We start from the raw sequence: 57,671 nt of genomic DNA, 5'->3' as shown, positions 1-57,671 counted from the left end.
TCAAAAACTGATTGATCTGAAAATTGACCACGATTATATCGAGCGCCCGGGTGTGCACGACAATACGTATTGGTCAAAAGCCTCTACCTTTCAGCTCCTTTTTATTCATAATTATTTCAGTCAATCATGAAACAACTCAAATCCGCACTAATTATCACCTTAAGCATTATGGCAATTCAAGTTAAATCACAGGAAATCAGCAACCCGAAAGGACTTTACGACCCTCGCCCGCATGGGTACTCACATGTAGCCACTGTTCCGGGCAACAGCACACTGGTCTTTGTTGCCGGACAAGCAGGAACAGATGAAGAAGGAAATCTTTCTTCAGATTTCAGGACTCAGGTTAAGTACACCCTCAAAAACATCGAAATCGCACTTAAAAGTAAGGGATTAACACCTAAACATATTGTCAAGCTAACTACGCTTGTCGTAAATTACGATTCAGAAAAGCACAAAGTGCTCATTGAAGAATGTAAAAAAGCGTGGCCTGACGGGAAATATCCTGTAAACACACTCATTCCTGTATCCAGACTCGCATTGGATAGAATGCAGATTGAGATTGACGCAACTGCTGTCCTGATCAACGATTAACAATTCCTTGTTCCGGTTTGTTCCGGAAGCATTTATGTCCTGAAATGTATCTCATCGTGATTATTTCAGGACATATTGAGATTATTACAGGTTTTATTCCCCTAAATCGAGTAAATTTATTCCAGGTTAAACAAAATGGAATGAAGCTCAAATTACTACCTCTGGTTTTACTATTATTTATCCTCAGTGTCTGTCGTACTGCCTCTGCACAAAATAAGATTGTCGTCTTTCAATCTGATTTTGGATTAAAGGACGGTGCGGTTTCTGCAATGAAGGGCGTGGCAATGGGCGTTTCTACAGATTTAAAATTATACGACCTCAGTCATGAGATCCCTGCATACAATATATGGGAGGCGAGTTACCGTTTATTACAAACCGTCACTTATTACCCGAAAGGTACGGTTTTCGTTTCTGTGGTTGATCCCGGGGTTGGAACAGAACGAAAATCTGTCGTCCTGAAAACAAAAAGCGGACATTATATTGTCAGCCCTGATAACGGAACACTTACGCTGGTCGCCGAATCTTTGGGAATTGAAGCAGTCAGAGAGATTGATGAGGCGGTGAACAGGCGTAAAGATTCCGGAAAATCCTATACCTTTCATGGAAGAGATGTGTATGCTTTTACCGCAGCACGACTGGCAGCCGGAGTAATCAGTTTTGAACAGGTCGGAAAGCAATTGCCAAATCAGGTGGTTCTTATTTCTTATCAAAAAGCCTTGTTGGAAAGCGGTAAAATCAAAGGAAATATTCCGGTTTTAGATGTTCAGTATGGAAACATCTGGACAAATATCGGAGCCGAACTACTCGGACAACTAGGCATCAAATACGGAGATTTGATTCATATTGCTGTTTATCACCTGGATAAAAAAGTTTATGAAGGAACGATGCCTTATAGTGCTACATTTGGTGCAGTAGATCAGGGAAAGCCTTTAGCTTATCTGAACAGCTTGTTAGAATTGTCGTTTGCGATCAATCGCGGCAATTTTGCTGCTGAGCATCGGATAGAAAGTGGCAATGAATGGACAGTAGAAGTAAAACTGATCGAAAAAAGATAAAGCAGCTGATATGAAATGGATACTTGTCTTTGAAATTGTTTATGTACTTTTCATTATCGCCGTTTGTCTGCGCATCATCTACGATACCCGATCTGTGAGCAAGACCCTGGCCTATCTGATGCTGGCTGTATTCCTGCCAGTGGTGGGTGTGATCATTTATTTTTCTTTTGGCATCAATTACCGGGTAAGAAAGATTTACAACAAGAAGATTATTTCCGATGACATCATTTCTCAAAGGATCAATGCCAGGATTATCTTGAACTCAGAGAAGACGATTGACCAGATGAACCCGGAGCTTAAAAAATTTAAAAAGCTAGCTCAGCTGCTATTGAATAGCAATATGAGCGGGCTATCCGGAAGGAATGAAGTTAAGCTGTTGTTAAATGGTGAGCAAAAATTCCCCGAGGTACTGCAGGCATTAAGAGAGGCCAGGCACCACATCCATATGGAGTATTACATTTTCGAAGATGAAAAGATCGGAAATGAGATCAAAGATATTCTCATTGAGAAAGCCAAACAGGGGGTTCAAGTGCGTTTTATTTATGATGATTTTGGTAGTCGCTCTATCAGGAAAAAGTTGGTTCCGGAGCTCAAAGCAGCCGGAGTACAGGCCTTTCCTTTTTATCAGATCATTTTTATTGCCCTGGCTAACCGCCTCAACTACCGAAACCACAGGAAGATCATCATTGTGGATGGGAACATTGGATTTACGGGCGGCATCAATATCAGCGACCGCTATATCAACGATGCAAATGACACTAAATCCTTGTTTTGGAGAGACACCCATGTAAAAATCATGGGCCCTGGGGTACATTACCTGCAACATTTGTTTATTTCCGACTGGAATTTTTGTTCAGAAGAGTCTTTGGAGATTCAGGAAGCATTCTTTAATACACATGAAAAGCTCAAGGGAGATGTAGAAGTACAAATTGCAGCGAGTGGGCCAGATTCCGACCATCCGACCATTCTGCTCAACCTCATCCAGGCTATAGGGATGGCAGATCAGGAAATTCTGATTACCAGCCCATATTTCATTCCGGGAATCAGTCTGCTGGATGCGCTCTTTGTAGCGGCTTTAAGCGGGATAAAAGTAAAGCTTCTCGTTCCTTTTGAATCGGATTCCATCTGGGTAGCGGCTGCCGCCCGCTCTTATTACCAGGAATTGCTGGATGTTGGTGTTGAGATTTTCCAATACCAGAAAGGTTTTATTCATGCCAAAACAATGGTCATTGACGAACAGCTGTCCTTTATAGGAACCGCAAATATGGACGAACGCAGTTTTGAGCTTAATTTTGAAGTAAATACCGTCATTTATGATAGCGGGATTGCCAAACAGTTGAAAAATGCTTTTGAGGAAGATCTCACTTTTTCGGTTCCAATTGATGCAGAAAGCTGGGCGGCAAGGTCAGCAAGAGTGCAGTTCCCTGAAAAAATTGCACGTTTGCTTTCTCCGTTATTGTAATTTAGCTTACATAAAGCAATCGATGTAATCCAGAATCATGTGGATTACCAGCCCTATTCCAACAATTCTTGTCTTTGGAAAGAAAAGTAAAATCACATACACTGCTATTGCATAATAAGAATGCAGAGGATGGAAGCCAATGCTACATCGGTTAGGATCATAGATAGGTACCGCCAGTAAATGATCCAGGTCTACCGCCATGGTAGCCATCATAATCAACCATGCTTTCAGCAGGATTTTTCTATAAAAAACAACAGCAACAATCGCGGGTACCAGAAAATGTAAGAAGATATGAAACATGGCTTCAAAGATACTGCTATGTGCGGATCAAATAAAACACAAAAAAACTACTTATTTTTAATGTAATGTTGTTAAAGTAAAATTAATTACGAATATTAGACATGAAAAAGATTTTATAATGTCGAATTCCCCGGTTCAAGCCTGTCAGTATGATAAGATTATCAAAGAGAATATGAATGGAGCAATGCCGGATATACTCAGTGGTGTTCTTGGTATTCAGGCTGCAAAAGCGGAGGATCTTGCAGAACGCATACAACATACGAAGGAAAGAATTCCTGATCAGCTGAAAAAGATCACGGATGATTCAGGAGAAACCTTTGTATTGCATATAGAATGGCAATTGAAGAATGATGCAGAAATGATAGACCGGATGTTGGAATACCGGGCGATGTTGAGAAGGAAATATAGGATCAACATTCGTCAGTATGTATTTTTTATGGGGCAAATGGCATCAACAATGGTGGATAGCATTGAGGAAAGAGATCTGAAGTTCAGTTACCGCCTGATTGTTTTATATAAAATAGATTACAAGTTGTTTTTGGCTTCAGAAAAACCGGAACAGAAAATACTGGCTGTACTTGGAAATTTCAATTTTGAAGCTCCGGAGGTCGTTTTAAGGAAAATAATTGAAGGAATAAAAGCAAAGGCAGAGGGAGGCCTGGCTGAACAGAGGTATCTGAATCAGTTGAGGGTATTGGTACAGTTAAGGAATTTAGAAACACAATTTAATCATGTTATGGAACCAGCAAGCACAGTTTTTAAAGAAGAAAGAGATCCTTATTATATCAAAGGATTTAAAAAAGGGGCAGAAAAGGAAAGAATCAAAGCCTCGTCTGAATTTACAGAAAGGCTAATTCTGGGTACGGGCTATACCAATGAGGTCATCGCGGTATTGGCGGGGGTAACGATTGCTTTTGTTAAAGCAAAGCGCCAGGCTGTGGTCAAAAAAAACCGCATGAAGAAATGAATAAAGATTACCTGACTCTGCGCAACGAAATAGTTTTTCATGATGCAGAATCAGGTATTTTGGAAAGTCAACCTTACCTTTTCCCAGAAAGTGTGTAGCCAAGAGTAACTGAAAAGCCCCGGTTATAAACCTTCCATTGGCCCTCATTTCTCTCTGTATGTTCTATTAACGGTGCAAGACCATGTGCATATTTAGCCTGCATGTTAAAGCCATTTTTAAACCCGTAACCTAGCCCGGTTAGCCATCCGGCATCCAGTTTCTGTGTGTAATTGCCAGTCTGTTTTGCGTCACCAAAAATGCTTTTATCGGTAAAAACCTCCCCTGATTCATTTTTCCGCTGAATGGAGGACGACAATAGTACTCCGGCATAGGGGCCAAAAAAAAGCTGCAATCCTTCCAGCTGAAAAGTCAGGCTGAAAGGGGCAATATCCAGGTAGGCATTTTTATATTTGCTATTGAAAGCTGGATCAGCTTCTTCCTCCATCTTTAATACTGCTCCTTTTTGCAGGATAGAAAGCTCATGTTTAAAGCCCCAATGCTGACTTATTTTGGTGTTCAGTTCCAGGCCCAGGTAAAGCCCGCCTAAAAAAACCGGTCTCCCTCCTGTTGAAAACTCCTTTACTCCTGCGCCGGCAATCGTAAAGTGGGAATAACCTGCTTTCAGACCAAAACTTAGTTTTCCCGGCTCCATTGATTCTTTATTTTCTTTCCCGACCTCTGCCGTGGTCTGTACTGGTCTAACCGCTATCTGAGCCAGCCCTGCATTGGCGAGGAGCAGTCCCAACAGCACCATACTTATCTTTTTCATCTCTTATTTTTTATCGTTAATCCTATTAAAACTCGATATCCCATATCCCTGCGGCTCTTTCCAGTTCCAGCAAAGTATTTCCACAGCCATTCCATGTTTCCACATAACTTTGCTGCACCACATTAAATGTTCGCTGGGCATTGAGCACTTCCAGAAGAGATGTCTCTCCCCGTTTATAGCTGTACACTTTGCCATCCAGTACTTTCTGCGCATCCGACAGCATCCCTCCCGAAAACTGTGCGACCTGCTTTCGGCTTGCCAGGTAATTGTAATAAGCCTGTGTCACCTCTGTTTGAATCTGGAGTTCCGTTTGCCGGTATAAGACTTCGCTCTGCAGAACCCCATACCTGGCAGCTCTTAATGCTCCTGGATTTTGGTTGGAAAACTTCAAAGGAATGCTGAGCCCTATCGTGACATTCGTTGAGGAAGGTGTTGGTGCCACGGCATTCGCTACCACTGAATTTGAAGTGACACCAAGAGATAAGCCCAAATCAAGCGTTCTGCTGGCTTTAGCCAATTTAAGCACCCAAGTAGACACCTCATTGCTTTTTAATGCAGCCAACAGGTCCGTACGGCGATTCTGAGCATTCAGGATCAGCTCTTGCAGGTTGAAAATTCTATCTAGCTTTTTCATATCAACTTCAGGCTCGTAAAAGGTATCCTGTTGTTTTGATCCACTCCACATGTTCAGGTTCGCCAAAGCGGCTTTCCATTCCGCCTCCTGTTGAAATACTTCGTTCAGCTGTGATCCGGCCTCCAGTCTGGACTGTCTGGCGTCAACTCCTGGTATGGCACCCAGCTTTAAGCGAACGCTATCCGAGTTGCTGAGCTTTTTCATCATGTCATAAGAATTCATTTTTAACCGCAACAATGCCTTTTCCTTTACCGCATTCAGATAAGCCACGGTCGCATCCGCCCTCAGGTTTCTGAAATAGTCGTCGAGTAAAAGCTGAGCCAACTCTGCTTCCTTGTTGGCAAGGTTAATTCTGGCCCTTCGTTTACCTCCCATTTCCAGCGTATAGCTCAGCCCAGAGCTGATTTCATATCCCATTTTCATACGGCGTTGTCCATGATCTCCAGCACCAAAGCTCAATTCAGGATCAGGAAAAACCTTTGCACTCAGCGCATCCGCCTCAGCAATGCTCACTTTAAACTTCTCGGCTGCATAACCCAGGTTATTTTGCCCTACCATTTTCAAATAAGCCGGAAAAGAGAGTTTCAACTGATAAAAACTGGTATCGACCTGAGCATGAACACTCCTGCCGAGAACCATCAGCAGCAGCATTAGAAAACCATTTTTATATTCATTAATTAAGTTCATCGGTGTTAGAATTAGTGGTTAATAATCGGATTTTACCAGCTGAAGAATCCGCTTCAGCCTTACGCTCCAACAGGTAATAAAGTGCTGGAAGGGCATACAAAGTGATGGCTGTAGAGAAAAGTAAACCGTAAACGATGACGGTAGCCAGAGGCCGTTGCACATCTGAACCGATCCCCGTAGCCAATGAGGCAGGCAACAAGCCAAGAACCGCTACTGTGGCCGTCATCAATACTGGTCGGAAACGGTGTTTTGCACCTTCAACTACCGCGGTCTTTAACGCCATCCCCTGCTTTCGCAGGCTATTGATATGCGAAATCATGATGACTCCGTTTTGTATGGCCACGCCAAAAAGTGCAATAAAGCCAACAGCAGAAGAAACATTGAGCGTCATTCCTCTCAGGTTTAAAGCCAGCATTCCGCCAAACAAAGCAAGGGGAACAATGGTCAGTATCAGTCCCGCCTGACTAAACTTTCCGAAGGCGACATACAGCAATAAAAACATGATCGCCAAGGCCAGGGGAACGATAACCAGCAACCTGGAATAGGCACGATTCTGGTTTTCAAACTGCCCACCCCACTCGATGCTGTATTTCTGATGATCATACGTAATATCCTTTTCAATTTTTGTTTTAGCTTCTTTAAGTAAGGAAGATAGATCCGCACCTCTCATGTTAAGCTTTACCGTAAGATGCCTCCGGTTCGTCTCCCTGGTAATGGTACTTTCTCCCGTACTCAGCCTGATGTCTGCGACCTGAGACAAAGGAATTTTAGCACCTTCATTGTTCGTCAGCATCAGGTTTCCGATTTTTTCAGGGCTATCCCGGCTGCTTTCTTTATAGCGGCAGGTCAGCTCATAAACCTTATTGCCCATGAATACCTGCGAAATTGCTTTTCCACCTATTGCCACCTCGATCAGGTTTCCGACATCAGCTACATTTAATCCATACTGAGCGATCTTCTCCCTATCTGCCAGAATTTGCAATTGCGGCAATGGCGGTTCCTGATCGATCGCGATGTCTACCGCTCCTTTGACGGTTTTCAGCGTTCGCCTGATGTCCTCTGCGATTCTCCTGCTTTCCTTAAAATCATCGCCGTAAACCTTTACGACCAGCTCACTATGTGCCCCTGAAATCTTATCCATCACTCCATCAATCATCGGTTGCGCAAACCCCACAGTATAGCCAGGCATGCTTTCGTATTCTTTCGACAATTCCCCGATCAGGTCTGCTTTGGTTTTTCCCCGGGGCCATTCGCTATAAGGCAAAATCCCGATGGAACATTCAAAGTGAGCAGCGGTAAATGGGTCAGTTCCGTCGTCGTTTCTTCCGGCCTGAATCATCATATAAGTCACCTCTTTATGCTTCATCGTCCGATGACGAAGCGTATCACTCATCTCTCTGGATTTCTCCACCGTGATCCCCGGAGGAAGTTGAACCTGCAGCCATATAGAACCCTCATCAAGAGGAGGTAAGAAATCCTTTCCTACAGTAATACTCAAAACAAGACCCGATACCAGCACCAATGCTAAAGGGAGAAAAATCTTGCCCGGCCGCGCCATGATTTTGCTGGTTCTGCTGTGATAAGCAAGGCTTAATTTCTCCAGCCATTTGTTATGATATAGCTTTTTAGGCTTGCGGTAAGTCAGGTAAGCAAGTCCGGGAATCAACAACAAGGCAACAGCTAATGCACCAAATAAAGCATAGCCTACAGTAAATGCCATCGGTGTAAACAGCTTCTTTTCTACCCGCTCAAAAGCAAATAAAGGCAGGTATGCAGTGATGATAATCAGGGTGGCAAAGAGGATCGGTTTTGCCACACTAAAAGCACGATCAGCAATAGATTGCTCTTCCAGAAACTCCTCCGGATGGTCTTCCCTTTTTTTGAGAATCGTTTCCATCATCACAATGGCCCCGTCCACAATGATCCCAAAGTCTATCGCCCCCAGAGAAAGCAGATTGGCTGGAATATTCGTCAGTTTCATCAGGATAAAAGCAATGAGCAAGGAGATGGGAATGGTAATCGCCACCAGCAATGCACCTCTCCAGCTGCCCAGAAAAACGATCAGGACAATGATGACCAGTGCCATTCCTTCGATCAAAGTATGCGACACCGTCTTTAGCGTGGTATCGACCAGATCCGTACGGTCCAGAAAAGTATGGATCTTTACCCCTTCAGGAAGCAGGCCATTGTTGAGCTCATCTACGGATTTATTGATTCCTGCAAGGACATCCGAAGGATTTTCTCCTTTCAAAAGCAATACGATCCCCTGGATACTTTCGCTATAATCACGACTGCAATCCGTATAACCCAGGACACCTTTACGCTCCAGTTTTCCATACTTTAATGCTCCGAGATCGCTCAGCAGAATGGATACTCCCTTTTCCGACCTGACTACGATGCGGCCAATGTCTTCCAGGTTTCTCAGCAGGCCGATTCCACGAACCACATAGCCCTGTTCTCCCCTGTTCAGGATGCTTCCCCCAACATTTGAATTATTTTTAGCAATCGTTTCTTCGACATCATCAATATTCAGCTGATACTGTTCCAGCTTTGCAGGATCGAGTTCGATCTGATACTGGGTGGTAATGCCCCCAAAATTGGTCACATCGGCCACGCCCGAAATCTGCTTGATCTTTGGGATGATCAGCCAGTTTTGAAGATCAGTCAGCTCCCGGAGGTCATGTCTCTTACTTTCAATGATATACCGGTAGATTTCGCCTGTTGGCGAAGTCAGCGGGTCAAGGCCAGGCGCGGCACCGTAGGGAAGCTGCACTTCAGTGAGCCGCTCCTGAATGCGTGTACGTGCAAAATAATCGTCTGTGCCGTCGTTAAACACAATGGTGATGATAGACAGTCCAAAAGTGCTTTTGCTTCGCATGACGTGCATCCCAGGCATTCCATTTAAGGCTCTTTCCACAGGGATGGTGATTTGTTGTTCTACTTCTTCCGCGGCCAAGCCAGGAACCTGTGTAACGACCTGGGAAGTCACATCGGCAATATCAGGATAGGCTTCCACTGCAAGCTTTGTCCAGGAATAATACCCAAATACTCCCAGGAGGAGGAATAGGGCCAGCATCAGCCAGCGTTTTTGTATGGCGGTAAGTACAATATTTTTCATTGTAATATTTGTCGCTTAATGGTTATGACTTGTATTAATTCAGCTTTTATTTTGCTTCCAGCAGGTAAAAACCACCTTCAGTGACAATCGTTTCCCCTTGTTTAAGCCCAGATGTAATCATCATTTCTCCCTGATCAACCGCCGCTGTTTCGACTTTCCGGCGTACAAATTTCCCCGGGGCAGTCTGCAGGAACACGAAACTGTTGTCGTTCATCTGGAAAACAGACTTAACAGGCACCCCAGCTGTATTTTGGGGGCTATCCTTGAAACTAACCATCACGTACATCCCGGGTTTGAGGGCATAATCCTTATTTTCACATTCGATCAGGACCTTGACGCTTCTGGTCTCTTCGTCGATCAGATCTTCGACGCGATAGACCTTTCCCTTTATTTTCCGTCCCGGATAGGCCGCTACTGCAATCGTCGTTTCGTCGCCCTGATGTATAAACCGGATGTCCTTTTCCTTCACCTGTCCGGCGATCCAGACTTTGTTCAGTTCTGCGATTTTTGCATGAGGGGGTTCGTCGCTTTTCAGGTAATGGCCGGTCACCAGGTCGTTTTGAATGACCTCCCCTTTGATGGGAGAGCGGATGATCAACGGTTGTCCCAGAACCAGTTTATCCGGGTCAGTCTGGTAGATCCTGAGGGCAGCCCTCACATTTTCATACTCTTTTAAAATCAGCTCATAAGAGGTCTCCGCCTCTTCCAGGTCTTTAACTGAACCCACCTCATTTTTTTTGAGGTCCCGCTGACGTTTTAAATTCAACAACGCCCTCTTTAATTCGGACTTTGCGGCGAAATAGTTCTTCTGGGTTTCTATAAATTCGGCGGATACCATTTCGAAAAGCGGAGTTCCGGGTTCGACCTTCATTCCCAGCTTCAGAAACACTTTGACCACCCTTCCGGAGAATGGTGCTGCGATGTCTGCGAAGAAGTTTGGAATTGCCTTTACCGTTCCGGCACTACTGAGTGTCATGCGGTAGGCAGTTTCTGCAACCGTATCCAGTTTTAGTTTATGCTGCAGGTTTGAGTTGACTGAGATGATCACGGTATCACCAGCGAGCTGATAATTTGCAGCTTGTTCCTTCTCTTTTTTTTTGGCACAGGAAGCCATCAGCAGTACGAAACTGCCGGTCAGTAAAATCTGTTTCATTCGTGTTGTTTTTTGGAGGTTTGAAAGAGAGAATTTCCAGCGCAAAATCTCACAATCCGATGTTTACAAGGACTAAACTCTCTATTTTTACAATTTTTAACTATTTTTTATTCAAATACTTACAACCATTGACTAAACTTTTTAATGAACAATGATTTCACATATTGAGTCAGTAAACAATAGCCAGTCAGGATGCCAATGAGCCATGGAAAATAGGCAGCCGGCAAGGCTTGCAGCTTCAATATTCCGGCAAAAGGACTAAAAGGAATTGCGATTCCAACCAGCATAATCAAGGTCGTTAATGCGACTACCGGAGTCGTTGCCCAGCTTTGAATAAAAGGAATTTTCCGGGTCCGGATCATGTGTACAATCAGCGTTTGCGACAACAGTCCTTCTACAAACCAGCCGGTCTGGAACAGCGTCTGGTGTTCCGGGGCATTGGCTTTAAAAACAAAGAACAACACTGCAAATGTGGCATAATCGAAGATGGAGCTGATCGGCCCTATGTACATCATAAACCGGCTGATCCCGGCTGCATCCCACTTTTGAGGTTTTTCCAGGAAGTCCTCATCCATTCTGTCCCAGGGAATAGAAATCTGTGAGATGTCGTACAAGAGGTTCTGAATCAACAGGTGGATGGGCAACATGGGCAAAAAGGGAAGAAATGCACTGGCCCCCAGCATGCTGAACATGTTTCCAAAATTACTGCTGGCAGTCATTTTGATATATTTGATGATGTTTCCAAAAGTCCTGCGTCCATAGACCACTCCTTTCCGGAGTACCATCAGGTCCTTTTCCAGCAAAATGATATCGGCACTTTCCTTGGCTATATCTACAGCCGTATCTACTGAAATACCCACATCTGCATCTCTTAGCGCCGCCGCATCATTGATGCCATCGCCCATAAAACCAACGGTATGACCTTTCGCCTGCAGCAATTTTACAATTCTTGATTTTTGAATCGGACTGAGCTTGGCAAAAATACTGGTCTCCGCAAGCTGAGCAGAAAGCTCCTCATCACTTAGTTGCTCGATTTCATTGCCCAATAAGACCTGCTGAAAAGGAATTCCGACATCCCTGCAGATTTTCCTCGTCACGATATCATTGTCGCCGGTCAGGACTTTTACACTGACGCCCAGTTTCTGCAATCCTTCAATTGCAGGTTTAGCAGAGGGCTTTGCCGGGTCAAGGAAGCCGATAAACCCCGTTAGGATCATCTTCTGCTCATCCCCTACCGTGTAGTTCGCCGGGCGTTCTTCATGTTCCTTTATGGCTACCAACAGCACCCTCAGTCCATCTGCATTGAGTTTACGGGAAATGCGGAGCACCGTATTCCTCATCGTTTCATCCATCGGTACAATGCCATCTTTTTCGATGTGAAGCCGGCGGTCTTCTCCCGGATCGAAAGCATGTGAACAGAGGTCCAGCATTTCTTCTACTGCTCCTTTGCAGATCAACAGCTGTTTCCCGTTTTTCTGTTCCAGGATCACGCTCATGCGTCTCCGCTGAAAGTCAAACGGAATCTCATCTACCTTCACGTAATCTTCTTCCACCTTCAGGTAGTCATGCAGCTCTACATGCTCCAGAACCGCCAGATCAAGCAGATTTTTCAATCCGGTCTGATGGAAACTATTGAAATAGGCCCATTTCAGCACTTCATCATCTTCTTCACCAAACACATTCAAATGCCTTTCCAGAATGATCCTATCCATCGTCAGCGTTCCTGTTTTATCCGTACAGAGCACATCCATAGCGCCAATATTCTGAATGGCATTCAACCGTTTCACAATCACTTTACGTTTGCTCATGTTCTTTGCCCCTTTGGCCAGATTTGCTGTTACAATCATAGGCAGCATTTCGGGCGTAAGACCTACTGCAACGGCAATTCCGAACAATAAAGCCTCAAACCAATCCCCCTTGGTCAATCCGTTCAGGAGGAAAATAAGCGGCACCATCACCAGCATAAAGCGAATCAGCAGCCAGCTCACTTTGTTGACTCCTTTATCGAAGCTTGTTTCTGCACGTTTTCCAGTGATCGCCTTTCCGATAGAACCGAAATAGGTCAGATTGCCGGTCGTCACGACAATGGCCGTTGCCGTTCCACTCAACACATTGGTTCCCATAAAGCAGATGTTATCCAATTCCAAAGGAGATTTATGATCGGCATCCGGGATGAGTTCTCCGTTCTTTTCCAGAGGAAGAGATTCTCCGGTCAGCATCGCCTGACTTACAAACAGGTCTTTTGACTGGATAATGCGGATATCTGCCGGAATCATATCTCCTGCACTTAAAAAGATCACATCTCCCGGAACGATATTTTTGATATCGATCTCCTTTCTGCCGCCTATTTTACGGAGCACGTTAACGGTCGTTTTCACCATACTTTTCAATTGTTCTGCCGCACGATTGCTACTGTATTCCTGCCAGAAGCGCAGCAAAGAACTTAGCACTACCATCAGACCTACTACGATCACCGTTTTATAATCCCGCTCAGGCGTTTTAACCAGCCATACATCCATGATATAGGAAATGACAGCTAAGATCATCAACACCGCAATAAAAGGGTTTAGAAAGGCTTGAAATAACTGAACATACCAGGATGGTGCTTTTTCGTGCTGAATTTCATTTAATCCAAACATCTTTCTCTTTTCTGCAATTTGGGATGGGCCCAATCCTTCTTTATTACTACTCAGCATGGCATAAAAGAAGTCCTGGTCTCCCCTTGCGGCGTTTCTCAATTTGGTTACTGCTACGTCGTCGAAGCCTGAGACCGCTTTCTGATGGTTCGTTTTTAGTGTTTTCATAACTCTGATTGTTGTCCTGTTAATTCCCAGCTTACCCGCATTACCTCGCTCTCGATCGTCAGCCTGCTCACCATTTTCTCCATCAGCTCGTCCTGATTGCCCGCCGCAATGATCTCCGCAGTGATGATCGCATTTGCAGGATCTCCATTATCGCTGCTGGTCAATGCCCGCAGCATTAACTTATCATGGTTACCCAGGTGTTGCAGCAAGAGGACACGGATGTGATTTTCTACGGTTTCTTTACACTTGATGGAGATCAGGTATTCCGTATCTGAAGATTCGCTTTTATGAAAAATGGAGATTTTACCCAATTTCAGCCCCAATGGGCGTAACATCAGGTGTGCCATCACAATAAAGATCGCGCCGATGGCTGCTTCCGAAATAAAGCCCATTCCACACAGTGCGCCGATTGCAGCGGAACACCAGAGTGTGGCTGCAGTATTGAGTCCGCGCACACTCGTTCCATCTTTCATGATGACGCCTGCGCCGAGAAATCCGATGCCACTAACGATATAAGAGGCAACTCTGCCACTGGCGTCCCCACCGATTTTTACGGCGAGCGTAATGAAGATTGCGGCACCCAGGGATACCAGCGTGTTGGTGCGTAAACCTGCAATACGCTGACGCCATTGGCGTTCTATGCCGATTCCTGCACCCAAAGTAAGCGCCAGCAACAGACGGGTTGTGAAGTCTAATGTAGTTAACATAGCTTTTGTTGTTGTCCCAACTCAGGGACAGCAACAAAGCACTATTCTGAGGAGGGGAGGTGAAAAAATAATGGCTTATCACACGGAGGCTTATCCATAAGGTTTGTTTTTTTATTGTGATGCAAAAGTAAGGCAGGCGCTGCCGGATCGCCGTTAGGGGACCATTAGAATGGCATTAGAAAGTCATTAGAAAAGGCGGGAATTTCCCTAAACGTGGTTTAGGATGAGGATAAAAGTAGTTCCTTCATTCTCTTTGGAAGTCAGCAGAATTTCTCCGTTATGGAGGCCGACAATCTTTTTAGTCAGGGCAAGGCCGATGCCATTCCCTTCTGCATATTCTTTATTATTCCCTCTGTAAAAGGGTTTAAAGATATTTTCAATGTCTTTTTCGGCAATACCGATTCCCTGATCCGAAAAGCGCAGGATCGTTTTTTCTTTATAATAGGAAATGGAGACCACTGATTCCTGGTTTTCAGAAAACTTGCAATTGTTCTCCATCAGGTTGATAAAGGCAACCTTTAACAGGTGTTCATTCCCCTGGATCGAGATAAAATCATCGTCTTCTGCTTCCTGATCAAAGATGATGTTCACCTGGTATCCTGGCTGGTTGTGCATCACCTCCGTTCTTGCATCCAGCAGCACTTCATCCAGACGGATTTCCTTAAAGCTGATCTCTGCCTGATCATAGCTCGCATTGGCCAGATTCAGTAAACTGGTGCTTAAACGGGCAAGTTTACGGGCATCCGTTAGGGCCAGTTCAATTGCTTTTTTGTATTCTGCTGTGCTTCGTTCTTTATTCTGAGAGATTTCCAGTTCTGCAATTACGGTAGCCAATGGGGTTCTCAGCTCATGAGAGATATGGGAGACAAATTCTTTCTGGGCATCAAAGGAGTTCTCAATCCTGTCGAGCATCCGGTTAAAAGTAATGGCCAGCTCTCCGACTTCATCTTTGCTGTTCTCGACTTTAAGCCTCAGGTCAAGATTTTTAGCCGTAATTTCTTCCACCTCATCGACCATCTCCGCCACCGGCTTCAGGGCATGTTTTGCAAAAAGATAACCCGCAAAAACGGTCAGAACGATGCTTCCGAGCACAGATAAAATCAGGATAAAACGAAGGTTACCCAACTTTATCAATCCATATTCATCTTTTGCGGCAGCAGTGATGACATAGTCCGCTCCTTTATACCGATATAAAAAACCGACCGCCTGGAGTTGTCCCTGATTAAACTGAATTTCCCCCTTGCTGACAATCTCGGCAATCATCCCCCTGGTTTCTTTGATCTTGTCAATATTTACCGCATCATGGTACAACAGGTGAAAATCCGTATCATAAACTGCCACTTCTTCCTGGAATAAAGAGCCGGGCGAATTTTTATAGATCGTTTGTAAAACACCTGGTTCTACTTTAGCATCCAATAACAGATTGGTTTTAGTAACCGCCAGTTGCCTCAGGCGCTTATAGTACTCCTCCTCCCTGTTTTCTGCCGAAGAGAAATAGATAAAAAAGGCAAACCCGCAGATGATCACCGCAAAAAGCAGGGTAAATAAAAGGCTGAGTTTATAACGGATTTTCAAGGTTCTATATTTTTCAGGATCAGTTTTCTTTGAAAATAAAGCCCATTCCGATTTTGGTATGAATTAGTTTATGATCAAAGTTCTTATCGATTTTCTTTCTAAGATAGTTCATATAGACGTCTATGAAGTTCGTCCCGGTATCAAAATGGGTATCCCATACTTTTTCCGCGATTTCTGTTCGCGTCAGAATCCGCTCTTTATTCCGCAGCATATACTCCAGGAGCTTAAATTCTTTAGGCGTAAGGCTGATTTCCATTCCCATCCTGCTCACGACATTTGTTTGCAGGTTCATTTCCAGGTCTGCATATTTCAATAAGTTCGTTAGCGGGGCCTGCGATGTGCTTTGGGAACGATTCAACAAGGCTTTTATTCTTGCATGAAGCTCCCGGAAGTCAAAAGGTTTCACCAGATAGTCATCAGCGCCAGCATCAAAACCATCAATTTTATCATCTGTAGTACCGAGGGCAGTGAGCATGATGACCGGAATTTCGGGCCAGATCATTCTGATTTCTTTACACAGCTCAATCCCATTCATCTGTGGAAGCACAATATCCGTAATGATCAGGTCGTAACGGTTGGAAGTCATTAATTTCTTTCCCATCAATCCGTCGTAAGCCAGCGTAACCAGGTACCCCTGCTCCTCCAGCCCTCTTTTAATGAGTTCGGAAACACGAAGATCATCTTCCACTAATAACAGTTCCATATTGATAAATTAAAAGACTTGTTCCGGCAAATATCCAGAATTATTTCGGATTAATCCTTTGCGCACAGGATAGCTGTCATTTTGCAATAAAACAACAATTCCGGACCTTAATTTAAGCATCCGGAATTGATCTTGTTATTTACAAAAAGGACTTAGTAACTCATGGCCACAATTTTCTCTACATCCGAAGGAGAAAGTGTTTTATGCTCACCTAATCCCAACCACCCTCTTTCTGTGAAGCGTTTGGAGATTTTCTCTGCAGTTCCCTCATAATCATCTGTATACTCCCCAAGTGTTGTTTTAATCTCCATCGAATGGAAAAAATCTTCAGTTTTTGCAATGGCAACAGTTGCGATCTGCTCTACTGTACCTTCATGAATGCCCCATACGCGCTGACCATACTGCGCAAGTTTTTCTTTTTTTGCTTCGAAGTTATAACGGTAATGACTTGGCGCAATGATCGCCAGTGTCCTCGCGTGGTCGATACCAAACAAAGCAGTCAACTCATGCCCCATGGCATGTACAGCCCAGTCCGTAGGCACTCCTTTTTGAATCAAGCCATTCAGCGCCATCGTACAGCTCCACATAAAATTGGCCGCAGCTTCATAATCCGCAGGGTTTTCTATCACCTTCGGGCCTACTTCTATCAGCGTCTGCATAATACTTTCTGAAAAACGATCCTGCAAATGCGCTCCCGCTGGATAAGTCATATATTGTTCCAACACGTGGGTAAAAGCATCGGTTACACCATTCACCAGTTGGCGTTTCGGAATGGATTTCACCACTTCAGGATCAAGGATAGAGAACTCCGGGAATAAACCAGGTCCACCCATAGCCAGCTTTTCCTGGGTTTCTGCACGGGTAATTACCGCACCGGAATTCATTTCCGAACCTGTTGCTGGCAAAGTCAGTACCGAACCGAAAGGCAATCCGACTTCAGTTCTGATGCTCTTTGTTAAGATATCCCATGGATGTTCGCCCTGATATACGGCCGCAGCAGAAAGGAATTTCACCCCGTCGATTACAGATCCACCACCAACAGCCAGCATATAAGTAATCTTTTCCTCTTTAATCACTTTCAAGGCCTGCATCAATACTTCATATTCCGGATTCGCAGGGATTCCGGCAAACTCGACTACTTCAAAGGCTTTTAATGCATGGATCACCTGATCATAAACACCATTGGTTTTGATACTCCCACCACCATAAAGCATCATTACTTTAGCTCCGGTTGGAATCTCTCTGCCTATCTTTTCTATTTCACCTTTTCCAAAAATGATTTTGGTTGGGTTTTTAAATTCAAAATTTAACATTTCTATAGGATTTGTGATGAAGCAAAATTATCACCCATAGCTGGTAATCCCAAGGAGTTTGCCGCATTTATTACCCTTAGAATGTCATATTACTCCACCCGTTCCATGTTCATCTTTCTTGGGCCGGCGTTGATCTCGTGTTTCCAGAGCCTCCTGTCCTGCTCATCGATATAGTAGGTACTTAACGTATTATTGGAGATTTCATCAGATACCACCACTACCCATACCTTTCTTAGCCCTGATTTCTGAGTCTGAAAGTTTCCTTTTTTCACGTCCTTAACAAAGGCACTGATGATTCCTTTTTTACCTGAAGGATTATATTCAAAAATGGAGATCTCCTGTTGATACCCTTCCTTTAAGGGCAACCAACGGACAAGTGTAGGGTACAAATTGCTATCAAAATAAGTCACAGCTGTGACCTCATTGATATCATTTTTTGTCTTTTTAATTTTATCATTATAAAATCCGGTCACAACCTCGCCGAAACTAAGTGCCATATCACGTTGTGGATTAAAGGAAGAGTGATATAAAGGCTTCAGATCTTTGCGCAAGGCGACAGTCGTATCTGCCCATTGTCCTTTCATTTGTTTCATTTCTACGGCCGTCGTGACGGTCACTTTCTCTTTATCCAGGGCAATTTTGGTATTGACCGATCCGATTTCAAACTTCAAGGTATCTTTCAAGGCATACCATTTCATTTGAAATTGCTCATTTTTGAGCCATTTCTCTGTCCCATTCTTTTTTGAGGGGATTAGCTTATCCTGAGCATTTAAAGCAGAGACTGTTAAAAGCAATAAAAAGGTCGTTAATCGTTTCATCATCTGATAGTTTTGGTTCAGTTATAAGACCAAACTGCAGATCATTTGTTACATTTCCAGGCCATCATCCAATTAAAGCAGTAATGGTGTTTCTTTAATTGTATCCATCACAAAAATGCTTTTTGTCTGGGCGATTCCAGAGATTTCGCTCAGTTTATTTACAGAGAAATAGTGGAAGCTTCCCATGCTTTCCACCACAATTTTGAGCATAAAATCAAAATCTCCGGAAATGTTATAACACTCGGTCACTTCTTTAAAATCCAGGACTGCATCAATAAATTCCTGAGCAGCTCTTTTGTTGTGTTCTTTCAGAGAGATCTGCACAATAACGGTAATTCCTTTATTGATTTTCCGGTTGTCTAGCAAGGCTACATATTTTCTGATCACCCCTTCCCTTTCAAGCCGTTTGATGCGTTCGTGCGTTGGCGTTGGGCTCAGGTGTACTTTTGAGGCAATTTCACGGATGGTTAACTTCGAATTTTCCTGAAGCAGCCTGAGGATTTCATAGTCTTTATCGTCTAATACAATAGGTGCTTGTCCGACTTGTTCTGTTTGCAGTGCCATATCTAAGATCAAAAATTACGTTTGTTCTGTGAAAATAACAAATAATGATCATTTGTTCTAAATAATCGGAACTTATTTTTACTCTGTTTCCCTCCACTTACCTTTGTAAGAAAATTATACTATATGATTCAAAGAAAGAACCTCATCCTTGCCATCGCCTCTGTTGGTATATTTGTAGAAGCCCTTGACATTGCGATTGTCAATCTGGCGATTCCATCTATACAATCGGATTACGGCTTAAGCAGTGATAAGGTGCAGTGGTTACAGACGCTCTATGTTCTATTATATGGAGGTTTTCTAATCATTGGAGGGAAGCTTTCTGACCTTATTGGTAAAAAGAACATCTTTATCGCCGGCTCGGTTTTATTTATGCTGACTTCTTTAGGGGCAGGATTATCTCCATCTTTTGAGCTGCTTGCCTTTTTCCGGGCCGCTCAGGGAATCGGTGCTGCTTTAATCATGCCTTCTGCATTTTCTATCGTTACCCATACTTTTACCGAACCCCGTGAACGCGCAAAAGCCATCGGGATATTCAGCTCATTTGCGGCCATCGGATCAGGAAGCGGACTCGCGCTTGGTGGCATTATCACTACTTTTTGGGGATGGCATTGGATATTTTTCATCAACGTGCCCGTTTTAACGGCAATCATTATCCTCGCATGGTATTATTTATCAGCTGATCCGGCAAAGGAATCCAAATCCAAACCCGACCTTATTTCCGGTTTCTTACTGGTCCTTGTATTATTGATGCTGAGTTATGGTGTTCATGAACTAGGTGGGATCCGCGAACATTACGGTATGCTGATTGCGTTGACCATAGCAGTAATTGTTGGCACAAAGATTATCCTGCACCGCTTAAAAGTACAAAAAGAACCTTTAATAGATATGTCTCTTTTCCGCTCTAAAGCTACGGTTACCGGCATAGGCGTATTCCTTCTTCTGGGCGCTTACTTTACGGGATATATGTTCATCCTATCCTTACTGATACAAAAAGACATGCATTTTACCGCTGCCAGGGCCGGGGTAACACTCGTTCCTTTTAGTCTCTTATCTGCACTCTTTGCTAAATTTGCTTTACCATCAGTGATGAAAAGGTTAAATGTATGGCAAACAGGTGTTTTTGGGATGTCGCTAATGGTAGGTGGCGCAGGCTTCCTTCTTGGCTCCGTATTGATGAACCATAACCTGATTTTACTATTGTGCTCTGCAGCCTGCGTCTCGGGGCTTGGAATGACCATTTGTTATACCAGTCTATCAGTAATTTCGGTACAGGGAATTCCGGCAAAGCATTATGGTCTGGCTTCCAGTCTGGCCTCTACCTCTTATTTTCTGGGTGGAGGAATCGGCTTGTCCATCCTTTCCTTATTCATCATTGCCAAAGGACCTGGAAATTCAGTCAGCAATTCGGCGATCATTGTCCTTTGTATCTATGCCCTTGCGGCATTGATCTGGCTGGCTTCTTATACTAAAAAGCACGTTTCTGTTCAAAGTCCGTCCCTGGCCGGAGAATAAACTACTTGTTATTGAGCCAGTCTTCGGCAAAACTGATATCTGTAAAAAACTGTGTAACGACATTCCCTACGGCAATGTCTACACTTTTTTTGGCAGACAGCTGACTGAATACACTCGGCGAATAGATCCATGCAAAGTATTCAAGACCTGCTTTTTCAATCATGGGAAACCAAACTTCGCCCGCCCATTCGGAAGCCTCAGACCAGGTGCCCAAAACATTTCTGTTATCATTCAGGATCTTATTGCATTGATTTTCCCTCAACATCTCCAACAGCAGCATTCCACCCCGCTGCACGGATTCAAAACTCTGAAAGCCTGTCCAGTCTACATCCAGTCGACGGTATTGTTTATTGTAGGAAACGGTGATGCTCTCGTCCTTATAAAAAAGATGTTTTTCAATGATCGGTTGTAAGGATGAGGTGGTCGATAGCGGGAGTCTGAAATAAAAGGTAGAACCCTCTCCCAGTTTACTCTCCAGCCAAAAACTACCTTGATGGCCTTTCAATATCTCCGAAGAAATAAACAAGCCCAGACCAAGACCTTCAAACCTTAATGCAGAATTATCCACCCTATAATACCGTTCAAACAATCGTTGAAGGTCATTGCTGGCAATTCCAATTCCAAAATCCTGCACAGAAACAATGATATTATCCAATTGCACTTTACTATTGATCAGCACCTTCCCTCCTCGCGGAGAGTATTTAACGGCATTGGTTAAGAAATTATTCAGGACCTGTTCAATTCTAAAGCGGTCACCTGTATAAAGGACATTTTCTATTTTGGTTAATATCAATTCATGGTTTGAGGAGGTATACTGTACACTTTCCACACTTTCCTGCAGCATTTGCCCGAAGTCAAATTCTTTTATCGTATAGCTCATTTTACCTGCATTGATTTTGGTTACATCCAGCAGGTCGCTGATGAGTTTTTCCAGGCGGAAGATGTTACTGGCAGACTTTTCCACGAAACCATGTAATTTATCGATGTCGTTGGTTCGTTTCATGAGCTGGTTGAAAGCCTTAATCGTGGTTAACGGCGTTTTAAGCTCATGACTGGCAATAGACAGAAACTCATCTTTTTTTTGTTCATTACTTTTTTGATGGTCGATATTGGTATTCGTCCCCATCCATAACCTCAGCTTTCCCTCTTCCATCAGCGGGATGGCTTTCCCAAGGAACCATTTATATTGTCCGTCCCACATCAGCAGACGAAATTCTACCATATATTCCAACTGGGTCTGTAATGCTTTTTTCCAGGCATTCAAACAGCCGGGAAGATCTTCAGGATGCACAAAGCTTTCCCAGCCAAGTGCCTTAAGCTCCTCCGCATTTTTACCAAAATCAAAACAACAGATCTGGTTCACGTAATTGATCACGCCATCCGCAGTAGCAGTCCAAACCTGTTGAGGCATCGCATTTAAAAGAAAACCAAGGTGTTTCTCCGTTGCCCAGCGCTCTTTTTCGCGTTGTTCCAGTCCTTTTTTTGCCTGAACCAGGTCTGTGACATCAAAGCAATGCTGAACAATATATTGAATTTCTCCTTCCTCATTGAAGAAAGGTGTATGGGTGACATCCCAATACCGTTGCCTGTTATAGTTTTTATTTCCCTGATCGGGTAATTCCTGCCGTATTAGCGGCAACTGATGCGGTTTACCTGTGCTCAGTACTTCCTGAAGAGAGCCTGCAAAGCCCAACTCATAGGGAATTGCGGGATCAGGCGGAAAGATGTCAAACACGAACTGCCCGGTAATTCCGGCCCTGCTCAAGCCCCTTGCTTTTAAATAAGCATTACTGGCGGTCAGGATTATTAGTTGCTCTGAAAGAACAAGAAACATTCCTGGTACGGTTTCGTATGCGATTAAGCGTTCAACTGCGGGTAGATTTTTTTCTTCCATATCTTCTGGACTCAATGGTACAAGACTCATACCATTTATATCAAATTAGTACTCATTTCTTAATCATTAACTCCTGACTGAATTCTTTTCTACAATACTTTCCTTATTTTTACGCCATGCTACTACCAGAAAGCACCCCTCCTTTCCTTAACCTTCTAAAAAGAGTGATCTACATTCTCATTGGCGCCCCAGGGCAGTTTAAACTGGAGAATCAGGTCTTTAATGCAATCTGTGTCATAGCCATTGTCATTGTCGGATATAACATCCCTTTCAGTTATTATACTGGGTTAAAAGTAGCAGCAGCGATATTTGGGATCTTATTCCTTAGTTTCTGTATCACCTATTACCTTGCCCGTTTCAAAAGGCAACTCAAATTCAGTGTCATCATTTCTTCGGTCATGGTTTTGCTGATGTTGGGCACCAATTATTTCTTCAATGCCGGAGTAAGAGGACCTTCGTTACTCTCCTTCACCCTTGCCTTTTTCCTGATTATGATCATTTCTCCCAGGAAACAATATTGGTTATGGTCTGTCCTCTCTTTAGGTACCGGCCTTGGCCTACTCTTTTTTGAATACAAAAATCCACAGTATATCCAGAGCACCTATACCAATAATGCCGCCATGTTTATTGATATGGCCTCTACCTATATCATCAACATTCTCGTCATATTTGTGGGCCTGTATTACCTGAAGACCGCTTATTATAAGGAAAAAAGATCTGCCGAAGCGAAAGCGCAGATGCTGGAAAGGATGAACCATGAGAAAACAAAATTCTTCTCTATCATTTCACATGATCTACGTTCGCCATTGGCCTCTATTCAAAGCTATATGGAGTTGTTCAGAATGGATATCCTTACTGAAGAAGAGAAAGAAATGATGGAAAGGAAGCTGACCAATGCGGTAAGCAGTACTCAGGAAATGCTGGACAATATGCTTTCCTGGTCTAAGGCTCAACTCAACGACGGGAAGATAAATCTGGAAGTTAACAACTTAAGCGAAGCGCTTGCACCGGTAATCAGTATTCAGAAAGCGGCCTCAAAAGAAAAGAAAATCAAACTGACCCACCAGATCGACCCTGTACTGGCCGTCATGTCAGATGTACATATGCTTCAGCTCATCGTGCGGAACATCATCGGAAATGCGATTAAATTTACGCCTGAAGAAGGGCTCATTCAACTTAGCGTTAGCAAATCAGAACAACATTGCCTGATTAAAATTCAGGACAATGGCAACGGGATTCCCAAAGAAAGCAAGGCGGAAATTTTCTCCCTGAAAGCGCAATCTACCTACGGGACTGCCAATGAAAAAGGGATTGGACTTGGACTCTTCCTATGCAAGGAATATACACAGGCCCAGGGGGGAAAGATCTGGTTTGAAAGCCAGGTAGGCATAGGAACTACTTTTTATGTAGCGCTCCCACTCGACCACGGGGTTCTTTGACCGTTAAGATATACTGAGCTCCTGATCTTCGTTTGTTCCGGTATTGAAAACTATTTTAGTCCGGAATGATTTCGCTTTCTTGTCAGTGGGAAACCAGTTTCTATCCGCATTCACAATGATTAACAAACCTTCTTCGTCCCCCAACGCTGTAAAATTATCTTGTGCAGGTTGTTTTGAATAGACCTCTAGTCCATATTTGTTCATCAGCGTTTCGGCTAAAAAGGGAACATCATCAGAAACCAGTCCGATTTCACTAACATACAAAATTGAGGAACCATCAAAAATAAGATCCGAATTATTGTCAAGATCATAACGACAAATCAGTTCCAGAAGGTTTCCATTGTTATCATAGAAATAAAAGGACTTTGCATTCCATAGCTGGAAATCGGAGAATTCAGTCTCTGCAGTTACCGGTAAGATCGTTGTTCTCTGTTTTAACCAGTGATAGGCCTCCTCCAGTTTATTCCCTGGAATATCAAAAGCAAGGTGGTAAACAGGATTTTCTTCCGGGGAATTTTGAAAAGAAATCAGCGTTTCTCCCAATAAAAGTGAAATCTCCTGCTCATTTTCTCCTTTTACTGTAGCGCCAAGCACCTGAGTATAAAATTGAGCGGTATCCTTTAAATTATTCGTCAGCAGATGTAATTCCTTAATTCTCATGATTCTTTTTATTTTATCGTATCCCTGTTGAGCGCCTAAATTAGGAATATTCCCTTAACGCAATGTCACAGACAGGTATTAACTGAAATTCTGAATACTGTTTCGTAATTTATAAATATTCAACTAACTTATGCTCATCAAGATGGTTAAGATATAAGGAGAACTACTATGTCAAATACGAACAACCCAGCCAAACCGATTAACCTTGAGGGATCGGCCCCTTTATTGTCTGTTTTTAATATGCCTGCATCGGTTCGCTTTTACCGCGATTTACTGGGTTTTGACCTGGTACAAACTGATCATAAACCGGAACGAAAAGATGATTTCCAATGGGCCTTACTTCGGCTAAATGGAATTGAGCTTATGTTAGAGCCCAGGGGCGAAAAGAGCTGTCCGAAACCAATTACCGCAAATGCCTGGCTTGACAGACATGACATGTCGATCTATTTTGGCTGCAAAGAGCTCGATAAGGTATACACCTATCTGTCTTCAAATGGAGTTGATGTACAGGAGCCCTCCACAACTTCTTACGGGTTTAAGGCAATATATGTAAGAGATCCTGATGGTTTCCTGCTTGTATTCCATTGGCCTGAGTCTGAATAAGCCGTACCGCATCCTATTTATTTCTGAAACAAGCAATGCAATAATTTGTTACCCATATATATTTAAAGCAAAAGCCATGACTACGCCTATAAATCCAGAAGACAATGTTCCGCTAGATGACGCTGTAAACTCAGAATCGGAGGATCAGCAAAGCCAAAAAGATATTCATTCTAATGGCATCGATGAAAAATTTGACCTTCCCGAAGGAAATGAGCGGCCGAATACCCAGATCTTGAAACAGGCTTTCGATGCTTCGGAATCCGCGTACACCTTAAATGTAGATAGAGGAATTGCGCCTAAAAAGGAAGAGAAAGACAAAAAGAAGTAATTAATAGAATGCCCGTAATTCTTCTATTATCTTTACAGTTTCAAATTTGATACTGTTCCCTTTCTATGTTCCTGCTTAAATCTTCCTTTCCGGTTTTCATTGGTAAAATTAGTTTATCGCTACTCCTCTTCCTCTTCAGTTCTTTAGTAAGTGCACAGGTAAAGACCGGAATTTACAAAGTTGATGACCGGACGGACAGCGCTTTTATAAACGCTTACTTTCGTCCCTATAATCAACAAAATACCAATCCAAATTTAAACATCAGCACTTTTTACAATTACCAGTACAAACCGCTTTTAGATACTGCTATCGGTGTCAAATATGTAGTGGTTATCAGTAAAAACGACCCGGATAGCGGGGAGCATCCCCCTCTTCAAATGGTTTGGCTAAATAAACATTCCCCGGATAACTTCCACATCACTTACAGTGATTCCCTGATTAGAAAATTTGTAGGAATGGAGCTCTATATAGGAAAAAAAAGAAACTACTGGAATCCTGTCCGGCCATTCTTCAACAATGGTTTTATATGGAATCAGGCATTTGACGATTACTCCTCAGACGACAGTTACAGGTATAAACTAAGTGACAGCAATTTCTACTCAGATAAAAATCTGTTTATACTCAAATCAAAGAAATTTGAGCTTATATCTGATTCTGTAAAGGTAGATTCAAGTACTTATTACAGCTATCCTTTAGGAGATTTTGGTTATAGGACCGCAACAAAACACCTGACTTATAAACAAGCTTTTAGCACATTTAAACTTAAAGAAGCAAAAGCATATCAGTCTTTCTTATACCTTCCACTTGAAGTTAAATTCCATACCGGACCGCTGGGAAGCAATCCGTTAAAAAGTCTTCACGCAGGTGATTTTATTGCCATTACGAAGGAAACTGACGAATGGTATTGGGGAGAGCATATTTCAATTGATGGTCAGATCACTCCAGGAAGGATATACATTGATGATTTATGGATTGGAAAACAGAAATTTCAAACCATAAACGACCTGCAGTTTCAGATAAAGTATAATTTACACTCGGAAGACGAGTATCGTCCAGATGCCGCGGGTATCATTTTAGGAATAAAGATCTATAAAAACAAAAAATTGATACAGGTGATTAAAGAACCGGGTCTGGTAACCGATACGATTCAGATCATTCATCCCGTTGATGTCAACTTCGATGGTTATCCTGATTTGCAAATCTATTCACATTCCGGAGGTGCAGGGCCGAACAATGGCAATAATTACTACCTGTATAATCCGAAAACAAAACAGTTCGATTATCATGCAAAACTATCTGGTTTATTACAACCTGATGTCAATGTAAAAAGCAAAACTATTTTCGCCGCCTGGCGCAATGGTGCGGGAAACTGGGGCGCTGAAAAATACAAATGGATCAATCATAGGCTAACGCTGGTAGAATACTATGAAATCAGGGATATGGATGGAGACAGGATCGCCGAAACACATCATAAGATGATCAAAGGAAAAATGAGAAAGAGAACCCGCATCGTCAGGCAGGAGGAACTAAAGTACCCATTTTAACTATATCATATAAGCAACCAGCCTTTCCATCGCTGAAATAGAGAAACGCTAATAAAAATGTCATAAAATCAATACAAACATCAGATGTTTAAGATCAGCCGTTACCTTTGAAACATCTGATGTTTAAATATGAAAACAACTATAAAACTTTCCGATAAAGTCATTATTGGAATCCAAAAAGATATCGCTTCCGGGAAATTGAAAAAGGGAGAAAAGATCCCTGCTGAACCGGAACTCATGGCACTTTATGATGTGGGGCGTTCCAGCATCCGTGAAGCCATAAAAACACTCGCCATCTCCGGAATTCTGAAGGTCCAGCAGGGTTCGGGTACTTTTGTTGCCTCGAAAATCAAGGATGAAACACTTTCCCAACGTTTAAAGAGGGCTGATTTTGAAGAGATCAACAGCGTGCGTTCTTTATTGGAGAAGGAAATCGTCAGGCTGGCCTGTCAACATCGCTGTGATCAGGACATCCTGATGATGCAGGAACACCTACAACAGCGCAGGAAAGCCATTGAGGGGAATCAGCAAAAGAAATGTGCAGAAGCAGACATTGCCTTTCACATCAGCATCGCAAAATCTTCAGGTAATCATGTCCTTTCTGATCTGTATGAAAATTTCAGTACGGTGATGCGCAACTTCTTCTCCCTCCGGGATGCGGAAGACATTAAAAATTTCGCCAATAGTCAGCATTTACATGAATCATTGGCCGCAGCCATTGTACAAAAAAATCCTCAACTCGCGGAGCAACTGGTCCTAACCATTTTAGACAACAACTATTAACATCATGAATATTTTATTCTTTACCCTCATCCTTTTAATGGGTGCTTATCTTGCCGGCCTTGCAGGTTCGTTAACAGGCCTGGGTGGAGGTGTGGTCATCATCCCTCTTTTAACACTAGGCTTCCATGTAGACATCCGTTATGCAATTGGTGCGGCATTGGTGGCTTCGATAGCCACCTCTTCAGGTTCCGCCAGTGCCTATGTAAAAGAAGGGATCACAAATATCAGGCTTGGGATGTTCCTGGAAATTGCAACCACCTCGGGGGCCGTAATTGGTGCTATCCTGGCGATTTACACACCAGTAAATATCGTGGCCATCCTGTTTGGTGTCATGCTTATTTTCTCCGCAGCCATGACACTGCGAAAAAAACATGAAAATGCGCTGACTGAGGGCAGCAAACTTTCTTACACTTTAAAATTGAACAGTAGCTATCCGACCAAAGAGGGTATCGTTGAATATAAACTAAAGAATGTTGCAGGTGGATTTTCCATCATGACCGTTGCAGGAGTGCTTTCCGGTTTATTGGGGATTGGTTCAGGTGCACTCAAAGTACTTGCCATGGACAGTGCCATGCGGGTCCCCTTTCGGGTAAGTACCACCACCAGCAATTTTATGGTTGGCGTAACTGCGGCCGCCAGTGCTGTAGTTTATCTGCAAAGGGGATACATAGATCCGGGAATTGCCTTTCCAGTGATCATTGGTGTACTTGCAGGTGCTTTTACCGGTTCTAAACTGCTCATGAGAATTAACGTAAAATGGCTGAAGATTATCTTTTGTACTGCCATTACTTTAATAGCAATTAACATGATTTACAACGGCATTCATCATAAATTTTAACAAAATGAATCTGGAAAAGATAAAAAAAGTGACCGACTATGACATGCAGCAGCTCATCGGTCAGGTTTTACGATATGGGGTTCTGATCTCAGGAATAGTAGCAATCATTGGTGGGATCTGGTATTTATATCAACATGGATCAGGTATCCCCCATTATGCCGTTTTTAATGGAGAACCTGCAGGTTATACGAGTTTAACCGGTATTTTAAAAGGCCTCGGCCAGGGAAGTGCCAAAGAGATTATACAACTTGGTGTTGTTATTTTGATTGCCACACCCATTCTGAGGATTGGTTTTTCTCTTGTGGCCTTTGTATTCGAGAAAGATAAGCTTTATGTGGCAATCACGCTTCTTGTACTATCGATCATCTTATTTAGTATGTTCGGCGGATTAAAGATTTAACGAAAAGGCTGTCCCGAAATGAAGTATACTCCAAAAACGGACAGCCTTTTATCTATTTCCAGAATGATTACTGGTATTTATTCAGATAGTCTTGTAATCCACCATTCATCCCCACACCTACCGCTTCAAATTTCCACTCTCCGTTTCTGCGGTAAATCCGGCCAAACTCTACAGCAGTCTCAATAGAAAAATCTTCCTCCAGCTCATACTTCATTAGTTCAACACCATTCTGATCAATAATGCGGACAAATGAATTCTTCACCTGACCGAAATTCTGTTTGCGGGCCTGTGCTTCATGTATCGTTACTACAATACATAGTTCTGAAACTTTGGCATCGGCTTTAGTAAGGTCAACTTTAATAGATTCATCATCCCCATCCCCTGCACCTGTAAGGTTATCACCGGTATGTTCTACTGCGCCATCCGGAGAATTCAAGTTGTTGTAAAAGATAAAGTGTCCATCTGAAACCAGCCTTTTATCCTCGCCAAGCATAAAAACTGAAGCGTCCAAATCGAAATCATGCCCGTTTGAACTATTCGTATCCCATCCAAGTCCAACAGTAAATTTTGGGGCATTTAAATTCTCCCTCTGCCCTTTTTGTAAGTTAATAGCCATATGTATTGATTTGTTTTTTGCTTTACTCTCAAATATTGGCACATTATTTTACATAAACAATACCAGCTCAAATTATTTTATAACAAATCTGTTATGCTATTTTAAAACAGTACCAAAAAAATATCGACGGCTCCATTATTACGTAATTAATAACATACTTAATCAATAATCACAAAAAATATTTCAACATGATAATAAAAATGCATAATAATAATTAATTGTCCAAATAAAACCCGATTAAGCTAAATCAATTTAAAGCCAATAAATATGACTAATTTTGGAAATGACAATTAAGCACCTATTAACAAAGGAACAGGAAACCTTTCTAAAGAAGCACAAGATCTCATCAGAACTATTGTTCGATGCCGAGGGGGGAGACATTACAGAAGATCTACAGAAAAGTATGACTGAAGCGGACAAGGTGATCGCCTGTAACACAGCTAACTGCAGCGAAAATGACACACACACCTTAAAAACTATCGGAGGCTTTTGTCCACAATGCGATACGACTAAAATTGCTGCTGCCCTAAGAGAACTAAAACCAGGTTATATCTACATCTCCGGATCAAGGAGAGGTGGTTTAATCAAAATCGGTTCTTCTAATGAAGGCAAAAGTAAAACACTCACCTTAAATTTAAGCACTGCAAGAGATGGCGGTTATGATGACTGGGAATTGTTATTCAGTGCAAAAACCACAACTTTAGGAAGAGTAGAACGCATGTTTCAAGATAAACTGAGCGAATACAAAGCAGCTTATCAGCATGAAAAAAGCGGTAAACTACAAAATGGAGGCGAATTGTACCGTTGTGCTTACCTAAAAGCCAAAGAAGCTTACCTTTCCCTGCAGGAAGAGCAACAATTCGAGTTTACTCAGATCAGTGAAAAGAAACACATCATTTCTGAATACCAATTCAAGAACTTAAAAATAAAATCAAGCACCGCAGTTACTGAGGCGTAAAATTTTACTTATAGGCCTGATCCAGGTCATCTTTATTTTAGTACCGAAGCATTTCATTTGCTTCGGTACGTTAATTTCACTACGGCCAGTCAGCCTTTCCTTCCCCTATTCCATTTTGGAACGCGATCTACACGGAAACTTTTTATCGGTTTATACATACCTTTTTTACAGATTAAATTACATAAATTTATTCTGAGTAGACCAATCAGCCAAAAGATGAATAAAGAACAGTTAAAGCAGTTATTTGAAGAAAATCACCTATCCAGGATCTGGGAAATTGCAGCCCCAAAAATAAAAAACGGCATTCATATTACTTTAAATAAAAAAAACGAGGAACACATCCCTTTAGGGCAATCCAAAATCGGAGGATTACCTGATTTACCGACAAACATGAACTGGTTTACAGCCGAAAGCATTCCAATGTCTTTTATTGCACAGATCAACCTCACAGAGCTGCATCATTTAGATCTGGAGAATAAACTCCCGGCTACAGGAATGCTCTACTTTTTTTACGATTCCAGTCAGGAAACCTGGGGCTATGATCCGGAGGATAAAGAAAAATCAAAGGTATACTATTACAAAGGAGCTGTCAGTACCCTGGAGAGAAAAGAAAAGCCAGAACTTCTGGAAGACTGGGCCTTCTTTAATGCTGCCTCCATGACTTATAGCGCCGCCTACGACGTACCTGACTACCAAAGCAGCCTCATGGAAGAGGTTAATTTAAGTGATGAAGAGTACGACAGTTACTATAACCTGAATGAAGATCTCCATGAAGGAAACGTCAATAAAGTACTGGGACATTCCAACAACATTCAGGGAGGAATGGAATATGAGTGTGAACTTGTCAGCAATGGATTCTATTGTGGTGATGCCACCGCTTATGAAGATCCCAAAGCGCAGGCCTTAAAAGACAATTCCGGGAACTGGAATTTACTATTGCAGATAGACAGCAATGAGGAGGAATGCGGAATGATGTGGGGCGATTCGGGTAGGTTATACTTCTGGATTAAAGAAACAGATTTAAAGGAAGAAAAGTTTGAAAACAGCTGGCTGATTCTCCAGTGTTGCTAATGTAAAGGCCGTTTGCCAATTCTTACGCCAGACCTTTCCTGACTTCAAATAGTCCTGTTTTATTTTCTTCCTGACCATCATAAAATCATCAAGGCTGACCTGCTCAGCCTTTAGTTTATCCAATTCCAGTTTGCTTTTTATCAAAGCCCGCTCTTCTTCTTTTGTAAATTCATTATTGCCCAAAGCATAACTTGTTCCGGCAATCTCCAGCTTTTCGGTATAACAATCCATCACCAGATTATAGGCGGAAAAATCTTTGATAGGGAAAGTCATCTTATCCCATTTTATAGCAGTAGAATTTTTCTTAGCCGCCTCAAAGGGATAGCTGCAACTAAATATTTTTGTCTCCTGAGCCTTAAAGATGTCTGTGCCGGAAGATCCTTTGCTGCAACTCCAGCCATCATTCTCATCCTCCGTAGAAGAATACCCGATTACAGTGGTATAATTAAGGATTGCCCGGTCGCCCTGATTGGTAAAAGCACAATAGATGATCAGCTGACCATTCACAAGATCTGCTTTTAGGGGTTTCGCCTGTAATACATTTAACCTGGCTTTTAGCTGACCTGTTTTCTGCTTTTTAAGCTCTTCTACTTTTACCTCTGCTTCCATTTTCTCTATTCTCCGCTGATGGTCTTGTTTCACAAAGTTTTCAGCCATGCTGAACACCTCAGACAGAGATTTCCCATTCACTCTTTTTCGTACCACCTCATCAAAAGATCGCTTTCTATTTGCAGACTCATCTCCCCTTTCATAAATCACAGAAAGAGCCAGGACCCGCATGGCGACCTCCAATTTATCTTTTTCCTTTTCGGTTATTCCTGCTTCAATCTTTTTTCTCGACTCTTCAAACTTCTCTTTTGATCCTCCCTTAAAGACATCCTGACAAATGGCCAGGCCAGGGAAAATAATCACAAAAAGGAACAGGGGTAAACATTTTTTCATTGATAATGCTCTATTTTAAATAACTAACGCTAATTATATCATTCCTATTATAAGTGTTTTTCTGCCGGTATAAAAACTTAATGCCCTTAAAAAACATTTCACATGAGAATAGCCTGCCTATTATTTCTTCTTGCTTTACCTTTCTCCGGATGTGCACAATCTAAGTATAATATTAATGGGGAGGAGATAAACCAGGATAGTAAAATGCCTGAACTATTGAAAAGATTTTTTGTTAATGAACTAATCATCGCTGTATTTACTTTGTTCATCGCCAATGACTTCCATCCCCCTCTCTGCCTCAGGAAAAACCAAAAAGAAGCTAAAGCTTGTTCTTGGTTTCACCGCCCTGTACCTTCTGGCGGAAGTTGCAGGAGGGATCATTACCGGAAGTCTGGCTGCGGTTCTCTGATCCACCTAAAGTAGAATCTAGTTTATACGCATTGTGATCATCCAACCTGCAGAAGGCTAACCTAATCAAGGATCTCATCGATACTCTTTTTCCCATAATCAGGAAGGTGTTTCCCTCCCATTTCCAGCAAAGTCGTTTCAATCATTTGTGTCATTGCATTTAAAGCCAGATCATTGGGTGCTGTCCCAAAAGGTTCTTCTATTTCATCTGCAATTGCTTCGAGTGCTACAAAAGTATAGGCGATAAAAATAACGATGAAAGGGGTGAACCAGCTGAGGCTGTCTACAAATCCAAAAGGCAGCAGAAAGCAATAAATATAAACCGTACGATGCAGCAGGATATGATAAGTATAAGGAATTGGTGTGGAAGCAATTCGCTCACAACCTCCTACAATATCCGATAGTTTATTCAGATTTTCATCGAATGCCGTCTGAAGGATGGTATCAATTTTTCCGCTTTCCTTAGCCTGTTGAACCCAAAGTCCCATTTCCTTCATCAGCATAATCGGTTTATATATCGCTGTGCTTAATCTTTTTGCAAGTGTTGGATCGAGCCTTTCCCTGAGGTCTTCGCCCGAATCTGTTCCCCTTAACTGATGTTTTAAAGCATAGGTAAAAGCAATCAGGTAGCGAAGAAAGGTATCCACCTCTTTACCATCCCGGTGATAGCCGCTAAAGGTGATGGCTTGTCTGGCAAGCGAGCGGGTATCGTTTAACAAGGCTCCCCAGAGCTTACGTGCTTCCCAGAAGCGATCATAGCTCGCATTGTTTCTGAAACCGAGAAATAAGGCCAATGCGATCCCAAAAAGGGTAAATGGCGCCGGGCTCAGCGGAATTTTGAAATGAAACAACGTCCCCTTAAGCCATACAATTCCCACCGACATCAGAAACAGCATGAGCAACCTTGGAAGGAGTTGTGGTAAGACAGAGCCTTTCCATATAAAAAGCATGCTAAACCAATGTTCGTTTTTCCTTTGGATCATGGTCCCAAAATTAAACATTTATTGCAAAACAATGTTTAAAACCCAATCTACTCTTCAACTGTTCTATATCATATGAAAGCAACAGGAATTCCTCATCAGCGCCGTTATTTCTCAGGGACCAGCGGCCTGCTCCTTCCCTTTCCCAATAAGCAACACTACCCTACAGAATTCCGTGATAAAAGCCGGTTAACCTTTTACGGAACTTTATTCAACAGCATAGAAATTAACAGTTCTTTTTATAAGATCCCGATGGCATCCACCGTACAAAAATGGGCAGACAGTGTTCCGGAAGATTTCCTGTTTACCTTTAAGCTCTGGAGAGAGATCACCCATCGTAAAGATCTCGAATTTGAAAGGCTGCCTGCTGCTTCAGTTCCCCCCCAGCCTCAGAAGTGATCAGCTGCATCAACTGACGCAACTGCTCCATCATATCCGGCTTGGCGATCGGGAAGAACAGTGGAAAATCGCTTTAGAGTTCCGTCATCCTTCCTGGTATCAGGAAAACACCTACGATTTGATGCGTAAATTCAGGATTTCGCTCGTACTTCATGATAAACCAGGTTCTGCAACTCCAATGATTGAGCAGGAACAGGATTTTGTATACCTTCGTTTTCATGGACCAGAGGGAGATTACAAAGGCACTTATACCGATGATTTTCTGATGGAATATGCCGGTTATATCAAAGACTGGAATGAGGAAGGAAAAACAGTATATGTCTATTTTAACAACACCATAGGTGATGCAATCAGGAACCTGCAGAGCCTGACCAGACATTTGAGGTCGATTTCCGTTCCCTCCTTTTGATTTTATTTCTGAGCGGTCAGTTCATTCAGGAGGTTTTGTATTTCTACATTATAACCCAGCATTTCATCTTTATACTTTTCCGTATTTTCAGCTATAGCTTTATACGCGAGATCATAGCTTTTAATCCTGAGTTCACAATATTTTTTAAGCATCACATTCCGTTCATGAAACACTTCAGGAAGGTTCAATTCATCCAGTTCCTTAATGATATTTAAACTTTTCTGCCAGTTGTCCCGGCCATCTTCTTTAAGCCCTTTCAGTAATTGTTCTTTTGGTGCATCTTTTGGCAATTCATAGACGGCCAATGCTTTAGCCTCTAACTCCGTAAATACAGCGAACTTCCGATCGTAAATGCCATAATCATTCGGGATTTGTTTATAGACCACAAAGGAGCTCGTCAATACCAACAAGCCCATCAATGCGATTGCTCCAAATTTCAACCTGGCATCATCTGCTTTTTTCAAGCCTGGAAGGAAGGCATAACCAATGATTAATCCGCCAATCAATCCGCCGATATGGGCAGCATTGTCTATTCCTCCCCGGATTCCATTTAAAAGGTTGAACGCAACGAAGATCATGATACTTGTCAGCAATGCTTTACGCGCTGTTTTTTCGATATGGTTCGTAGTCAACATCGCAAGGAATACCCCATACATTCCAAAAATTGCACCTGAGGCACCCGCGCTCACCGTCAGGTCATTCCACCATAAACTGGCAACACTTGCCGTGATGCCACTGAGCAGATAAGCAGAAATAAACCGGACTTTACCCAGATAAGGTTCCAGAAGAAGGCCGATATAGACCAATGCATACATATTCATCAGCAGGTGCAAAACCCCGATGTGCAAAAAGCAATTGGTCAGCAGTCTCCAGGATTGTCCTTCTAAGGTCAAAGGGCGAAAATTAGCCCCCCAACTGAGCAGGCTTTCTGTAGTAGGTTCAAAAACATTAACCCCTGCAATGGCCATTATAATGAAAACGAGGATATTCAGGTACATTAAAACCGGAGTGACCACATACCCATTTACCGGCCGGAAAATATAGAAGAACTCTTTAATACTTTCTGCAGTTGTTGCCGGAGGAAGCTTCAAAACATCAGCTTCTGGAGCAACGAAATCAGTTTTCAAAAGTTCATACTTAAAGGAAAGTTCTTCTGCAGAAAGAGGTTTCAATTCATTGTAAACAGCCAAAAACTGATCCACGTTTTTTTTATTTCTTCCCCAATCTACCATTTCGCTTCCCAAAGAGGAACTTTCAATGCGCACAGTTTCTTCTTCAACCGTTACCCTTAACTCTGAATCCCCGTAGAAAGGACCATTATCCGTATGAGCAATCACTCCTGATTCACTAAGCTGGAAGATCTTCCAGCCTAATTGATGTACTGCTTCAACACTGCGAACCAGAAAGGCTTGCCCCTCTCCAGCGTTTAAGGGAATCTCTTCTACATATTTCGGGGTAAATCCTATTGCCATATTTTCTTTTTTCAGGAATATTTATGCGGTCAAAGGTTCATCTTTTATTTAGAAAATACAATGATTTCTAAAAAGATCGCCATCCGAACTATTTATGTTTTTTGAAAGTCTGTGGACCATCCCATTGAGCAGAGGAGAAACTGCATAAAATTTCCATGGTTCAGAAATTTACCTCCCAAGACTAAAGGAAATGGGAATGTTATAGAGTACATTCACCGGAACCCCTCTTTGCATCCCTGGTATCCAGGGCGGGCTTTGCCGCATCACTCTTATCGCCTCAGTCGCAAGTTCCCGATCGATATCGTTCATCAGAGTAATATCTTTTATAGATCCATCCTTCTTCACCACAAAGCGCAGATACACTACCCCTTGCACCCCCCGCTTTTGTGCTCCATTTGGGTATTGAATTTTGCGTCCCAGGTATTTATAAAATTGGTTCATTCCTCCTGTAAACTCTGGCAGGGATTCTTTCTTTGTATACGTATAAACCTGTCCATTGGCGTCCCTGCTTTCTCCGGAAAGGAGCTTCCCATTTTCATAAGTTTCTTTGAATTGAAATCCATTTTCCTTGTCTCCACCTGTCCAAAGCCCATCGTAAGTACCATCCTTAACCTTCCCCTGCTCAACAATTTCAGTAAAGTCATGATTGTAAAAAATCCCGTCTCCATTTCCGTTCTTCACCAAAAATCTTCCTGTAGAATCCATTACCGTATGCATATACGTTTGCTTTAAAATATTCTGTTCCGGATCTAAGGGCCAAACCAGACGAGTATACAATTTTCCATTTGGATAATAAGTATCTACACTATCTCTCAGCAGTCCGTCGCTATAATTTCCGCTGACATGCTTATTTCCATTTTTATAATAGGAAATATAGGGCCCTTCATATTTCGGCGGATTTATGGTTTTTGAAAAACCCGAACTCTTTTCCGTTCCATCAAGGTAATATTCATTTACTTTATACAGCTTACTCCCCTGCTCCGGCTCCTGCACAATACGCAGGTAATCAGCACTGTCACGGAGCTTCACCTGGATCCCGTTATCTTTTAAGAAATACTGATTTTGTCGTTGTGCGAATGTTCCTGAGGCAAAGCCAAGAAAAGTAATAAAAAATAAGCCGGTTTTATTCATGTTTATATAAATTACACCGCTAAGATATTTAAATTTTACTGGAAAGTAATTTGAATTAATGGTCTAAATGCGCATATCCTAAGCGTTCGATGTCGGCTATATGTTTAATCAGATGAACATTTTCTTCTGCTAATAAATAAAGATCATCCGCAGCATCAATTACATGACGGTATAAATGATCTGTAATCAGGATTCCTTTGTTTTTCTTTTCTTCTTCCAGATGTTCTTTAATCCCCCCGATCATCAAAGGGCTCAAATGAGAAAAAGGCTCATCCAACAGGACGAATTTCGATTTGGACTTCAGGATCACATAAAGTTCCAGCAGGCGTCTTTGTCCTCCCGATAACCCGAGCACCTGACTATATAATGCTGATTTAAATTCGGGAAAGTGCTTTTCAAAACTGCTGTAATCCATATTAAAATCAGCAAATACTCTTTTTAGCGTTAAGCTTCCGGGGATAAAATTAAACTGAGGAAGGTAAGACAGCAAGGCCGGAACCGAGTAAGCCTTTGGAACCGATACCCCATCAAAACGAACAGACTTACTGTTGGGAACAAGGCTTCCAAAAATGATGTTCATCAAACTCGTTTTCCCATTTCCATTTCTTCCCAGCAAGCCGCTGACCTTTCCCGTTTCACATTTCAGGTAAACATCAGATAAAATTCTTCTGGAGCCATATTCAAGAAGAACACCGTCTATTTCAAGTTTGTGAATCATGCCAGTTTTAAAGATAAAATGAAGAGCAGCGCAAAGACCAGCAGCTCGGCACTCAGCGTACAGCTCCAAAGAAAAATCTTAGAAATGCTCAGATTTTGATAGTAAAGGAATTCTTTATACTTATAGTTGCTGATATAATAAACAATAATACCAAGTGTAAAAATCTTAAACCAGATCAGCACTGTTAGTGAAGCCATCCCGAGGTACATAAAAAGGCCTGTACAGGCCAGGGAGATCAGAAATGTAGCCGGGAAAAAGCTGGAATAAAAAGTCAGTAAAAGCCGTAATGTTTTTCTTATGGTCATGTGATTGCAAATTGAATAAATCAGGCCTCCTTAATTCCAAATATAAAATATGTATTTGAATAAATCACGTTCCATAGGGTTGTCTTCCGGCGTCTTTATTTTATAATTTAAGTTCCATATGTAATATTGGAAATGGTTTTCCCATCCAGTTCAGAGCGGCTAATGGTCTGAAAATGCATGTGTTCATAAAATCGCTTTTCCAATACCCATTCCCCGGGTATCGGTTTTGCCGTTTTTACCTCTGATACAACTGAGTTCAACTGCCGCTAAATATTCATTTAAAATAAGTGATTTAAAGAAAAGGATATCTTCTTCTTTAAGAAAATGATGTGTTGCCCGCACCGATGCTTCCCAAATCTTGGTATTCCGATGGATGAACAGTATCTATCTCGTATTTCATGCGTGGGTAACAAAATATTAATCAAATTACAAATGTATTCAAATTTAAAACTATTTGCTGATCAGGATTGTTAAGTCCTAATGTATTTCGACAGGGAAGAATTGAATCCGGTCTAACAGCAGTATCAAATGGATAAGAAAACAATCATCATCAACGGGGAAAACTTTTCAGAATTAGCCACATTTTACTTAGAAACAGATAAGGTATTGAGTAAAGATCTGGATTGGCAAACCGGTCATAATCTGGACGCTTTCAGCGACCTTTTGGAAGGAGGCTTTGGCGTCCATGAATATAAAGAGCCCATAAAGCTCATCTGGAAAGATTTTTCAAAGAGCAAACTGGACTTAGGAAAAAAGCTGGCCGACAAACTCGTCAGGATTATTGAAGAGCATGACCATATTGAATTTTCTAAAGCTTAGCCTTACCATACTTCCGCGTTAGCACCCAAAAGAGCAATGCCAACAGACTAAAGCCTGCACCCAAAACACAAACTCCGGTCCAGCCTGAGGCCGCAAATACTTTAGTCGAGGTGATGGAGCCCAGTCCGCTACCGATGGAATAAAAGATCATATATCCTGCAACGATCCTGCTCCTTGCTTCGGGCTGCAAAGTATAAATCAGACTCTGATTGGTCACATGAACGGCCTGAACGGCCAGGTCAAGTATAATGATTCCCAAAACCAACGCCCAGAGGGACGATTCCGTAAAGCCAATTGAAAGCCAGGATAGCAGCAAGAGCGATAACGCGATACCTGTGGTCCATTGTGCTTTGCCCCGATCCGCAAGTTGCCCGGCTTTTGTTGCCCCTAATGTACCAAGCACTCCCACCAGGCCAAACAGACCTATTTCCGTGGAAGACAGCGAAAATGGAGGGGCACTCAATGGGAATACCAGTGCTGTCCAAAGTGTGCTAAAAGCAGCGAAAAGAAACATGGCAATCAGCGAGCGAATCAGCAACAAGGGTTCAGCAGCAAATAGTCTGAACATGGAAATCAGCAATTTCGGATAAGAGGTCAATGTTTTGTGCTGATCGGCTACCGGCAAGACCTTCAATAGTATCCCTGTTAAAACTAAAGTCAGGCCTGCGGAGAGCAAATAAACAGAACGCCAACCGCCAAGATCTGCCATTGTTCCCGACACCGTACGCGCCAGCAATATGCCTGTTACGATCCCGCTAGTCACCAGGCCAACCACACGTCCACGTTCAAATGGAGCGGCTAAAGTAGCCGAATAGGCCACCAGCACCTGCGTCACTACTGCAAGTAAACCCAATAATACCATTCCCGTAAAAAAAACAAAACGATGATGGGCAAAACCAATGATCATCAATGCCAGTACAGACAGCAGCATTTGTCCGGAAATCAGTTTCCTTCGGTTCAGCACATCTCCCAACGGAACGATCAGCAGCAGTCCAAGGCCATATCCGATTTGAGTAACAGTTACAATGATTCCTGCGGAGCCCTTCGGAATCCCAAATTCGGCAGCCATCAGGTGGAGCATTGGTTGTGCATAATATACATTGGCAACAGCTAATCCAGCTGCAACGGCAAACAGTAAAACCATTAAACGGGGCAACGGAGGGAGCGGCATTTCTTCTTGTTCAGCGATCATTTTGAATTGTATATAAGGTTTAGGGAGACAAACCTATTATGTACCAAACAGTACACAATAGGATAAAAAAACTAGAGCAACACTTTCAGTTGCATTTCAATTAGAGGACTTAGAGACCCGGATTGGGAAGATATCCTTCTGGAAATCCCCAGACCATTCCACATGGTGATCAGATGGCTGGCCAACAACTGCGGATCTTCATTGGTCTTGAGCTGTTCCTTTTCAGAGGCCTGGAGAATGACCTGATGAAAAATTTCTTCCAGTTGCTGTAAATGCTGTGCGGCGATGTTCGTCAAAGCCAGATCTCTGGCGGAAAAGTCGGCGATGGTATGACCGAACAGGCAGCCTTTTTCATTGGTTTCTTTTGAGGCGAGGCCGATACTCCTGAAAAGATTTTTAATCACCTCAACCTGATTATCCGCAATGGCCAGTTTGTCCCTGAGCTGCTTCAGTTCTTTCTTACTCACCGACGTTAAAACCTTCTCAAAAAGTTCTCTTTTACCGCCTTTAAAAGCCAGGTAAAAACTCCCCTTTCCGATTCCCATAGCCACCAGCAATTCCTCTGTAGAACTGGCTTCGTATCCTTTTAACCAAAATAGGGCCGCAGCTTTACTGATGACTTCTTCTTCCTCAAATATTTTTGGTCTTCCAGACATATTTCTAAAAACTAAGCCACAAAGATATACTTTTTTTTACCGATCAGTACAAAACATATCGAACAGTTCATTCTAAGCCGAAATATTCCCGTATGTCATCATAAACGGGCTTTTTTGACTTGTTACGCAAGTTCTTTACTGATTGCCCTAAACTTCGCCACAAATACTTTGTACTGAAACGGGGTTCTCTGTTAAGACAGAAAACCCCGCGACATTTTTAAAAGAATGTTAAATTACTTCAGGTTTACATCCACCAGGATAGGGAAATGATCCGAAACATATTTACCATGATAGGTATCGGTCAGTATCCCCCATCGCTTTGCAGTGATGCCTTTGGTCACGAATACATGGTCAATAATTTCATACCCTCCAACATCTTTTCCCCAGGAATTAAACGAGGAGTTATTTACATACGGATATTTCACCTGCGTATAGGTATCCGTTAAAAGACCGGAGTTTGCCAATGTTAAGTACCAGTCACTTTTTTGTCCGCCGTTTAGGTCTCCTGTAAAAATTGCCGGGCTGTTTCCTGCAATTTCTTTGATCTTCTTCAACATCAGTTTTCCGCTTTCTATCCTGGCGATTTTTCCCTGATGGTCAAAATGCGCATTAAAGTAGTAGAACTTCTTTTTACTTTTCACATCCTCCAGGTATACCCAGCTGCAGATTCTGTTGCAGCAGGTCGCATCCCAACCCAGTCCTGGTTTGTCCGGTGTTTCTGACAACCAGAAATCGCCTTTATTTAACAGCTTAAACTTATCCTTACGGTAGAAAATAGCCGAATGTTCTCCGCCATCCTTTCCATCATCACGTCCGGAACCATAATGTACAAATTCAGGAAGCAGTCCATCCAGGTCACTGATCTGGTTTTTCAAGCCCTCCTGGGTGCCAAAAATATCGAACTGATGAAAGCGAATCAGGTTAGCCGCTACAGGACCTCTCTTTTCCCAACGGTTGCCTTCATCTCCTGGATTGTCGTATCGCAGGTTAAATGAGCCAACAGTCAATTGCTGGGCAAAACCAGTCAGGCCAAATCCTATAAAAAATGCAGATAGTATTAAATGTTTGATGTTCATTATATGTGATTTAAAAAATGTTATGGAATGATAAATTACAGGCCAAGCCAATCCGGATGTTGTTGAAGGTTGGGATTGAACAATACATCTGCTTCAGGAATTGGGTATACATAATGTCTCTGCTTAAAAATACGGGTAGTCGTGGCCAGCCAGGTAAGTTCTCCATAGGTATCATTTGACAAACGCTGAGGATTGTCCTGTCCGTTTACTTTCGCAGCTACATTGACATAAGTGACTCCCGGAACCTTTGTGCCAGGCATGACCTGATAGAAACAAACATCCATTACCCCATCTTCGTTGAGGTCCATTGGTACATTCAATGCCGGAACATAAAAACCATTCCAAACCTTAGTCATCAGTTCTCCTCTTTTCCACCTCACGATATCATCAAAGCGAAGTCCTTCCAGGGAGAGTTCAATACCACGCTCTCTGCGAATCTCTAAAAGCGTTGCATCAAAAATATCAGGGAAATAGTTTTCTCTCAGATAAGCATCCGGAATGACAGGTTTTGAGGTTAAGCCTCCGGTGATGCCGGCCCTTTGGCGTAAGGCACCAATTGTTGTTAGCCAATCGGTATCATTAAATCCACCTAACTCCGCCTTTGCTTCGGCATAGTTTAACAATATTTCCGCGTAGCGCATTAAAGAAATAGAATTGATGTTCTTTTCACCACCATCATATCCGGTCTCATCAAGCACCCACTTGATCGGCTGATAACCGGTATAAGTGTAAGAGAATATAGGCGGAGCTGCCTCAGGTGTACCACCGTTTAAGCGTTTGTAACTCCCCATTCTAATGGTTTGCTGCAATCGTTTATCCCTGCCCTTCACCTCTTCTGTAAATGGAAGGATCTGATAACCTGCCCGCGCTGTAAAAGGTGTACCATCAATATTAAGGTAAGTGTTGACAAACATTCTTGTTAAGCTGATTCTCGAACCATAAGTTGCACTTGTCCACCACCAGTTGGCGTCATTATAAACCGCCAGGTTCGCATCGGCCACAGAAGCCAACATCACCTCTGTCGCCACCGGCGCAGTGCTGATAAAAAGATTTCTATAAGCCAGATCCGTACCACCAGCAGTATTCAACGTGAAACTGCCTGAGCTGATTACCTTTTTTGCCGCATCGGCTGCTTCCTTTAACCATTGATCCGCAGTCCCTGTTAGGGATGCTTCTGTATGGTATTTACGGTAAGTTCCTTCATATAAACAAATTCTTGATTTAAAACCAAGGGCCACATATTTAGTAATCAATGAACGGGAATTATCGGTTATTCTCGTCAGGTTATCGCAGGCGTAATTCAAATCTGCCAGCACAGAATCCATCACTAAACTACGGGTATCCCTACCCTTATATAGGTCCGGATCATCTACTTTAAATGTTTTGTTGATCCAGGGTACATCGCCAAACCTCCTCACCTTATCATAATAAAAATAAGCCCTGAAAAATCTCGCCAGTGCGTTGTATTGCGTTCTGATGGCAACAGGCACTTTAGGATCCTTGTTATTCTCCAGAAAATAATTAATGTTCCTCAGGTTCTCCCATTTCCAACCATCACTCTGTCTGGAACCAAAAGCCCCTTCCAGTAAAAAATTAGGCGCCTGACTGCGCGCGGCATAATCAGACATTGCATCTCCTTTATGGGCGTCCGAGGCCCTTGGCAATAGCTTATAAAATGAATTTGCATACAACTCCAGTCCTTTTTCATTTCCAAATACGGCTGCATTTGTTGCCGTATCCTGTGGTGTTTGATCTAATTTCTTACAACCTGAGAACAGAATTCCGGTTGCTATAAACCACAATAAGAATTTTTTCATATCTATATCTTTAAAAATATTGTTCATTTGTCCTGATTAAAATGTTGCGGATAAACCCAAACTGAAGCTTTTCAGAATCGGATAATTGTTGCCATTACCAGAGCTTTTAGTAGGGTCTGTTTCCAGTACCCGATCTGATTTTCCAATATTTTCCACGTCAAGATCTCTGGTAATTTTATACAAAGGCGACCATGACCAGAGGTTTTCCCCGGTAAAGAAGACTTTCAAATTGCTCAGGCCTATTCTTTTAATGAAGGCCGGTGGTACATTATAACCCACCTGCAGGTTCTTCATTCTGATATAAGCAGCATTCTGCAGGTATTTTGTTTGCACCTGTGTCAGCGTTGCAGAACCATTTTGCGCGATATAACCTCTGTATCTTGGGAAGTAAGCATCCGGGTTTTCAGGCGACCAGATATTGCCGAGCTGAGATTTCGGAACTTTATTATATGGACGGTTGTATTGTCCCCAGAAAGTTCCGTTTTCAGCTCCCGGATACCAGTCCATCTTTCCTACACCCTGGAAAAAAGTACTGAAGAAAAAGCCACTCCAATCGGCCCCAAGAGAAATTCCGTAGGTATAACGTGGGGTAGAATTACCGATGATCTTGCGATCCCCAGGAGTTCCTACCGTATTGCCTCCGTTATTGATAACCCCGTCGCCGTTTAGGTCAGCAAATCTGATGTCACCAGGAAGGATCTTTCCGGTATTGGAAGATTTATACAACACCTGGTTAGGGGAACTGGCAATGTTCTCAGCGGTATAATAACCATCCGTTACAAATCCCCAGATCTCTCCTACTGCCTGCCCTGCATAATAATTATCCAGTCTTCTTTCCGGATTATTGAATTTGAGGATTTTTGCCGTATAGTCTGACAACGTTAAACGAACAGAATAATTGAGCGGTTTACCACCAGCCTCAAATTTGTCATTCCAGGAAACGGTTGCCTCCCATCCTTTAGTCTTCAGATCCGCATAGTTTCCCTTTGGAACTTCTATTCCAAATACTGCAGGCAACGTCATTCCTACAGTAAACATATCCGTGGTTTTACGGATATAAGCGTCTCCGCTAAAGTTTAAACGGTTGTTCAGAAAAGCGATATCCAATCCAAGATTCTGTGTGGTAGAAGTTTCCCAGGTCAAACCATCAGGAATCACCCCAGGCTGATTCGTCTGTTGAGGACGCACGCCATTTAAAACCCTGTCCGATTGCGAGATGCTAAATTTCTCCATAAAAGCATAAGAACCGATGTTTCCATTTCCCAAAGAACCATAAGAGGCCCTGATCTTTACATCAGTAATGGCGTTAGGGTTTACCTTCCAGAAAGGCTCCTTACTCAATCTCCATCCCGCTGAAACTGAAGGAAAGAAAGCATAACGCTGATTGGATGGAAATTTAGAAGAACCATCATAACGCCCGTTCATCTCTACCAGGTAGCGGTCTTTAAATGCATAGTTCAACCGGTAAAAACCGCCTAGTATCGCCCATTGATCGTAACCTCCATCTGTCGTAATGGATTGTCCGAGTGCAAGGCTGATGTCCTGGGCATCTTCAAAGATTAAACCATTGCGAACCGTTTCCAGCTTCCTGTAAGTAGACTGCTCATAATTATACCCCGCAAGGACTTTCACATAGTGATCCTTTCCAATTTTAGGCTCATATTCTCCATAAACGTTGGTAGCCAGGTATTGCGTCGTTCTGTACAGCTGTTGCAGGTCATTAAAATTGGTTCCTACATATTCAATTACCCCTGGTTTTCTGCTATAAGGAACGGGAACACGTCTTCTGCTTTCATTGTTATTGGTATTCTGAATGGTAAAGTCACCTTTTACCCTGAATTTATTGTCAAAGAAATTACTGCTGAATCCCGTGGTATTACGGAATACTTTCCTGTCCATATCAATTCCATTCTTGCCATAGTATAAATCTCCTACACCATAGGCAGCAGAATAAGTTAAGGTTCCATCCGGATTAAACATTGGGGCGACATTATGTCCTTCATCCGCAATATTTCTCCAGATTCCCCCACCTTCTCCTACGTTAACCGGGTTGTGGTATTTAATCGCAGAGTAATCGGCGTTGTTGTATACCTTTAACCAGGGATATAACTCGATCGACCCCTTGGCCCTAAGATTATAAGACTGATAGTCATCGGAATTATAACGGAACAGTCCTGATTGGGTAAAAGACCTTCCTGAGACGTAAAAATCAGTCTTTCCGCTTCCACCGGATAGCGAAACATTCTGATCTGTAGCGGCATTGTGGCCCTTATACAATTGTTCATACCAGTCGGTACTGCCATAATACACGTATTCTCCGTTACTGTTTACTTCATACTTCGGTAAACTCGGGTCTTCCGACCTCCGTTTCAATTCTTCCAGATAGGCCGGAGAGAATTTCACTGTTTTATTGATATTCTGAGGTGTTTGGGAATAGTCATTCCAGGCCGACCAGGACTCGTTAAACATACGGGCAAAGGTGTAACCATCGGTTACGTAATCAGGAACTGTAGTCGGCTTTTTAATCGACTGTGAAATCGTATAACTGATCGACGTTCTTTCCTTTGCCGGGCTTTTAGTCGTGATTAAAACCACCCCAAAAGAACCTCTGGCACCGTAAATCGAAGCAGAAGCCGCATCTTTTAACACTGTAACACTGGCGATATCATTGGGATTGATTCTTGAAGGATCTCCCTCTACACCATCGATCAATACCAAAGCATTACCGCCCTGACCAATGGAAGTCGTCCCTCTGATATTATAGGCCGGCGACTGGATCGGCTTTCCATCTCCAATGCTAAGGTTCAGATTTGGGATCATTCCCTGCAAACCCTGAGCAAGATTGGGAACCGCACGGTTCTCCAGCATTTTTGAAGTCACCTGATCAACCGCACCAGTCAGGTTTTCTCTTTTCTGAGTACCATATCCAACCACCATCACTTCATTTAGGGTACCCGGTTCTGCCGTTAAAGAAACATTTAAGCTGGTAATCTCTCCGGCTTTTACATTTACTTTAGTCTGGGTCACACTGCCATAAGAAATATAACTCACCACAAGTGTATAAATCCCGGGAGCGGCACTGATGCTATAAGTACCGTTTGTATTGCTCTGTACCACTGCATTCAGCTCTATAACTTTAATTGTTGCTCCAGGCAAAGGTTCTCCTTTTTCGTCCACAATTTTACCGCTGATCTTACCTGGCTCCTGATTGCGGAGCAGGGTGATCATCCCCGGCACTTCTTCTCTGAAAACAATATCCGTTTCCTGGAAAATGCTCATCAGAATGGAAGAGATTCTTTTCTGATCAAAATCCATCTCCCCAACTTTGATTTTCCGAAGGCTAAGGTAAGCCGGGTCATAGGCAAAATCGACTCCGCTTTTCAGCCTCAATTGCTCAATAACGTTCAGCAGGTTCTCTCTTTTGAAAGAGATATTGATTCTTTTATCTAAGGCCTGTCCGTTGGAACTTTCCGCAAATAACAGTTGCGAACAGGCGATAATAGCGCAGTAAACAAGAAGAGTATGACGCATAATTTTCCGCAATAGCAGTAAATGTTTTTTCATATATTTGATACATTATTGATAAATAAGATTCTTTTTAAGATCCAACAGACAGAGGGTCTCAAGCTTATGCTGTTGAATTTATCGCTCCGGATCTGCTTCAGATCCGGTTTTTTATAGACTAGTAAATCACTATTTCATTTCCTGTCCTCCTATATTTATTCTGGTGTACGGAACAAATGATCTTCAATGTTTCCGTTAGTGAACGGGTCGACCTGATTTGCAGGTTATAGACATAAGTTGCCGTATGCTTATTGCCACTTCTGATTTTTACGCCGTAATTGATGGCTATGATTTTTGCGAGCTCATTAAATGAAGCATGGTTCAGATTGATCACTTTCTGAAACCAGACATTGTGCTCCCTGATGGCAAAATTACTGACCTTCCATTGCTCATTTTTTGAATTGTAACGGAGCTTCTTCCCCGGTATCAGGTCGTCCAGAACCTGAGTTCCATTGCTCACCCGAACTTTCCCTTCGCTTACACTCACTTCAGTAAGTGTAGCTTTTTCGGTACTCAGGGCGAATTTTGTGCCCAGCACCAGCGTTTTGATTTGTCCGCTATGGACCACAAAGGGATGATGCGGATCTTTTGCCACTTCAAAAAAAGCAAGCCCCTGATCCATGTAGACCGTCCTGTCCTTTAGTTTAGCAAATTGCAATGGAATCCTTAAACGGGTTCCCGGATTCATCTGAATGACCGTTAAATCTTCCAGTGTCACCTTTTTATATTCCCCGGCATAGGTCTCGATCACCCTGAAGTCTTGTTCTGAATTGGGCTTAACCGGCTTTTTAAGAAAAGGCTTTCCCAGAAAAACTGCAGCTATTGCAATGGCCAGTACCGCAGCATATTTATAATATTGCCGGAAGGAGAATTTTCTGATCTCAGGAGGATTTCTATGATTTAAAATCGCCTGCTGCATTTCTTTCCTGATCAGTTCTTCTTCCAGCGAATCAGAAAATACGGCCGCCTCATTTTCCTGGTCATAGGAATCATACCAGGCGGCAATGAGTTGCTTTTCCTCCTCATTTGCCAGGCCATCGGCATAACGCGTTAATATTTTTTTAAACTGATCTGGTTCCAAGTTGCTGCTTTCTTTATTATAAGTACCAACAGGACCCGGAAACTACTTTTACAAATCGTTAAGCTTATGTTAACTAATCAGACGTTCCGGAAATTTATCTCCCAGCTTTTTCCGGAGCCTCCGCATCGCTTCAGAAATATGATTGGACACTGTTTGTTCGGCCAGGTTCAGCTTCTCTGCGATTTCTGCAGTAGACAAATGGGCGTGCCGCATCAGGTAGGCACGCCGCATTTTTTCAGGAAGTTCTTCTATTTCAATTTCAATCAGCTTCTCCAGCGCTAAATAATCAGACATTTCATGAATAGAAACGGTAGCCCTTTCCAGCTTTTGAAGCGTATATTCCATTACCCGCTCTGCGATCTTCTCTGTTCTGAAATAATTGAGCACCTTTAATTTTACCGCGCCGAATAAAAACTGGTCCAACGAAGTATTGATCTCCAGACTATCTTTTCGCTCCCAGATGCTGATAAAAACGTTCTGAACAATATCCTTTGCAGCATCCTCATCTTTAACCCGGCTCAGGACATGGATATAGAGTTTTTTCCAATATTGCTCATATAAAAGGTCATAAGCTACCTCATTGCCCAGTTTTAACTGCCGGACAAGTTCCTCATTATTTCCACTACCTTGAAGCATACCCCAAAAGTAGAGAACCAATGTAAACAAGATGTTAAGTTCTGGAAATGGGAAACACCAATGCTAAATCGAAGTACTGATACTAAAATCAATGTACATATCCCCCCGGCCGACTAGAATCGGCGCCTACTATCTTCCTTTATTCTACACTCATTAATTTGGGGTTTCAAAAGCCGGACCTGGTTTGATCTCTAATCCGGAAAGCTTTGTTTTTAATGCATCGGCCTTTGCCTGCTGACCTCCCGTAACATATGCAGGAATCAGTTCAGCATAAGCCAGAAACAGATAAGGATTAAGCGAAACCGCTTGCTCATAGGCAGTGATGGCTTCCGCTTGCTGTCCGCCGGCAGCATTCAGTTTGCCTTTCGTATAAAAATAACCGGCCATATAAAAAGGTTCTCCCTTGGCAGAGATTTCCTTAAATACGGCTTCCCCCTCCTGCTGATGTCCGGTAAGGACGAGTAGGGTCACGTACCTTAATTTATCCCCGTCTCTAACCGGAGTCTTACCTGTTAAAAAAGGCTGAAGGTATTCTTCGGCAGCCGGTTTATTGCCCTGAGCAGCATAAAATGCGGAGATCCGGAGGTTGTAATCTGCCCTCGCATTTCCGGAAGCCGCAAGAATTCGCTGTGCCTCTTTCAGCGTCTGGATCGCCACATCATATTGTTTGTTAACCGCCAATGCATCTGCATATAAATTCCGGTATTCAAAGTTCTGAGGCTTTTGTTCCACCAGTTCCCTCAAAACCATTACGGGCTCTTTGTAGCCGAGTCCCGACTGGAGTACCGCTGCATAAGCCAATGCGTCGTCCCTCCTGTCTCTCAGGTAAGTGGAGACTGTTGCTCCGTTTTTTCCATATTCCTGAGCAGTGGCTATTGCTTCCGAAATCATTCCGTTTCGTTTATACATTTCACGCAACTGCATATTCACCCTTGCCAGTTCCTGGTAATCATCTTCCAGCCGGAAGGATTTTTTAAGATACATTGCCTGTTCCTGAACCGCTGTTTTCTGCGCTATTTCATTTGCAGCAAACTTAGCCGCAATCAAGTCTGCATAAGCAGAATAGACCGGGGCATATTCAGGATTAATCTGTTCCGCTTTTTTTATCCATCCCTCTGCGTCTTTAAAATCTTTTTGTTCTATTCTGAGCTGTGCATAATCCAGATAGGCAGGCAAATATTTCTGATCATAAACCAATGCAGTATCGATATAAGCAGCTGCCAGCGCCGGATTTCGTTGTTTCACTTTAGTACTCAGGTTCAGGTATACCTCAGACCAGTTGCTGGCCATTGCCTGTTTATCACCGGCCAGGTATGCCCGCTCTTTCTTCACCAATCCATCCAGAAACCGATACATTTCCGGGTCTTTAGATTTGAGGTCTGAAGTGGTATTCATGGATTTAAAATCCAGGGGATGCACTTTTACAGGTTCAAAATAGGCAGGATAGGTTTGTGCAAAATACTCACTTTCATTGTTCTGAGAATAATAATCCAGGGTCCTTTTTTCTTTCATTGCCTGATAATACAACGATCTGATCTTTCTATTTTCTGCATCTGTCAGCACCCGCCCATGAAAAAGGTGGACATATTCATGGAGAATCACATTTCTTTCCAGAAAGGCCCCACGTTCCACGTATTCTATGGCCGCGGCACCACTTCCTACCCCTCTGATGTCCATCCATTGACGGTTGTCGAAAGTGGTCATGTAACGGAAAGAAGGAGAATTCATCGTAATGGCCAGGTCGTTGTGTAATGGTGGAATCCGAAAAGCATTCTCTTGTTTAGAGAGAAAAGGAAAATAGACCACAGCGGTAAACAACTGGTTCCAGGCCATCGCTTTTACCGTTTCTCCGGGATAATAATTCACATCAGGAAATACCTTTTGAAAATTCGTCATATCCGTAATCTTTGTCGCACTCAATTGATTAGAAATCGAATCATAGACCGAGAGGTATGGAATCCGTTTAGACTTGATCACTGCGGATAAGCCATTATGAGCAGGTCCATAGTGTTTTTTCATGGCCAGAATGCGTCTGAAAATCGACTCTGCAGAATCCAGCCTCACTTTACGGTCCATATCAAAAGCAATATAATAGATCGAAGCCCGGTGCATCAATGGCAATACCGAACCCGGATATTGTTTCCCTACCATCCTGGTGGTTTCAATTGCTTCCTTTACCTGATTTTGACGTACCTGATCATCTGCTTTTTCCAATGCTTTCCTTACGATATCATCGTCTTTTTCCGCATAATCCGCATAGGTCAGGTTGGTATGTCCATTGCCCCAATGCCAATGTGTTTGAAAATGCAGGGGATTGATGGCCAGTGCCAGTTCCCATTGGGCGGCCATGGCATTCAATTGCCTTGCATCTACCCTTCTCCAGATCGCATAGCCATAGCTAAAGCGGGCGTCCGCATTGTAAGGGTCGATTTCCAGTGATTTTTTTAGTGGAGCCACCGCAAGATCAGGTTGCTGATCCCAGAAATATACATCGGCCTCCAATAAATAGGCACCTGCACTTTTAGGATGATCAGCCATTACTTTTTTCGCGATTTCCATCGCTTCTTTATAATTCTTTTGCAATAACCTCGTTCTCCCCAGCATCAGCCATAATTTCTCCGAAGGCTGACTTTTCAAAGCCTGCTCACATAAGCTTGCCGCCTGTGGCAATCGCCAGGCCTGGATTTCCAAAAATGCTTTTAAAAGGATTGCCTTTTCGTTCTTAGGTTGCGCTTTATGTACTTCATTCACCAGCACTTCCGCTTTTTTCAACTCGTTGCTGAGGATCAGATAATCTGCCGATAGCAGTTTGTAATTTGCTGAAGGTTTCTGATGTGCAGCAATCGCCCGGGTAGCTTCTTTCCACATCCCAAGCTGCAACATCCTTTGAATCCCCTCCACCGGTTTCCGAGAAGAAGAAAACTCCTTTAAGACCTTGATTTTCAAAGCCGACAGATCTTTTAACGCTTGTCCGGCGCTATCCGGATTGATGGTTTGTGCAGAAAGACCGCTCACATTCAGGCAAAGCAGACAAGACAAGTAAAAATGGGTTCTTTTCATAACAATACTAATTTAGGCCAGCGACATTAATTTCCTTCATCATATAACCGGTCTGCATCTTTCCACACCTGCACTAATCATGGTTTATGTATCTACAACAGGTGCTCCTCGCATGTGCTCCGCCTCATAAAAAAGCAAAAATTACGATTTTCTTTTGTTCAGAACGCATTCCCATTGTATTAAAAGTAATACCCGGCCGCGAAATAAGGCCAAACAGGATCATAATAACCACAACGCATCCAATTGAGCGCTGATTGCCATCAAAGAAGTTACAAAAAAGAAGGGAAGGCTTAAAAAAAAAGCAATACTTCGGCGATTAGCCCAGGTATTGCTTTGAATATAGCGATGATTTTTAATCGTGTTCTGAGGGATTATTCAGCTACAAGGTCCAGATCGGACGCTTTTACTGTCAGGCTGCTTAAGTCTTCCAGCTCTGCATCGTGGGTATAGCTTCTGATCGCAGCAATGCTACGTTCCATATCCAACCAATACGTATAATAACCGCTACGCCCCAGCACCTGGTTATCCGCATCCTTCAAAATAAAATAAGAACCCTGTTCGTCTGACTGACGGCTGAAACGGTGTGCGAATTTTGAATTTGCCTTAACCAGGTCAATTTGCTTTTCGCAAGCGATTTTTGCAGTCGTACGATCCGAACTCCGCAATACGATCTCGCCCGATTTCAACTTTAGGTTAAAATGGTACTTGTTGTCAAAGTCTTTTATAATCTGAAATTTTGCCATAACTCATTTAAAGTTTACGACTGCAAATTTAAGATCGCCGGAAATAAAAAACACACATCAGTGTCAATCGAAAAACTGATAAATATCAATTATTTTAAAAAGTTATTACCGCAACATGACCTTTAATAGTGGAAGAATGCAAAAAAAATAGAAGTAACTTTGCAGAGAGAACGAGAATATGAGCCTAGCCGGAATTTTTCCAATTGATCAATGGAATTTCAAATCACAATCTATCCTGAAAAGTATTCCCTCCGAAGACCATGACCGCCTTTGTGTCAATATGACTGTAGAAAGTTATAATAAAGGAGATGTGATCTTTAAAGAAGGTGCTGTTCCTTCGGGGATATATTACATTCAAAAGGGGATCGTAAAAAAGTATAAGGTAGACCGTGATGGCAGGGAACAGATCATTTATGTGGCCGGTAGTACAGAACTGATCGGATATCACGCAATCCTGGCTGAAGACCGCTATCCGGACTCTGCAACTGCGATAGAAGACTGTATTATTGCCTTTATCCCGAAAGAAGATTTTCTGGAAGTATTACACAATTCCGTGATTCTTTCTCAACGTTTATTAAAGAACATGAGCCATGAGTATGCGGTTTTAACAAACAATATTGCTGTATTTACACAAAGAACAGCCCGGGAAAGAGTGGCCATCACCCTGATCGTGCTGAGGGAAAAATACAAGAATGAGGAAGCGAATGAAGATACCATTAACATCTCCAGAAGTGACCTGTCCAATATGGCTGGCATCGCCAAGGAGAACCTGGTCCGGATTTTAAAGGAATTTAAGACACTGGGCATCCTGTATACCGAGGGCCGCAAAATTACGATTACAGATATAAGAATGCTGGCTGAAATCTCGAGTTACAGCAATAAAAGCCTTAAACTTCGTTAAGATTTACCGGAACCAAACTGATAACCAATACTTTTCCGATCAGGTTCGGGCGCTTCTTTCCTCACCAGCAATTCATCCAGATACTGAAATACAGCTTCCATATTTTTGTCCTGATGGTCCAGCTTCTTTTTGATCTGTTCCACCTCCAGACGAAGGTCTGTATGGTCTGTCAGCATTTGCCTGATGCGTGTAAATGTTCTGATGATCCTGATGTTTACCGCTATGGCGGTCTCGCTGTTAAGAACGCTTGATAACATCGCTACCCCCTGTTCAGTGAAGACCTTAGGTAATTTCCTTAGCCCCATTTTTTCCTTATTGGATATCACATTTTGTGACTTCCAATCCGACAATTCCTGTACGGTTAGCTGGAACATAAAATCCGGAGGAAAACGCTTTGCATTTCGCTTTATCGCCTGATTCAACACCCTGGTTTCTACACCATACATTTCTGAAAGATCGCGATCGATCATCACCTTTTGTCCCCTGATCAGATATATTTTACTAACGATCAGTTCCTCTGGAATGATCACATTCTTTAGTTGACTCATAAGTCTAATATATCAAGAATCAGAACCAAGTGGTTATTTTTCGCTGAAAGCCTGAAGATATTTAGCGATATACTCCTGCTTCAGCTTAGATTTGTACTGCATAATATATCGCGGGTGTTCCAGCGCAACAATTTTCTTAAAAAAATGATGCTCCTCATTTAGTTTTCTAAAAAAGGCTTCGTTCTTCCCTGTTCCAAAACAAAAACAAACATCCGTTTCAAAGCCCATCGCAATTTGCGTCCGGATGTTCTTCACGATAAAAGGATAGACTGCTTTCAACAAAGCCTTATTGTCGTAATAGTTATAATTGGTCTCCTTGCCATTCTCTCCCATAATGGTAAAGCCTAAAGGACAGATGGAGTGAATATAAAACTGCTGATAGAACTCCTCCACCCCACCGAAAGCTTTGATCATGTCATAAATGTATTCGGAAGAAGGCTCATGTGTCATGGGCCCTGGAAAGTCAATCTGACAATTGGTCACCAGGCGCTTGGGATCGGTAAATGAAATACCAGTGAATCCTGAACCAAAGCGTCCGGGATTGATTCCCAGAATCAGATGCCTGGGTAACTCATCATCATAGTACTTCCGGTAAAATGTAGATGAAGATTGTAAGGCAACAGGGCTTTCTTTAAAGGGGTTCATGATCCTGATTCCCTCGGGCAAGGTCCCGGTAAACTCCAGGCTTTCATTAAATGAGATGATCCTTTCGGCAAATGTAGACATATCCTAAATATAGAAATTCTGGCGGTAAACCAATAGTTCATTTCTGAATGAGCAATGATGATTGACATACCCCACAACTTCCAAATGCCAATATCTTATCGACTAAAGCGGAGGAAACCCACGTTTTACCGGCAATGGTAGAAAAGGATAGGCGTCATTCAGTGTATCTATCTTTCGGACATTTAAGCTGTCTGAGATCACCCATACATTAAAGGATTTATTGCTTTTTTTTCTTTTACATCTCCCCGTTGATTTTTTGGAGCTTTAAAATACCCCTCACTTCCGGTATACACACCGATCTTTTTATCTGATACCTTAGTATATATAACCGGAAATCTCCCATTCTTTTCATATTCATCAACCGTAAGTGATTTATTCCCTTTATAGAGAATAACCTGACTATAATGAGGATCGATCTTATTAAAATAGAGCTCATACAGACAATCACTACAAGACTGATATTTAATATATCTGGCCACAATTCCTTTAAGATCATCGTTTAATTCCACATAATTCCCGGAGGGAATTTCATTTTTCGGATGCTTTCTGATGACGACAAATCTCACCTGATAGCCATTATTTACGCTTTTATCCGGGATGCCAATACAAGAAAAGAGTATAATCAATAAACAACAAAGCCCGGATAACCGGGCTCTGAGTTCTATATTTAAAGCAAATAAAAGCACTTCACCAGCTTGGCTTTAAGTATAAATAGGCTTCTCAATACTCAAAGCTTTAAGAATGTTGGAGATCCTTTGCAAATCATAAGGAATTAGATTGTCAGAAAGAAAAGAATGTCTAAGTGTATCCCAATCGTCAGTAAGCTGACCTAATGACAAGTCCTTTGGCTCTTCCATAGGATTGTAAATTTCATTTGATGCAAAATCCCAATAAAAATCATTTTCTATCTCGATCTCATTTCCATTAGCCTCCTTATATCTTAATAAGAGTACAGAAATCATCTGCTCTATATCTTCCAATTTTATTTTCATCACTTCTTTTTATTTTGAATCTTTTCAATATTCTCTCTAAATGTTTGAATCTCCTTTTCTAAATGTTTAACCCGACCCGCTATAATTTTAGCGCGTAATTCTTCTGGAGCATTCTTAAGCGTTCCCTTGTTGTCAAACTTCATTGGATCTGCTTTATATTCTTTTAACTTTTGTGTATGCTCTGAGATATTTTGTTTTAGAGAAGAAATCGCTTTATTCATTGAGCTCGCTGCAGAAGCTTCTTTTCCTGTCTTAGCTAGCAAAGTGTTTGTAGTACCCTTTGTTAGAGATGCATACAATGCCACTGCGTTTACCCCATCACCTAAATGACCAAGAGCATCTTTTACAGCACCTTCCCTAGGGACCTGAACCATCACAGAATTATAGCTATCACTCTCCTTTGAATACTGATCGACTGCTTGCCACTTTTTACCTGAAGCAGTTTTATTTATTCCTACAGCATCGCCAGCATTAGCAACAAGGGTCTTTAAAGAATTCCAGCCCTGCCTTATAGCTCCACCGATTGCCATTCCTGTTTGAAGTCCAATTGGAATTCCATCGTCATCCTCATCACCTGGTCCGTCCGGCCACATTCCATCAGGATCAGTGAATCTTATAGGATTATTGAAAGTATATGTATATGGCGACCACCTTCTTCCTTTTTCAGCTAATGGATCTACAACGTTCCATCTCCCAACTACCGGATCATAGAACCTTGCCCCGTAATCAAGCTGTCCCAGCTCTTCTTGTAACTCCTTACCATTATAAAGATACTTGTTTGGTCCATCCTTTGCAACCAAGGTCTTTCCAAATGGATAATAATTGGTTTGCTGTAAAACTTCTAAAGCAGCGCTTGGGTTCTTATAAAAACTCAACCTCACATTTCCAAGGTGATCTGTCAGATTATATTCGTAGCTGTAAACACTTCCATTTCTTCTGGCCAAGCCTTCCTCATTATGGATGATATCAATATTGGCACCATCGTACTCTATTCCTTTAGCATAATCCCTAGTTGCACCGTTACTTGTCTTTCTGAGTTTAGCACCTGTTGCATCATAAGTATAGGCCATTGTTAAACCTATTTTACTTACTGCAGCCGGCAAATTCAACTGGTTATAGGTTAAGGTCACTCCAGTCCTTCCATCTACCTTAGCGTTACCATTGGCATCATAACTGTAAACACCTGTTGCA

At 42.4% G+C, this 57,671-nt stretch carries 53 protein-coding genes and 1 pseudogene (2 of these 54 running past the window's edge); 18 read left to right on the top strand and 36 right to left on the bottom strand.

Annotation, left to right across the window (positions count from 1 at the left end; genetic code table 11):
• From BLQ87_RS00865 to cls, 4 genes are all read left to right on the top strand, one after another.
• Nucleotides 1-130 carry the 3' end of an alpha/beta hydrolase gene (locus BLQ87_RS00865; RefSeq protein WP_074604053.1) on the top strand. The gene continues 695 nt to the left of window position 1, outside the view, so only the last 130 of its 825 coding nucleotides appear in the window; the start codon falls outside the window, past its left edge; it ends in the stop codon at nucleotides 128-130.
• Nucleotides 127-591, top strand: coding sequence for a RidA family protein (locus BLQ87_RS00860; protein ID WP_216857757.1), 465 nt, complete (start codon nucleotides 127-129; stop codon nucleotides 589-591). Before BLQ87_RS00865 ends, BLQ87_RS00860 begins: the two co-directional genes overlap by 4 nt.
• 140 nt (nucleotides 592-731) lie before the next feature.
• Nucleotides 732-1,646, top strand: a complete 915-nt coding sequence (locus BLQ87_RS00855) for an SAM hydrolase/SAM-dependent halogenase family protein (protein ID WP_074604883.1) — start codon at nucleotides 732-734, stop codon at nucleotides 1,644-1,646.
• A 10-nt stretch (nucleotides 1,647-1,656) separates the two neighbouring features.
• Nucleotides 1,657-3,108: a cardiolipin synthase gene (cls, locus tag BLQ87_RS00850; protein ID WP_074604051.1), complete on the top strand. Its 1,452-nt coding sequence runs from the start codon at nucleotides 1,657-1,659 to the stop codon at nucleotides 3,106-3,108.
• 6 nt (nucleotides 3,109-3,114) lie between these two features.
• On the opposite strand, the gene BLQ87_RS00845 is transcribed toward cls, so the two are convergent.
• Entirely contained in the window at nucleotides 3,115-3,408 is a 294-nt protein-coding gene (locus BLQ87_RS00845; RefSeq protein WP_074604048.1) for a DUF6122 family protein, read from the bottom strand.
• Between the two features lie 118 nt (nucleotides 3,409-3,526).
• Here BLQ87_RS00845 and BLQ87_RS00840 point away from each other — a divergent pair, with 118 nt between their 5' ends.
• A complete protein-coding gene (locus BLQ87_RS00840; RefSeq protein ID WP_074604047.1) occupies nucleotides 3,527-4,375 on the top strand; it encodes a hypothetical protein in 849 nt (282 codons plus the stop codon).
• 73 nt (nucleotides 4,376-4,448) lie between these two features.
• Here BLQ87_RS00840 and BLQ87_RS00835 read toward each other — a convergent pair whose 3' ends face one another.
• The 11 genes from BLQ87_RS00835 to BLQ87_RS00785 form a co-directional block, all read right to left on the bottom strand.
• Nucleotides 4,449-5,183, bottom strand: coding sequence for a porin family protein (locus tag BLQ87_RS00835; protein WP_074604046.1), 735 nt, complete (start codon nucleotides 5,181-5,183; stop codon nucleotides 4,449-4,451).
• 25 nt (nucleotides 5,184-5,208) lie between these two features.
• On the bottom strand, nucleotides 5,209-6,504 hold the full coding sequence (locus BLQ87_RS00830; protein WP_074604043.1) for a TolC family protein: 1,296 nt from the start codon (nucleotides 6,502-6,504) through the stop codon (nucleotides 5,209-5,211).
• Nucleotides 6,491-9,622: an efflux RND transporter permease subunit gene (locus BLQ87_RS00825; protein WP_074604041.1), complete on the bottom strand. Its 3,132-nt coding sequence runs from the start codon at nucleotides 9,620-9,622 to the stop codon at nucleotides 6,491-6,493. The genes BLQ87_RS00830 and BLQ87_RS00825 overlap by 14 nt, the downstream gene beginning before the upstream one ends.
• Nucleotides 9,623-9,668: 46 nt before the next feature.
• A complete protein-coding gene (locus tag BLQ87_RS00820) occupies nucleotides 9,669-10,775 on the bottom strand; it encodes an efflux RND transporter periplasmic adaptor subunit (protein WP_074604039.1) in 1,107 nt (368 codons plus the stop codon).
• A 119-nt stretch (nucleotides 10,776-10,894) separates the two neighbouring features.
• Nucleotides 10,895-13,579, bottom strand: coding sequence for a magnesium-translocating P-type ATPase (mgtA, locus tag BLQ87_RS00815; protein ID WP_074604037.1), 2,685 nt, complete (start codon nucleotides 13,577-13,579; stop codon nucleotides 10,895-10,897).
• Nucleotides 13,576-14,286 (bottom strand): MgtC/SapB family protein, encoded by a 711-nt coding sequence (locus BLQ87_RS00810; protein ID WP_074604034.1) that lies wholly within the window; start codon nucleotides 14,284-14,286, stop codon nucleotides 13,576-13,578. Before BLQ87_RS00810 ends, mgtA begins: the two co-directional genes overlap by 4 nt.
• A 207-nt stretch (nucleotides 14,287-14,493) precedes the next feature.
• Complete coding sequence (locus tag BLQ87_RS00805) at nucleotides 14,494-15,861, bottom strand: HAMP domain-containing sensor histidine kinase (RefSeq protein ID WP_074604032.1); 1,368 nt, start codon at nucleotides 15,859-15,861, stop codon at nucleotides 14,494-14,496.
• Nucleotides 15,862-15,880: 19 nt separating this feature from the next.
• Entirely contained in the window at nucleotides 15,881-16,564 is a 684-nt protein-coding gene (locus BLQ87_RS00800; protein WP_074604029.1) for a response regulator transcription factor, read from the bottom strand.
• A gap of 152 nt (nucleotides 16,565-16,716) precedes the next feature.
• On the bottom strand, nucleotides 16,717-17,877 hold the full coding sequence (locus BLQ87_RS00795; protein WP_074604027.1) for an iron-containing alcohol dehydrogenase: 1,161 nt from the start codon (nucleotides 17,875-17,877) through the stop codon (nucleotides 16,717-16,719).
• Nucleotides 17,878-17,966: 89 nt separating this feature from the next.
• Complete coding sequence (locus tag BLQ87_RS00790) at nucleotides 17,967-18,698, bottom strand: DUF3108 domain-containing protein (protein ID WP_216857756.1); 732 nt, start codon at nucleotides 18,696-18,698, stop codon at nucleotides 17,967-17,969.
• Nucleotides 18,699-18,767: 69 nt separating this feature from the next.
• Nucleotides 18,768-19,259, bottom strand: a complete 492-nt coding sequence (locus BLQ87_RS00785; RefSeq protein ID WP_074604023.1) for an Lrp/AsnC family transcriptional regulator — start codon at nucleotides 19,257-19,259, stop codon at nucleotides 18,768-18,770.
• Nucleotides 19,260-19,382: 123 nt separating this feature from the next.
• Between BLQ87_RS00785 and BLQ87_RS00780 the strand changes: the two genes are divergently transcribed.
• Nucleotides 19,383-20,771 (top strand): MFS transporter, encoded by a 1,389-nt coding sequence (locus BLQ87_RS00780; RefSeq protein ID WP_074604022.1) that lies wholly within the window; start codon nucleotides 19,383-19,385, stop codon nucleotides 20,769-20,771.
• A 1-nt stretch (nucleotide 20,772) separates the two neighbouring features.
• Here the strand turns inward: BLQ87_RS00780 and BLQ87_RS00775 are convergent, their stop codons facing one another.
• Nucleotides 20,773-22,665: a PAS domain-containing sensor histidine kinase gene (locus tag BLQ87_RS00775; RefSeq protein ID WP_176832985.1), complete on the bottom strand. Its 1,893-nt coding sequence runs from the start codon at nucleotides 22,663-22,665 to the stop codon at nucleotides 20,773-20,775.
• A 116-nt stretch (nucleotides 22,666-22,781) separates the two neighbouring features.
• On the opposite strand from BLQ87_RS00775, the gene BLQ87_RS00770 reads away from it, so the two are divergent.
• A complete protein-coding gene (locus BLQ87_RS00770; protein ID WP_074604018.1) occupies nucleotides 22,782-24,104 on the top strand; it encodes a sensor histidine kinase in 1,323 nt (440 codons plus the stop codon).
• 3 nt (nucleotides 24,105-24,107) lie between these two features.
• Here the strand turns inward: BLQ87_RS00770 and BLQ87_RS00765 are convergent, their stop codons facing one another.
• The gene (locus BLQ87_RS00765) at nucleotides 24,108-24,764 is read right to left on the bottom strand and encodes a VOC family protein (protein ID WP_074604016.1); all 657 of its coding nucleotides are present in this window, start codon (nucleotides 24,762-24,764) and stop codon (nucleotides 24,108-24,110) included.
• Between the two features lie 168 nt (nucleotides 24,765-24,932).
• Between BLQ87_RS00765 and BLQ87_RS00760 the strand changes: the two genes are divergently transcribed.
• The 6 genes from BLQ87_RS00760 to BLQ87_RS00735 all read left to right on the top strand — a co-directional run bounded on the left by BLQ87_RS00760 (nucleotide 24,933) and on the right by BLQ87_RS00735 (nucleotide 29,260).
• Nucleotides 24,933-25,367: a VOC family protein gene (locus BLQ87_RS00760; protein WP_074604012.1), complete on the top strand. Its 435-nt coding sequence runs from the start codon at nucleotides 24,933-24,935 to the stop codon at nucleotides 25,365-25,367.
• Between the two features lie 76 nt (nucleotides 25,368-25,443).
• A complete protein-coding gene (locus BLQ87_RS00755; protein ID WP_074604010.1) occupies nucleotides 25,444-25,695 on the top strand; it encodes a hypothetical protein in 252 nt (83 codons plus the stop codon).
• A gap of 65 nt (nucleotides 25,696-25,760) precedes the next feature.
• Complete coding sequence (locus BLQ87_RS00750; RefSeq protein ID WP_074604008.1) at nucleotides 25,761-27,239, top strand: XAC2610-related protein; 1,479 nt, start codon at nucleotides 25,761-25,763, stop codon at nucleotides 27,237-27,239.
• A 129-nt stretch (nucleotides 27,240-27,368) separates the two neighbouring features.
• Nucleotides 27,369-28,022: a FadR/GntR family transcriptional regulator gene (locus BLQ87_RS00745; protein ID WP_074604005.1), complete on the top strand. Its 654-nt coding sequence runs from the start codon at nucleotides 27,369-27,371 to the stop codon at nucleotides 28,020-28,022.
• 4 nt (nucleotides 28,023-28,026) lie between these two features.
• Nucleotides 28,027-28,860, top strand: coding sequence for a sulfite exporter TauE/SafE family protein (locus tag BLQ87_RS00740; RefSeq protein ID WP_074604003.1), 834 nt, complete (start codon nucleotides 28,027-28,029; stop codon nucleotides 28,858-28,860).
• A gap of 4 nt (nucleotides 28,861-28,864) precedes the next feature.
• Nucleotides 28,865-29,260, top strand: coding sequence for a DUF1634 domain-containing protein (locus BLQ87_RS00735; protein WP_074604000.1), 396 nt, complete (start codon nucleotides 28,865-28,867; stop codon nucleotides 29,258-29,260).
• 67 nt (nucleotides 29,261-29,327) lie between these two features.
• On the opposite strand, the gene BLQ87_RS00730 is transcribed toward BLQ87_RS00735, so the two are convergent.
• Nucleotides 29,328-29,876: a TerD family protein gene (locus tag BLQ87_RS00730; RefSeq protein ID WP_074603999.1), complete on the bottom strand. Its 549-nt coding sequence runs from the start codon at nucleotides 29,874-29,876 to the stop codon at nucleotides 29,328-29,330.
• A gap of 283 nt (nucleotides 29,877-30,159) precedes the next feature.
• Between BLQ87_RS00730 and BLQ87_RS00725 the strand changes: the two genes are divergently transcribed.
• Both BLQ87_RS00725 and BLQ87_RS00720 read left to right on the top strand, forming a co-directional pair.
• Nucleotides 30,160-30,834: a hypothetical protein gene (locus BLQ87_RS00725; protein WP_074603998.1), complete on the top strand. Its 675-nt coding sequence runs from the start codon at nucleotides 30,160-30,162 to the stop codon at nucleotides 30,832-30,834.
• A 216-nt stretch (nucleotides 30,835-31,050) separates the two neighbouring features.
• Nucleotides 31,051-31,905 (top strand): YwqG family protein, encoded by an 855-nt coding sequence (locus tag BLQ87_RS00720; protein ID WP_074603997.1) that lies wholly within the window; start codon nucleotides 31,051-31,053, stop codon nucleotides 31,903-31,905.
• Here the strand turns inward: BLQ87_RS00720 and BLQ87_RS00715 are convergent.
• The 3 genes from BLQ87_RS00715 to BLQ87_RS00710 all read right to left on the bottom strand — a co-directional run bounded on the left by BLQ87_RS00715 (nucleotide 31,855) and on the right by BLQ87_RS00710 (nucleotide 34,238).
• Nucleotides 31,855-32,847: a hypothetical protein gene (locus tag BLQ87_RS00715; protein WP_074603996.1), complete on the bottom strand. Its 993-nt coding sequence runs from the start codon at nucleotides 32,845-32,847 to the stop codon at nucleotides 31,855-31,857. The two genes, BLQ87_RS00720 and BLQ87_RS00715, sit on opposite strands and share 51 nt — an antisense overlap.
• Nucleotides 32,848-33,087: 240 nt before the next feature.
• Entirely contained in the window at nucleotides 33,088-33,261 is a 174-nt protein-coding gene (locus BLQ87_RS33660; protein WP_172664782.1) for a hypothetical protein, read from the bottom strand.
• A 56-nt stretch (nucleotides 33,262-33,317) separates the two neighbouring features.
• The gene (locus BLQ87_RS00710) at nucleotides 33,318-34,238 is read right to left on the bottom strand and encodes a bestrophin family protein (RefSeq protein ID WP_074604882.1); all 921 of its coding nucleotides are present in this window, start codon (nucleotides 34,236-34,238) and stop codon (nucleotides 33,318-33,320) included.
• Nucleotides 34,239-34,310: 72 nt separating this feature from the next.
• Here BLQ87_RS00710 and BLQ87_RS34220 point away from each other — a divergent pair.
• Nucleotides 34,311-35,043 (top strand): annotated as a pseudogene (locus BLQ87_RS34220) (DUF72 domain-containing protein).
• A gap of 2 nt (nucleotides 35,044-35,045) precedes the next feature.
• Here BLQ87_RS34220 and BLQ87_RS00700 read toward each other — a convergent pair.
• The 4 genes from BLQ87_RS00700 to BLQ87_RS00685 all read right to left on the bottom strand — a co-directional run bounded on the left by BLQ87_RS00700 (nucleotide 35,046) and on the right by BLQ87_RS00685 (nucleotide 38,669).
• Complete coding sequence (locus BLQ87_RS00700) at nucleotides 35,046-36,515, bottom strand: rhomboid family intramembrane serine protease (protein ID WP_074603995.1); 1,470 nt, start codon at nucleotides 36,513-36,515, stop codon at nucleotides 35,046-35,048.
• A gap of 168 nt (nucleotides 36,516-36,683) precedes the next feature.
• Nucleotides 36,684-37,646, bottom strand: a complete 963-nt coding sequence (locus tag BLQ87_RS00695; RefSeq protein WP_074603994.1) for an energy transducer TonB — start codon at nucleotides 37,644-37,646, stop codon at nucleotides 36,684-36,686.
• Nucleotides 37,647-37,701: 55 nt separating this feature from the next.
• On the bottom strand, nucleotides 37,702-38,364 hold the full coding sequence (locus tag BLQ87_RS00690; protein ID WP_074603993.1) for an ATP-binding cassette domain-containing protein: 663 nt from the start codon (nucleotides 38,362-38,364) through the stop codon (nucleotides 37,702-37,704).
• On the bottom strand, nucleotides 38,361-38,669 hold the full coding sequence (locus BLQ87_RS00685; RefSeq protein ID WP_074603992.1) for a hypothetical protein: 309 nt from the start codon (nucleotides 38,667-38,669) through the stop codon (nucleotides 38,361-38,363). Before BLQ87_RS00685 ends, BLQ87_RS00690 begins: the two co-directional genes overlap by 4 nt.
• Nucleotides 38,670-39,197: 528 nt before the next feature.
• Between BLQ87_RS00685 and BLQ87_RS00680 the strand changes: the two genes are divergently transcribed.
• A complete protein-coding gene (locus BLQ87_RS00680; protein ID WP_074603991.1) occupies nucleotides 39,198-39,488 on the top strand; it encodes a barstar family protein in 291 nt (96 codons plus the stop codon).
• Here the strand turns inward: BLQ87_RS00680 and BLQ87_RS00675 are convergent.
• The 9 genes from BLQ87_RS00675 to BLQ87_RS00635 form a co-directional block, all read right to left on the bottom strand.
• Complete coding sequence (locus BLQ87_RS00675) at nucleotides 39,478-40,680, bottom strand: MFS transporter (RefSeq protein ID WP_074603990.1); 1,203 nt, start codon at nucleotides 40,678-40,680, stop codon at nucleotides 39,478-39,480. The two genes, BLQ87_RS00680 and BLQ87_RS00675, sit on opposite strands and share 11 nt — an antisense overlap.
• 71 nt (nucleotides 40,681-40,751) lie before the next feature.
• Complete coding sequence (locus BLQ87_RS00670) at nucleotides 40,752-41,336, bottom strand: TetR/AcrR family transcriptional regulator (RefSeq protein ID WP_074603989.1); 585 nt, start codon at nucleotides 41,334-41,336, stop codon at nucleotides 40,752-40,754.
• A 233-nt stretch (nucleotides 41,337-41,569) separates the two neighbouring features.
• Nucleotides 41,570-42,412: an endonuclease/exonuclease/phosphatase family protein gene (locus BLQ87_RS00665; protein WP_143010293.1), complete on the bottom strand. Its 843-nt coding sequence runs from the start codon at nucleotides 42,410-42,412 to the stop codon at nucleotides 41,570-41,572.
• Nucleotides 42,413-42,447: 35 nt separating this feature from the next.
• The gene (locus BLQ87_RS00660) at nucleotides 42,448-44,229 is read right to left on the bottom strand and encodes a RagB/SusD family nutrient uptake outer membrane protein (protein WP_074604880.1); all 1,782 of its coding nucleotides are present in this window, start codon (nucleotides 44,227-44,229) and stop codon (nucleotides 42,448-42,450) included.
• Between the two features lie 36 nt (nucleotides 44,230-44,265).
• Nucleotides 44,266-47,793: a SusC/RagA family TonB-linked outer membrane protein gene (locus tag BLQ87_RS00655; protein ID WP_074603988.1), complete on the bottom strand. Its 3,528-nt coding sequence runs from the start codon at nucleotides 47,791-47,793 to the stop codon at nucleotides 44,266-44,268.
• A gap of 118 nt (nucleotides 47,794-47,911) precedes the next feature.
• On the bottom strand, nucleotides 47,912-48,874 hold the full coding sequence (locus BLQ87_RS00650) for a FecR family protein (protein WP_074603987.1): 963 nt from the start codon (nucleotides 48,872-48,874) through the stop codon (nucleotides 47,912-47,914).
• A gap of 69 nt (nucleotides 48,875-48,943) precedes the next feature.
• Nucleotides 48,944-49,510 (bottom strand): sigma-70 family RNA polymerase sigma factor, encoded by a 567-nt coding sequence (locus tag BLQ87_RS00645; protein WP_074603986.1) that lies wholly within the window; start codon nucleotides 49,508-49,510, stop codon nucleotides 48,944-48,946.
• Nucleotides 49,511-49,663: 153 nt separating this feature from the next.
• Entirely contained in the window at nucleotides 49,664-52,570 is a 2,907-nt protein-coding gene (locus tag BLQ87_RS00640; RefSeq protein ID WP_074603985.1) for a tetratricopeptide repeat protein, read from the bottom strand.
• A 371-nt stretch (nucleotides 52,571-52,941) separates the two neighbouring features.
• Nucleotides 52,942-53,313, bottom strand: a complete 372-nt coding sequence (locus tag BLQ87_RS00635; protein ID WP_074603984.1) for a DUF1508 domain-containing protein — start codon at nucleotides 53,311-53,313, stop codon at nucleotides 52,942-52,944.
• Between the two features lie 178 nt (nucleotides 53,314-53,491).
• Here BLQ87_RS00635 and BLQ87_RS00630 point away from each other — a divergent pair, with 178 nt between their 5' ends.
• Nucleotides 53,492-54,214, top strand: coding sequence for a Crp/Fnr family transcriptional regulator (locus tag BLQ87_RS00630; protein ID WP_074603983.1), 723 nt, complete (start codon nucleotides 53,492-53,494; stop codon nucleotides 54,212-54,214).
• Here the strand turns inward: BLQ87_RS00630 and BLQ87_RS00625 are convergent.
• The 5 genes from BLQ87_RS00625 to BLQ87_RS00605 all read right to left on the bottom strand — a co-directional run.
• A complete protein-coding gene (locus tag BLQ87_RS00625; protein WP_074603982.1) occupies nucleotides 54,211-54,762 on the bottom strand; it encodes an ORF6N domain-containing protein in 552 nt (183 codons plus the stop codon). The genes BLQ87_RS00630 and BLQ87_RS00625 overlap by 4 nt on opposite strands.
• Nucleotides 54,763-54,795: 33 nt before the next feature.
• Nucleotides 54,796-55,488, bottom strand: coding sequence for a uracil-DNA glycosylase family protein (locus BLQ87_RS00620; protein ID WP_074603981.1), 693 nt, complete (start codon nucleotides 55,486-55,488; stop codon nucleotides 54,796-54,798).
• A 197-nt stretch (nucleotides 55,489-55,685) separates the two neighbouring features.
• The gene (locus tag BLQ87_RS00615; protein WP_074603980.1) at nucleotides 55,686-56,114 is read right to left on the bottom strand and encodes a hypothetical protein; all 429 of its coding nucleotides are present in this window, start codon (nucleotides 56,112-56,114) and stop codon (nucleotides 55,686-55,688) included.
• Between the two features lie 75 nt (nucleotides 56,115-56,189).
• Nucleotides 56,190-56,480, bottom strand: coding sequence for a hypothetical protein (locus tag BLQ87_RS00610; protein ID WP_074603979.1), 291 nt, complete (start codon nucleotides 56,478-56,480; stop codon nucleotides 56,190-56,192).
• A protein-coding gene (locus tag BLQ87_RS00605) for a DUF6443 domain-containing protein (RefSeq protein WP_083361628.1) crosses the window boundary here: on the bottom strand, nucleotides 56,480-57,671 show its end. It continues 2,177 nt past the right edge of the window; the window shows 1,192 of its 3,369 coding nt (coding positions 2,178-3,369); its start codon lies off the right edge, out of view; the stop codon is at nucleotides 56,480-56,482. Before BLQ87_RS00605 ends, BLQ87_RS00610 begins: the two co-directional genes overlap by 1 nt.

Source organism: Pedobacter steynii (assembly GCF_900103665.1).
In the GTDB taxonomy this organism is placed as follows: domain Bacteria; phylum Bacteroidota; class Bacteroidia; order Sphingobacteriales; family Sphingobacteriaceae; genus Pedobacter; species Pedobacter steynii.
This window is presented reverse-complemented; position numbering and strand designations above follow the sequence as displayed.

Coding starts and splice junctions, on each gene's coding strand:
- BLQ87_RS00860 (WP_216857757.1), top strand. CDS start 127: ATGAAACAACTCAAATCCGCACTAATTATCACCTTAAGCATTATGGCA.
- BLQ87_RS00855 (WP_074604883.1), top strand. CDS start 732: ATGAAGCTCAAATTACTACCTCTGGTTTTACTATTATTTATCCTCAGT.
- cls (WP_074604051.1), top strand. CDS start 1,657: ATGAAATGGATACTTGTCTTTGAAATTGTTTATGTACTTTTCATTATC.
- BLQ87_RS00845 (WP_074604048.1), bottom strand. CDS start 3,408: ATGTTTCATATCTTCTTACATTTTCTGGTACCCGCGATTGTTGCTGTT.
- BLQ87_RS00840 (WP_074604047.1), top strand. CDS start 3,527: ATGTCGAATTCCCCGGTTCAAGCCTGTCAGTATGATAAGATTATCAAA.
- BLQ87_RS00835 (WP_074604046.1), bottom strand. CDS start 5,183: ATGAAAAAGATAAGTATGGTGCTGTTGGGACTGCTCCTCGCCAATGCA.
- BLQ87_RS00830 (WP_074604043.1), bottom strand. CDS start 6,504: ATGAACTTAATTAATGAATATAAAAATGGTTTTCTAATGCTGCTGCTG.
- BLQ87_RS00825 (WP_074604041.1), bottom strand. CDS start 9,622: ATGAAAAATATTGTACTTACCGCCATACAAAAACGCTGGCTGATGCTG.
- BLQ87_RS00820 (WP_074604039.1), bottom strand. CDS start 10,775: ATGAAACAGATTTTACTGACCGGCAGTTTCGTACTGCTGATGGCTTCC.
- mgtA (WP_074604037.1), bottom strand. CDS start 13,579: ATGAAAACACTAAAAACGAACCATCAGAAAGCGGTCTCAGGCTTCGAC.
- BLQ87_RS00810 (WP_074604034.1), bottom strand. CDS start 14,286: ATGTTAACTACATTAGACTTCACAACCCGTCTGTTGCTGGCGCTTACT.
- BLQ87_RS00800 (WP_074604029.1), bottom strand. CDS start 16,564: ATGGAACTGTTATTAGTGGAAGATGATCTTCGTGTTTCCGAACTCATT.
- BLQ87_RS00795 (WP_074604027.1), bottom strand. CDS start 17,877: ATGTTAAATTTTGAATTTAAAAACCCAACCAAAATCATTTTTGGAAAA.
- BLQ87_RS00790 (WP_216857756.1), bottom strand. CDS start 18,698: ATGATGAAACGATTAACGACCTTTTTATTGCTTTTAACAGTCTCTGCT.
- BLQ87_RS00785 (WP_074604023.1), bottom strand. CDS start 19,259: ATGGCACTGCAAACAGAACAAGTCGGACAAGCACCTATTGTATTAGAC.
- BLQ87_RS00780 (WP_074604022.1), top strand. CDS start 19,383: ATGATTCAAAGAAAGAACCTCATCCTTGCCATCGCCTCTGTTGGTATA.
- BLQ87_RS00775 (WP_176832985.1), bottom strand. CDS start 22,665: ATGGAAGAAAAAAATCTACCCGCAGTTGAACGCTTAATCGCATACGAA.
- BLQ87_RS00770 (WP_074604018.1), top strand. CDS start 22,782: ATGCTACTACCAGAAAGCACCCCTCCTTTCCTTAACCTTCTAAAAAGA.
- BLQ87_RS00765 (WP_074604016.1), bottom strand. CDS start 24,764: ATGAGAATTAAGGAATTACATCTGCTGACGAATAATTTAAAGGATACC.
- BLQ87_RS00760 (WP_074604012.1), top strand. CDS start 24,933: ATGTCAAATACGAACAACCCAGCCAAACCGATTAACCTTGAGGGATCG.
- BLQ87_RS00755 (WP_074604010.1), top strand. CDS start 25,444: ATGACTACGCCTATAAATCCAGAAGACAATGTTCCGCTAGATGACGCT.
- BLQ87_RS00750 (WP_074604008.1), top strand. CDS start 25,761: ATGTTCCTGCTTAAATCTTCCTTTCCGGTTTTCATTGGTAAAATTAGT.
- BLQ87_RS00745 (WP_074604005.1), top strand. CDS start 27,369: ATGAAAACAACTATAAAACTTTCCGATAAAGTCATTATTGGAATCCAA.
- BLQ87_RS00740 (WP_074604003.1), top strand. CDS start 28,027: ATGAATATTTTATTCTTTACCCTCATCCTTTTAATGGGTGCTTATCTT.
- BLQ87_RS00735 (WP_074604000.1), top strand. CDS start 28,865: ATGAATCTGGAAAAGATAAAAAAAGTGACCGACTATGACATGCAGCAG.
- BLQ87_RS00730 (WP_074603999.1), bottom strand. CDS start 29,876: ATGGCTATTAACTTACAAAAAGGGCAGAGGGAGAATTTAAATGCCCCA.
- BLQ87_RS00725 (WP_074603998.1), top strand. CDS start 30,160: ATGACAATTAAGCACCTATTAACAAAGGAACAGGAAACCTTTCTAAAG.
- BLQ87_RS00720 (WP_074603997.1), top strand. CDS start 31,051: ATGAATAAAGAACAGTTAAAGCAGTTATTTGAAGAAAATCACCTATCC.
- BLQ87_RS00715 (WP_074603996.1), bottom strand. CDS start 32,847: ATGAAAAAATGTTTACCCCTGTTCCTTTTTGTGATTATTTTCCCTGGC.
- BLQ87_RS00710 (WP_074604882.1), bottom strand. CDS start 34,238: ATGATCCAAAGGAAAAACGAACATTGGTTTAGCATGCTTTTTATATGG.
- BLQ87_RS00700 (WP_074603995.1), bottom strand. CDS start 36,515: ATGGCAATAGGATTTACCCCGAAATATGTAGAAGAGATTCCCTTAAAC.
- BLQ87_RS00695 (WP_074603994.1), bottom strand. CDS start 37,646: ATGAATAAAACCGGCTTATTTTTTATTACTTTTCTTGGCTTTGCCTCA.
- BLQ87_RS00690 (WP_074603993.1), bottom strand. CDS start 38,364: ATGATTCACAAACTTGAAATAGACGGTGTTCTTCTTGAATATGGCTCC.
- BLQ87_RS00685 (WP_074603992.1), bottom strand. CDS start 38,669: ATGACCATAAGAAAAACATTACGGCTTTTACTGACTTTTTATTCCAGC.
- BLQ87_RS00680 (WP_074603991.1), top strand. CDS start 39,198: ATGGATAAGAAAACAATCATCATCAACGGGGAAAACTTTTCAGAATTA.
- BLQ87_RS00675 (WP_074603990.1), bottom strand. CDS start 40,680: ATGATCGCTGAACAAGAAGAAATGCCGCTCCCTCCGTTGCCCCGTTTA.
- BLQ87_RS00670 (WP_074603989.1), bottom strand. CDS start 41,336: ATGTCTGGAAGACCAAAAATATTTGAGGAAGAAGAAGTCATCAGTAAA.
- BLQ87_RS00665 (WP_143010293.1), bottom strand. CDS start 42,412: ATGAACATCAAACATTTAATACTATCTGCATTTTTTATAGGATTTGGC.
- BLQ87_RS00660 (WP_074604880.1), bottom strand. CDS start 44,229: ATGAAAAAATTCTTATTGTGGTTTATAGCAACCGGAATTCTGTTCTCA.
- BLQ87_RS00655 (WP_074603988.1), bottom strand. CDS start 47,793: ATGAAAAAACATTTACTGCTATTGCGGAAAATTATGCGTCATACTCTT.
- BLQ87_RS00645 (WP_074603986.1), bottom strand. CDS start 49,510: ATGCTTCAAGGTAGTGGAAATAATGAGGAACTTGTCCGGCAGTTAAAA.
- BLQ87_RS00640 (WP_074603985.1), bottom strand. CDS start 52,570: ATGAAAAGAACCCATTTTTACTTGTCTTGTCTGCTTTGCCTGAATGTG.
- BLQ87_RS00635 (WP_074603984.1), bottom strand. CDS start 53,313: ATGGCAAAATTTCAGATTATAAAAGACTTTGACAACAAGTACCATTTT.
- BLQ87_RS00630 (WP_074603983.1), top strand. CDS start 53,492: ATGAGCCTAGCCGGAATTTTTCCAATTGATCAATGGAATTTCAAATCA.
- BLQ87_RS00625 (WP_074603982.1), bottom strand. CDS start 54,762: ATGAGTCAACTAAAGAATGTGATCATTCCAGAGGAACTGATCGTTAGT.
- BLQ87_RS00620 (WP_074603981.1), bottom strand. CDS start 55,488: ATGTCTACATTTGCCGAAAGGATCATCTCATTTAATGAAAGCCTGGAG.
- BLQ87_RS00610 (WP_074603979.1), bottom strand. CDS start 56,480: ATGAAAATAAAATTGGAAGATATAGAGCAGATGATTTCTGTACTCTTA.